Below are 55500 nucleotides of genomic sequence, written 5' to 3'. Positions count from 1 at the left end.
AATGCGGAGATGATGGTGACCATCGCCTGGGCCATCGCTCCCCCGACCTCGTTGGCCGGGTCGGTGGCGATGTCATCCCTCAGGGAAGCGACCCTAGCCCGCCACACAGCAGTCAGCGAAGAGGCATCTCTATTGTTGTCAGATATATACGTCGCCCGCGGGGAAACCCAATTGGCGATCGACATGCTCTCAGTTCCAGGCACAATCGCTTCCCCAGAGTGCCAGCCCGGAGGGCAAAGCTACTACTGAGCTCCGTACGCGAGGAAGAAGCAATTGCGACCCTAGCCCGCCACACAGCAGCTAGCGAAGAGGCATCTCTGTTGTTGTCAGATATATACGTCGCCCGCGGGGAAACTGACCTCACCCTAGGGATGCTTGCGGTCCCTGCCTAACGGCTCGAGCAGAGCGCTATCCGTCGTGCAGACATCCTGCGCGAGTTAACCATCTCCCCGAGGCTCTGAGATGTTTGGATTACTTTGTCGAACACAGGTTTTCGACCCAACTTAGTTGGTGCCATATCAAGCTTCAGCAAGGGTTCCGCCAAGAGGCTCTAGATAGAGTAAGGGTGCTCGCCAATAGTCATAGGTATCGCAGCATGTCACTTGCAGAAAGCCTTGGTGCCTTTATCTCAAGCGTCGCGCACTATTGACCGTGCGATTACTCCGGCCGTTCTTCTAGATGAAATATGGCCCTTTGGCCGAACACGGACCCACCTCTTGTCCGCGGTAGAGTACCGCCTCTGGCTCTGGGTTAGGCCCGAATCCTTGGATCGTACCCTCACGCCTATTGCCGTGGCTTCACTTCTGGAGATCATATGCGAGTGGAGCGTTGACCAGCGCCTTCAGGACCTCGTATTTGATCGGCTCTGTGACGAGACACAGGGTAGGGCTATCGCGTACGACAAACTTAAGACCCCTTCGCCTGCGTCAACCCACTTGAGCCGCCTATTCGAAAGCGTTCTCGAACCGCTTGACCGCTGATTGCAGTCCTCGGTAGATGGCAAAGACCTTATCAGTGACCCTTTTTGCATCGCTGTAGTCTTTTTGTCTCTTCAGCCGTTCAACCCACTTTTGCCAGGCCACAGCGTCTTACCCCACTCGAATACGTGACGTAGCGCTGTAGCATTGGCGGCGCCTGGATCCTGACGTACCGGTTCATCCACCGCACCCTGCCGGTCGAGCCGTCCTCCATCTGGCATGGTCTGAGCGGGTTGGGAAAAACAAGAAACCGTAACCGATGCCACCGAGACCCAGGGTCCTTTCCCATAGGTTGACGGAAGGGTGCTTATCGGCGTTTGAAGGGACGAGTAGAGGGAGAATCGGTAACCCGTCCCCCACTGTTTCGGGTGTTTCGCGGGTTAGTCCCGCTTAGTCGGTCAGCGACCAGCGCCAATGTCATGCACGGCGGTGCAGAACTGCCCAAGCCGCCAGGGAGCCCAGGTCCGGTCCCCGGGACATGGATCATCGGACGACGATCGAGTCTCGGTTAAGTTGCCCTGAAGAGTAGACTCACAGGGACTCACAAGACTCACAAGGACTCACAGGATCTGCGATGATGAACCCTTTCCGCCCCACAGCCGGCGCCACTCCCCCTGAACTCATTGGCCGCGAGGGAATGCTCGATGAATTTGAGTACGGCCTGCAGCTTGGTTCCGGGGCGCCCGGGTTGCTGACCATCATCACAGGCGCGCGCGGCATCGGCAAGACCGCGCTACTCAGCGCGGCCCAGGGCGCGGCCGCCCGGCAAGGGTGGGTTGTCGTTCCCGAGACGGCCACGCCGGGGTTCGTTGGACGGATTGGCGAGACCATGCGGCTGCACCTGGATGAACTTGGATCCGGCCCGACCGGTCGCAGGATTACAGCGTTGGGCGTGGCAGGGTTCACCGTGACCACCCAGCTGCCACCGGAGCGACAGGTCGATTGGAGGCGGCTGGGAAGCCAGCTGCTGAACGTTCTCGCGGAGAGAAAGACGGGGCTGCTTTTCACCGTTGACGAAATTCACTCGGCAGACCGTGCGGAACTGTCCCAGCTTGCCGCTGACGTCCAGCATTTCATTCGTGACGGGCTTCCGATAGGACTGATCTTTGCGGGGCTGCCGGCAGCGGTGTCGGATCTCCTCAACGAGGGCGTGGCAACGTTTCTGCGCCGGGCAGAGCGCATCGACCTGCACGCCGCGGCCATTGCGGAGGTCGAACGCTCCTACGCCAGCACTTTCCGCGATGCCGACATCAGCATCGATGATGACTTGGTCCGGTATGCCGCAAAGGCGACCGCAGGGTATCCGTTCCTGATCCAGCTCATCGGCTACCAGCTGTGGCGCCAAGCTGAAATCAATAACATGGCACTGGAAAAGGCGAACATCGATCAGGCCATCAATGCCGCGACCCGCCGCCACGAGGCGACAGTCATCGAAGCGGCGCTCTCCACCGCGTCAGACAAAGACAAAGACTTCCTCCGCGCCATGGCCGAAGACGACGGCCCTGTTGTTGCCGGCGATATCGGAAAACGGCTCAACGCCAAGAGCAATGTCGTTGCCAACTACCGGGCACGCCTCATAGCAGCAGGACTGATAGAAGCCCCCGCGTACGGCAAGGTCGACTTCGCCATCCCCGGCCTGCGCGAGTACCTTCGCAAAACAAGCGCCTAATACCCGCATCCCCTCGATGATTCCCCGACGAACACTGCGACGAAGACTCCCCTGGTACAGAACTTTGCGCAGCGGGCCGCTGCGCGAAGTCGGCGGAGCGCTTCCTGTAGCCGTTCGGATTCCTTGTTCATAGCCATGTCCACAAACACGTTGCGTGACTATTCGCAGCGCGGCGGGCAGGATTCAGGGCGGGCGGCCCTGAGTACTTTGCCCAGCGGAAGTCTCTGGGGTACGCCGATGATGTGCCGATGGAAGTGAGGCTGCCGGAGACCCTTAGCGGTTTAGCTTTCGCACTCGGTGCAGTAGGCGTGCCCGTTGCTTTCCCGGGCCAGCTGGGACCTGTGCCGGACCAGGAAGCAGGAGTAGCAGGTGAATTCGTCCGCGGCCTGAGGGATTACTTGGACGATGAGTTCTTCAGAGACGATCTCTCCGCCCGGGGTGAGGCCTTCGTCCAGGGCATCGGCCTCTTCGAGCTCGGTGACGACGCTGCGCGCGTTCGGAGCATTCTCTGATTTCAGGGCTTCCAGGGAGCGGTCCTGGGATTCCTTGACGTCGGAGCGGACTTCGTCGTAGTCGGTTGCCACGGGAGATTCTCATTTCTGACGTTCTGGTCTGTTGGTCGTCGCTGACGTCACTGCAACGCGCGGAACGATGCTCTTGTTCCTCGGAGCGGCATGTTTGTCACTTGGCGATCCCCGGAGGCCTCAAGCGTGCTGGGCGGCGCTCACGACGGATCCAGGAATTGGCGAAGCCCCGGTCAAATAGCGGTTGACCGAAGCTTTGATCGCATAATGCCCACCCAAAGCTTGAAGCCAGCTGGGAGAACACAAGGGAAGGGTACGATACCTTGGGTGCCGGCCACCGCACGGTGGCACGGCCGTAGACGAAGCCGGCGGCGACGAGTCTTCTGAGACCGAGACTCTCCCCTAACCTCCGCCTGCTTCAAGGCCAAGAATCCAAATGGCCATCACTGACATTTGCGTTTCGATTGTCCAGACAGTGTCTGGACGATTGCCTTCCGGTCGTGGTGTCCGTCAAATGTGCCACAGCTTGGGGCACTATTGGGTTTCTTCTATCACTTCCATCCTTCCGGTGTACTGACCGGACTCGAGCGCCCCGGCTCGTGTGCTCGGCTCCTTACGTTTCCATCCACCAGTCCGCCGTAGGGAACGTCCGCTTTGGGTCGGCGGCAAGGCCGGGTGACGGTTGGAGGCCTCGAACGTCGGGGAACCATCCTTCGGATGCTTTCTGGGGTTCGAGGTGTTCGGGATCGCGGGGCTTTTATATGTCCATGCTCCCCTTGGCCGTTTGCCAGGCCTGCCCGGGCAGGCCTAGAGGCGTGGGCCTCGGGGGCCTTGTTCCGGCCCGGAGCTCGGGCCTGGCTGGTCCCGGCGGCGACGTTCTTCGGCGGCTTTCGCTTCTGCTTGTTCCTGGCGGAGCTTTTCGACCGCGGAAGGGGTGCCGCTGGTCTGCGCTGCGCGGCGGGCGGCGAGCTTCTCGGCAAAGTCCGGGCTGGGCTTCTTGGCCTGTTCCTTCTCCTGGTCGCGGCGGGCTTTGAGCTGGTCCAGGGCTTCCTGGACTGCTTCCGGGTTTCGGGCTTCGGATTCGCCGCCGTGGCGTTCGGCACGGTTCTGGCGGACCTTGCGGGCGAGTTCGGCCAGTCGTTCGGTGCGTTCCTGTGCCGGGCTCAGCTGTGCTTCGGCCCCGCGTGCTTGCTGCAGGTGGTCCACGACTTCTTCTGCCGGTGTCGGGGTTTCCTTCACGACGGCCTCGACGTGGGCGGCTTCGGCCATGAGCGACGCATCTGATGCCGACAGGGGGTCCTTGGCAGTCTGGGCCGTGTACTTGTGCATCGCAGTGACCCGCGCAGACAGTTCCGACCCGAGACCCTTGTCCTGGTGGTCCGCGGGCACGGGTGCAGTTTCGCTGACCGGGATCCGGTACATGTCCCGGTAGGTGGAGATCTCCACGGCGAGCTGCCACCACTGGTCCTGTCGTGCAGGATCGGACGGAACCGGCCCAAGGGCAGCTGCCCAGACTGGAGGTTCAGCCGCGAGCTGGGCACCGAGCCGAGTGACTTCGGTGGCCATGATCTCCCGGCGCGCGGCAAGTTCCTTCCGCCACAGAGCCGGGGTGTCGTCATGGGTTGCGACGTCGGCAGGTGCCATCCATGCCGGCAACCGGTCAGCTGCTGGTTCCTTTCCGACGGGCGCGGGCAGTTGACGGCGCAGTTCGATTTCAGCGCGGATCCTGCGATGGACCTGGGCCGCTGCTTCAACCTTGGGCGCGGTCTCGTCCCGGCGGTAGTTGCTCACTGCGCCACGTTCGTAGGCTTCATCGGCCCGGGCCTCCGGGTGCATCAGTTCGCGGAGGGATTGTTCCTTGTGTAGGGACGATGCCAGCCATTGTGCTTTACGCGCGGCCGCGGGGTCGTTGATAGTCGTGTCAGTGCGTCCTTGCTGCTGCGCAGTGCGCAGGCGTGTGGCCAGGTCGTCGTCGCTGAGGTGCCCGTGCAGGCGCCGCTGCCAGGGCGTGTCTTTCCGTTCGGCCGCCCAGTTCCGGGCAAGGTCTTTCCGGTCCGGAGTCTCCACACCTGGGGTGCGGGCCGCTTCAGCCTTGGCGCTCATCAGCTGACCAACTGCGCGACGGTCGAGCCGTTCCAGCGCCTCGTCAGTGATTGATTCCAGCGGCCGGCGGCCGGGATCTGCCGCGCGTGAACGCCACCGGTCAAGGCGGTCCTGAACCCGCCATGCCAGAACCGCGGTGGGATCCTCGGCCGCGCCGAAGTCTTCCTCGTTCACGCTGTCTTTGAGCAAGGTGACCAGGTTGAAACCTTCGTTCTCGGCCGCGCGCAGGTGGGTGGAGACTGCTCCCCAGGCGGCGGACTTCGTGAACGTCCCTGCTACGCCTTCGCCGAGTTCGCGGCGGGCGATGTTCGCCATGCGCAGTTCGTTGGCTTGGAGGTCAATGTCCTTGTATTGCTCGGACATTTCCGGCAACGACCGGGCTTGGGCGCGGGCGGCGTCCATCTGTTCGTGCGCCGTGAGGTTTCCGTCATGGTTGGCGGCCACTGCGCTCAGAACGTCCTCCATGGTTTCTCCCTCGCCCACGATGCCGTAGAGCTTGTTGGAGTATCGGCCGCGGGAAGCAGCCACATAGGCCAGGGCGCGGGACAGTCCAGAGCTGATCAGGGCGTGCACGGTGTCGCACGTGAGGCCCTGGGTGCGGTGGATAGTTGCCGCGTATCCGAGCATCGTGTTCCCGCGCACGTAGTCTGCGGGGAGAGTGACGGTGCCTTGGTGGCTGTGGTGGAGGACGGTCAAGGAACCGTCCTCGTGGGCACCGGTAACGTTCCACACGTCGTTGTTTTTGACGAAGTCCTTGCCCCTGTTGGTGGACAAGAGCCGGTTGTTCTTACGGGTCACGATGATGTCCCCGGCGCGGGCAGTCAGCCCGTCGCGGAGCATGGCTGCCGGCGTTGTGGAGTCCAGTTCTCCGGTGGCGATCCGGTACGCCTGGGCGCGCGCGTTCAGTTCCGTGACGGTGGCATTGTCGAAGGCCATCATGATGGAGTGTTTGCCGGCGTTGGTGTCTTTCTGCCATGCCTCGAACACTTGGGACGTCATGGTCTCGGCGTCACCGCCGACGACACACCGGTTCTCCCGGTAGAAGGTCCATGGGTCATCGACCCGGTTCAGCGGAGGCTCGCGGAGGGCCAGGGTGGCTTCTGCTTCTGCCTCGTTCGGGGTGCCGTCGGCGTTCCGGAACCGGTGCAGGTCTTCCAGGTGTACGGCCCCGACGGTGTTCTTCAACAGCCGCAGCGCACCACCTGATCCCACCGCTGAAAGCTGCTGGTCATCACCGAGGGCGCGCACGACAGCGCCGTGCTGTTCTGCAATGGTCACCGCGGAGGCGAACAGCTCAGTACCGACCATCCCGGCCTCGTCGATGATGATGACGTCGCCGGGTCGGGGGGTGGTCTTCTCGTCATTGGCCCCTGTTTTGTGGGCGAGGACGAAGGAGTCGATGGTGGTCGCTGTGGCTCCCAGCTCGGTTCCCATCACGGCAGCGGCCACGGCTGTGGGGGCAAGACCGAACACCCGCCCGCCCGCTTCCCGGATGGTGTCAGCGGCAAGCTTGAGCGCTGTGGTTTTGCCGGCACCGGCCGGGCCAACACCGACCAGCAGCAACCGGTCGCTGCACGCAAACTCCTTGGCCATGCGCAGCTGCCCGGCGTCAAAGGCCTTCTCCTGCCGTGCCAACGCAGCGTCGAATGAATCGGCGGTCGCCGCAGGAATGACGGCGCTCTGCGCGGCTGTCAGCAACCGGTCTTCGCTGTGGAGGATCCCCGCCGAGGTGTACAGGGTGGAGTGTGGTTTGCCGTACTTGGACGCACCGTTGGAAAGACGCAGCGCGTCGATGTCAGGGGTAGGTGTCTCGGGTGTGATGCGCAGTGAGAACTGGTCAGTTGCGCGTGCCACGACCTGCTCCAGGAGCGTAGCGGGGATGGGCATTTCACCGAGCCGGGAACCCAATCGCCTGGTTGCTTCGGCCCTGATGTGGTGGTCCCCCCAGACGCCACGGCTGCGTTCCAGACGTTCAATGACGCCCCGTGCTTCGACGGCCGGATCCAGCTCGTCAGCGTGGGCAACCATCCACAAAGGCCGGTCCTTCTCGGCCTGTTCACGCGCGTCGTGCCGATGAGTCCGCGCCTGCTCAACAGCGGCCGGGCCGGTAACAACACCGGGCAAGGCATCTAGCTCGGTCGTCCATTCGTCCACCAGAACGGACAATTGCCGGGCTTCCTTCTTCGCCGGGCGGGTGTCCAAAGTAGCCTGTTGGGCCAGAGCGATCAGTTGCTTCTTGTTCGGTGCGTAGCCGTTTCTTTCGATGAACTCTTTCGTCAGTTCATCAATCACTGGCTTGATGCCTTCCCGTCGTGAGGAGGCCGCTTCGATGGCCGCGACATTGACGCCGGCGATCTCGATGACCGGTCGGTCGCCGTTGACTTTACGTTCGATCAGACCGACACCCAGGCGGGCGCAGATCTTCTCCATGACGACCCTGTTGTACATTTCCGAGGCGGCCACGTTGAACTGGTACAGGAGCCGTCCGTCGAGGCTGGACCATTTGCCGTCGGCACCAAGAACCTTGTTGGACACCACGATGTGATCGTGGAGCTGGGGATCCCCGGTGCGGGAGTCGTAGTGACGGAACTTGGTGTAGATCAGGCCGCCGTCCACGTCTTCCTGGCGGACGCCGTTGCGGCCTCGGCGGGTGAAGGTGGCTTCCTTTTCGAGGTAGCCCATGGTTTCATCGATGGCCTCATTGTGGGCCGCTTCGATCTGCTGACGGGCGTCGTCTCCGCCGATGGCCCACAGGACCGAAGCCGACTTCGCCGGGGCAAATACAAGGTCGTATCCGGCAACGGTTTGGGTCGCTGGCTTGGTTTGGGCTGTGATGAACCTGCCCAATTCTTCCTTGTCGGATGGGTTTCGGCCGTTGAGCTCGCGGAAGTATTTGGCCCCTTCCTTCGTGCGGATCAGGCGCCGGCTGTCCGCATCAGGATCATGGTGGTTCATCCGCTTGTAGTCACCGGTGGCGCGGTTGATCCGCGCCTGAAGCTCGTTGTCTTTCTGGTTGGCCTGACGGTATTTTTGGCCCAGGGAGACATCCGCTTTCGGGTCTTCCTTGAGCATTTCTGCGGCGTTAGGGTGCAATCCGTTTCCGAAGAGCGCCGCCATTTGAGCTTCGGTAACTTTCCCGGAAACACCCAAGTGGTGCATACCGGCGCCGCCCCATTGTCCCGGCGGGTTGCCGTCCACGGTGTAGTAATCACCCAGCTCGCGGCCCTTCGCACGCAGCTCATCACCACTGGCGACCTCACGTGTGTAGTACGTGTATCCGTCGCCGGCACTGAGCTTGTGCACGGTCATCACGAAACCCAGCATATCCACGAACCGACCCCATATATCAATGATGCATGAGGTGTGACAGATATTGCTCTTTTTTTGGTCTGTGGAATTGGCTAATGGGAGCTTGCGAGCGGGGCTCAATGGAACAGGACGAAAAAGGGTAAGATCGGGCCATCAAGGTTTTGATGCGGTTCTGCACATGAGAATGGGCGGTGGGTAACATGCTTTTCGTTATCCACGGTTCGTTTCGATTGTGTAGAACCGCTGCCCGGGTTATCCACAGGTGGGCAGCCCAGAGAGCGAGGTTTCTCTCGGAGCATCCACGTGTGGGAAAGCCGGGCACGGCCAGCCCGAGCGTAAGCGAGGACCGATGCGGCGCAAGCCGCACGCTTGACACCAGGCGCCGCGCTAGCCCGTTAGGTTTGGTACACGGACAGTCCAAAGGGGAGGGACCCACACCATGGCAACACCACGAAAGTCTGCACAGCAGCTGGCGGCCCGCGAGAAGGCGATGACCAAGGCCAGGGAGATGACCGAACGGCACGAGAAACTGATCGAACTGGCAGCGGAGTTCTTCCAGCAACAGGAGCAAGCCGACCTTGTCCGCGCCGAAGCGAAGAAGAAGGCTGACGCACTGTTGGCCAAAGCCGAAGCCGACGCCCGCAGCGCCGTCCGCGGTGCCGCGGTGACGGTTCGTGCCATGCTCGATTCCGGTGAGCCGAAGTCCGCCGTGGCTGCCCGGCTGGGACTGAGCGGAGCAGAACTGAAGCGCATGCTCGACCTCATCACTGACGAAAAGCCTGCTTCCCCTGCAAGCGATGAGTCGGAGGAACGCGATTCTTCCCACGCCGACGATCAGGACGTTGCTGCCTGATCACCGACAGCACGACACATGAAAGCCCCCGGCACTTCTGAACTGCTCCCCGGAAGTTGGACTGAGAAATTCAGTTCTGACTCCCGGGGAGCAGTTTTTTGCTTGCAAGTAGTTCGTTGTCCAAAGATCAGCGCGAGAGCGCTGTAGCGTGGTTTGAGAAAGGCCTTGGAGACACTGCGACTGCCAGGTTGCTGGGTGTGTCCCGCTGGCCGGTCAAGAATTTGTATCGGCGATGGAAAATCCATGGTCAAGGAGCGCTGGTGAGTAAGCCGACCAAGCAGTCGTACTCGTTCGACTTCAAGCTCGCGTTGGTAGAGCGGTTCCTTGCGGGTGAGACTGCGCAGGATCTGGCGGCCGAGGCGGGCTTGTCCTCGCCTGTGCTACTGAAAGCGTGGGCGTACCGGCGCGAGGGCGAGGACGCGTTGCACCCGAAGCCTAAAGGCAGGCCGCGGACGGCCGATAGCCCTCCACCGGCAGAGATCTCCGAGTTGGAGCGGTTGCGCCGGGAGAATGAGCGGTTGCGGGCAGAAGTGGCCTATCTGGGAAAATTGCGGGCCTTGAGGGCTCAAAAACAACGGTGAAGGTCCAAGCCCTCATCGCCCTCAAGGCCGACTTGCCGCTGCCGATTCTGCTGCAGATCGCAGGGGTGGCCCGATCGACATTCTTCTACCACCAGGCCCGCCTCCAAGCCCCTGACCCGCAGGAGGCACTCAAGGCCGCCATCACAGACATTTTCACGGCCAGCCACGCCCGGTACGGTCACCGCCGCGTCCACATCGAACTGCTCGACACCGGATGGACGATTGCGAAGAAGACCGTGCTCAAGCTCATGCGCTCACTGGGGCTTGCTTGCAAGGTCAGGCGGAAGAAGCGCTACAACTCCTACCAAGGCGAACAAGGCACCGCCGCGCCAAATCTGCTGAACCGCAAGTTCGATGCCACCGCACCGAACCAGAAATGGGTGACGGACGTGACGGAATTCAGCGTCGGTGACCGGAAACTCTACCTCTCACCGGTCATGGATCTCTTTGACCGGCAGATCATTTCCCACACCGTCGGTACCTCCCCGAACGTGGAATTGACCAACACGTCGCTTCGTGAGGCCCTGTCCACCCTGGAGCCTGGCCAGCAACCACTCGTACATTCGGACCAGGGATTCCAGTACAGACACGCTTCCTGGCGGACTCTCCTGCAGGAAGCCGGCGCGGTCCAATCCATGTCCCGCAAAGGCAACTGCTACGACAACGCAGTGATGGAGAACTTCTTCGGCCACCTCAAAGCAGAAATGTTCCACAACGTCCGCTACATCAATACCGACGCACTGACCGCCCAGCTGAACGAGTACATCAACTGGTACAACACCAAACGGATCTCAACAAAGCTCGAGGGCCTGAGCCCGGTTCAATACCGGACCCAGGCCCTCGCGGCTTAGGATCTTATTTGGCCAGTCCAACTATCGGGGACCAGTTCATTCTGCCGGGGGCTTTCGATATTTTAGAAGAGCGTTGGCGCATCCGGATCCGCTCCAGCGAGCAGCGCCCGGATACGCTCCTCCCGTTCCCACCCATGCGCGCGGACTTCGTCCCTCAGCGCCCTGGAACGTTCCGCGAACTGTCGACGTGCAAGTCCTCTCCACCGGAAACCCGTGCCGTTCGTGTCACGGCCTTTGGACTGACGGTCGAGCATGTTCGCTCTGGCATCCCCGACACTCAGGTGTGTGTCCGTTCCGGTTGTTGCCCGTACGCAGAGCGGTATGTCGCAATGGTGCATCAGCGGCCCGAAGCCGTCCAGATCGGCACCGTACGCCAGGTGAAAGGCAAAGCGGTGGGGACGGACCGCCTGAGTGCGTCCGTCGCTGTTGAGAGTGAACCTACCGTAGCCATCATCGGCAACCGCCCGGCCCCAGAGCCAGCAATCATTCTCCCGCGGCCCCTTACTGACCTTCGCCCAGAAGCGCTCAGCATCCTGTGACTGGTTCATGGCCGGGCTACCAACGCCGCCAACGGCGTTCCAGCCTGTTCGCGGCGAAGAAGAACGCGACCATGAACAGGGCCGGTGGCACTGCCTGGAGCAGGCTCTGACCGAGCCAGGCCACCACGGCAGTGATCAGGGCAATCACGCCCGCGGCCTTGCAGAGGAAGATCAGAATGCCTTGGCCGGCGGCTACCGGGTGGGTGAGTGCGTAGATGACCCAGCCGCCCAGGGCGACGGCGGCGAACGCTGCGAAGAAGATCAGAACGACGGCCACGGTGTTCCCCTAACGATTGGTTGATGGGTGGTCGGTGGTCTCAGCAGTTCCATATCCCCGCCTTGCTCTTTCTGGCTTGGTCGGCGGCCGCGGTGAAGTCCTCGCTGTAGGCGAAGGACTTGCCGTAGCCGGTTGCTTCGGCGTGACCTTGTTCAAGGATCGTGCGGTTGGTCAGGGTGCCGTCGGTGGTCCAGACGTAGGCAAGAAGACGGTCGTACTTGTCCCGGACCCCTTGGACGGGATCCGCGGAGAGAAAGACCTGTTGCCCGTCCAGGAGTGAGTGCAGGTAGGTGGACGCTTCCGGTCCGCCGCACTCCACCGGCGCGTCTTCCTTGACGCTTTCCGGGGCGTTGATGCCAACGAGTCTGACGCGGGTGCTGATGCCGTTGCAGCTGATCCGGATCGTGTCCCCATCGACAACCTTCTCCACGGCGTACGGGCCACTGGCCGCGGATTCAAGTGCCGGCGGCCGCGCCGCCGTGCCCGTCGCTTCACAGGGCACTTCATGCAGCGGCGCCGGACTGCCGGCGGGAACGATCTGCGGTCCGCCCTGGGACGTGCATCCGGTCAGGGCAAGAACGGCCACGACGCTGCCGAGTAGGAGCCGGCCCCTGTATTGGATGGCGTTCACGGGTGGTCCTCCTTCACTGCTGTTTCGGCGCGGGTCCGTCGCCCTGGGCGTAGCTCGCCGGCTTCAACTCCCGGCCATTTCCGGCCGTCGTTGTACTTGCGCTGCAGCCGCCGCAGTTCCCGGCGTGCAGCTGCTTCAACGAAGTCCGAGATGGACACATACCCCTCGAGCTTCCCGACGGCTTGGACCGCTGCGCGGATCTGATTGAGGTCCTCTTCAGTGAAGTAGGGCCCCTTCTTCTCAGTGGGCTTGGTCATCGTCACCAGGCCACGGGTACAGCGTTGTCGGTAGCCCGGAGAAACTGGGAGTGCCGTCCGCGCCCACGGTGATTCCGGGATGATCGTGGCTGCCGGTCGCGTGTGACACGGCCGCCAAAATAAGGTCAGTCCGGGCTCGATCCATTCCTGCCAGAACATGAGCGAGATTGATGTGGACTTCGCCGCCGATGGACGCGGCCAGCAGCAGGAAGCGTTCCTCTCCCCCGGAGAAAGCACCTCTTTGAGCGTGGTCAGCCAGCTTGGCGAAATCTATCCACGCGACATCTACCGTGCCCTTGCCTGTAGACCGGGCGTGGATCCAAGGACGGTTGGGCTCCGCGAAACGCCCGTTGAACGCCCGCAACAACAGCTCGGTGGCCGCTTCGGTTGTGTACGTACCTTTCGCCCAACGACGAAGGTCCTCTGCATGGGTCATGTTCAGGTCCTGTGCTTGATGGATCGATGGATACCGGGGCCGACGTAATGCCCGGCCCCGGCACCACGCGGGTTTAGAAAGGGGGTTCTGAGTCGGGACCGGTGCCCCAGGAACCGGCGTTGGTCTGTGCGTTCGGGGCCCATGGGTCGTCCTGCTGGGTAGCCTGTCCGCTGCTATCCTGGTTCCCGAAACCTCCGCCGTTTCCTGCGCCCTGGTTGTTGCGCTGGGTACGGTTCACTTTCGCGTTCGCGTAACGCAAGCTGGGCCCGATCTCGTCTACCTCAAGCTCTATGACGGTGCGCTTTTCGCCTTCCTTGGTTTCGTAGGACCGGGACTTCAACCGGCCGGAAACGATGACGCGCGTGCCCTTGGTCAGGGACTCGGCGACGTTCTCAGCTGCTTCCCGCCACACACTGGCGCGGAGGAAAAGAGTCTCCCCGTCCTTCCACTCGTTGGACTGACGGTCGAAGGTCCTGGGCGTTGAAGCGATCGTAAAATTCGCTACCGCCGAACCACTTGGAGTAAAACGCAGCTCTGGGTCTGATGTCAGGTTTCCAATGACAGTAATCGTGGTTTCGCCGGCCATGATGGTTCCTTTTCCTCGTGTGCTGGTGGTGTTCTCGGTGTGTGTGCTGGTTTCGTTCTGAGGTTCAGTCCCACCCGGTTGGTCGTGGGTGAGGTCGTTGGGTTGGTGCTGGTCTGCGGTGTGTTCGTCCCAGAGACCGCCGGCCCCGATGGGTGCCCTACTGATCGCTGCAAGGTAGCGGTCATCTTCGATGCTGCAGGGGTTGGTGTAGTAGCCGGCGTACGGGTCGTAGTCCTGGGTGTCGGGGTAGATCCTGCCGCTGGGGTTGGTTTCCCGGAACAGGTCTACCTCCAACGGGATCCGTGGGCTGATTTTGAACCCGTCCACAGGGTGCGGGGTGGTCACGGTCCTCACGCTGCCTTGTGGCTCATGGCCGCTTGGACGAGCTTGTCGCGGCGGAGGCCGGACCAGTGGTCCTGGTCATCGGAGATGTTCACGATGACCGGTGCCTGGGAGTAGCCGAGCTCTTGGGTGATGTACTCCAGCGCTGCGGGTACTTCGGTGATGTCCACGGGCGTGTAGGTGATGCCTTTGGAGTCGAAGTACTCCATGGTGCGGTCGCAGTTCGGGCAACCGGGCTTGGTGTAGACCGTGTATGCGGCGGTTGAAGCAGTCATTTTCAGTCCTCGGTTTCGTATCAGTTTTAGTTAGGTTCGTCTGTCTGGCTTGCTACTACTATTCTAGCGTTTATCCACTCGGATAAAAAGAGTTTTGCCGCGTATTCTAGGGTTTTTTGCGTCTGATTTGGTACCCGTTGCGGGGGCCGGGTTTGGTGTTGGGGGCAGTAGTCCGACGTGACTCCCCCGGCTTCTTTAGCAGCTGCCGTGGGCGGCTGGTTCTTATGCCTGCATCAGGTGATTTCGCGTGGCCCCCATGTGTCGTCTGGGAGTGTTGAACTGGCCGGTCGGCGACCGGCTGGCAGGCTGATGTTGTGACTTTGGTCGGGTGTGGCTCTTGTGTCGTATTGCCCTCTGCCTTGCGGAGGTGCGTTTGCCGGGATCTGCCCACTCGTTCAAAGTCCAGCATTGGTCCTGTCCGCTGCGATGGCTTGATTAGAAGCTTGCCCATCTCAATATTTGTGGCTCATCCCAGACCTGCCCCGCAGTGCACCTTGGTCCGATTACAAACACCACCGAAACAAGCTGCAGGAGGAATGCATGTCCGTCGTCGCGCAAACCTACGACTACGTAGTCGGCATCGATACGCACGCTAAGACTCATACGTTGGCAATTATTTCCACGCTCACCGGTGGAGAGATCGCTAACGAAACCTTCCCTTCGACTAGTGCCGGGATGGGTCGCGCCCTGACGTGGATATCGCGCCGGAGCGCCGCTGATCCAGAGAGAACGCTGATCTCCATGGAAGGGACAGGATCCTACGGCGCGAAATTGCGGCACGTGGCAGCAGAAGCCGGCTATCGAGTCGTCGAAGCTCCTTTCCCGCAGCGCCGGGTGGGGAGAAAGCTTGGGAAATCGGACAGCATTGATGCAGCTCAAGCTGCCCGGGCCGTACTTGGACTTGATACTTCCGATCTGCGGGAACCACGTTCCGGCCAAAATCACACAGCGCTACGGGTCCTCACCGTAGCAAGGTCCTCTATGGTCCGAGAACGAACTGCAGCTATTAATTCGCTGATTGCCCTGCTAAGAGTGGTGGACTTAGGAATCGATCTTCGTCAGTCATTGACCGGCAAAACCATTGAGACGATCGCGGCCTGGAGAAGCAGGGATGAAGGAGTCGGGACGCGGGTCAGTCGCTCGGAAGCTACAAGGTTGGCCAGGCAAGTCCTTGCCCTTGATCTTCAGCTCGAGCAAAACCAGGCCGATCTTAGAATGCTTGTTTCGCAGTTCCGCCCGGTGCTTCTTGGACTGACAGGTGTGGGGCCTATCAGCGCGGCCGTCATTCTCACTGCTTGGTCTCATCCTGGGCGTGTGCGCTCGGAATCGGCTCTAGCAGCCCTCGCGGGTACTTCCCCTATACCGGCCTCGTCAGGAGGCACCACTAGGTACAGGCTCAATCGAGGAGGAGACCGGCAACTCAATAAGGCCATTCACACCATCGCAATAGTCCGAATGCGTTGCGATCAGGACACCAAGGACTATGTTGCCAAGCGAATAAGCCAAGGCCGTACCAAGAAGGAGATAATTCGCTGCCTCAAACGCTACATCACCCGGCAAATCTACCGGGTCCTTAAGGAGGCAAGTCCTCATCCTGCATCCTGACCGACGCTGGTCTCCTAGCTTGTTCGGCCGGAATGAGTTCCTGAGTGTTAGGCTCAGCGCAGAATATCCGGGTTGTAAAACTAGGGGGAACATGGGAATTTTTCGTGCATTTGCACTGAAATCGGCGGCACTTGCCGCACTGGTACTTTGTTCGACGGCGGCCGGGGTAGCGCCAGGTACTACGATTCCCCATGTTGATTCGCCTCCGTGGGTACCTCCGATCTACGGATCCCCGCACGTTGGCTCAGAACTGACTCTTGGCAAGAAGTACAGGGGCCCCTGCAGCCCCACCCAGTCAGCCACGGGCCAGTTTTCGGTGGAGTGGCTTAGCAACGGTGTTCCTTTGCCAGCTGAACGGCAGGGAGAAGTCCTCAAACTCAAGCCCGAGGACCGGGGTAAGCGCATCTCCCTGAATGTTGACAGAGGATGTGATGAACCCAATCGCAGCGCCGAGACCCCTCCTATCGCTGCGTCCAACCGGGCTATGGGCTGGACCAACCGCGGGAATTTTGAGCTTCTCGGTCGTACCCAGGGCGGTGATCTGGTCCTCTATCCCAGGACCTATGAGACTGAATGGAGGTTCTGGGACCCCTCAACGGATGCCCTCTATTACAGCGGGTCCTGGGACGAGCCACGCGTAGTCGGCACGGGATGGAACATTTTCAACATTGTCTTCTCCCCGGGAGACTTCGACGGGGACGGCTACAACGACGTTCTGGGACGGGACAGCGCCGGCAGGCTCTTCCTCTACCCCGGCAACGGTGACGGTGGCTGGCTACCACCCAGGCAGGTAGGCGCCGGTTGGCAGATCTTCGATTCTGTTATTGGCGCTGGGGATTTCAATGGTGACGGTAACAACGATGTCCTGGGACGGGACAGCGCCGGCAGGCTCCTGCTCTACCCGGGTGATGGCCGCGGGGGTTGGCTCGCTCCCTCCCAAGTGGGTTCCGGATGGCAAATTTTCGACAAGATAATCGCTGGAGGTGACACCGGCGGCGACGGGGCCGTGGATATTTTCGCCAGGGACAGGGCTGGCGTACTGCACCAATACCCAGCCAATGGGCAGGGCGGTTGGAAGTCGCCTGCCGCGGTGGGCTACGGGTGGGAAGTCATGAACGAGATCCTTGGCCCCGGTATCTTCAGCGGCGGTGATGGTTACGACGTACGCAAACCTAGGGCCGATGTCGTTGCCGTGGACCAGGAAGGCGATTTGCACCTTTACGGAGGAGCTTCGACTACAGGGCTCTACACCGGAGACGTCATCGGCACAGGCTGGAATATCTTCAAAAACCTCATCTAACTCGCTGTCCAAAACATACGTGCAATCAAGACATCAGGGACCCTTCTGCCGCTAGAAGGGTCCCTGCCCTATCCCCTGCCAACGCCAAACGTGGCACGCCGATTCCATCCTTGACAGATATAGAAGCATCCCGGCTGAAAGAAACTTTCCTCAGCGCGTGGCCGGTCGGCGGCGGGTGTCCTGGCCCATGGGAGACGTTGCCGGTCGTTCTGCTCTGGTAGCTAACTGTTCCAGGGTGGCGCTGGCTGGGCGGCTAGTCGGGTTAAAGGGTGAAGGGCCGGCACTTAGAGTGCCGGCCCTTCAATTTTTCCCTCTGCAAAAGGAAATCTGTGGTTCAGTCTACAAGACTGAAGTCTTGCCCGTCAGCGCGTGGTTCGCGGGTGTGTTGCCCGGTAGCGGCGCAAGAGAAGGTAACTGCCCAGGGCGAGGGCGGCTCCGATCGCTGCGCCGATGATCAGCCCGGTAATGCTCCGCATGTTGTTCAGCAGGATCAGGGGCAGGGAGATGGCGGTGACGAAGCCGATGTGGAACGGCATGGTGTCGTTGTCGTCATCGAGGTCTTCCATTCTGGAGTGCGCGATCATCCACCCGATGCCCAGATAGATCGTGGCGACGGCCGCGAAGATCAACGCCCCCATCACCACCTGGTCAAGGATTGGGGACAGACCAGGGAAGATCTCGGCAAGAGTGACCCCTGGAGGTGTCTGCGTATTCATAGTGACTCCTGTCTGCGCTGCCATGGGATGAGCCTAACGGTGGCCTCCGACAGACTTCTCTGTGGTGACCCGATACGAGTAGCCAGGTGGCCGGAGAGGCGCGGCTTTCGGTTGCCGTGTGCCTGGTGGCGTTGAACGGCGGTCCGCCGCTGGTGATTGGCTGCTGTGGTTCGCCGTGGGCGGCGGACCGCCCGACGTTTGGAAGGTTCCCGGCCCTGCCGTGGTGAGTGGCCGGGGGCCTTGCCGGGCGGTGGGGTTCCGCCCGGCAAGGGGTCTAGGCGGCTTCGGGTTCGTCCACGCGTTCCGTGGTTTCCTCGATTTCTGTTTTGGGGTCGGTGAGGATGATCTTTTCGACGTCGCTGGCTTCGTATCCCCATGCCGTGAGCTGGGTGAGGTAGTAGCGGTTGTCGCTTCCTCGAGTCCGCCAGCTCGTGCGATCAATGTTCGCATCGTACGCGGTGATCATCATGGCGAGGGTGACCGTTTCGGGTTTGGTGGTCAGCTTGTCCACGTATGCCGTGAACTCGCCGTACCCGGTGCCGATGCCCAGCAGTTCCGCCGTCAGCTCGGTCTTGTTCAAGGCCTTGGTCAGGATGTAGCTGGAATGGGCAATCGTGTGGGCGATGAACTTCTGCGCGTTCTTTGGCAGGGCCTTGCGTGCCAGCAGGGTTTTGACGAACTCCCTGCGTACCACCTCGGCCGAGTCCATGGCTTTGTTGTTTTCGATGACCTCCCGGCGTGCGGCCTTTTCCTCGTCGGTCATCCCTCCTGCCGGGGCTTTGCCGTCCTTCCGCAGCCCACGGGCCTTCCAGTCAGCCACGGCGAACTGTGTCACCAACCCGCCGTATCCGATGCCGATGTAAACCGCGTCGGCATCCGTCGCGCTGAGGCGTTCGCCCTCGGGTGTGGTCAGTGCGGAGATCAGGGCGGCGGGTCCCTTGTAGTCGTAGTAGCCGGGGTCTTGTTCCAGCACGGTCAGACCTTTAGCGGCAGCCTCGGCGCAGGCTTCGGCCAGCAGGGCGTTGTTCTTGCGTTCGTCGCGGAGCCGCTGCGCCCGGTGGGCAAAGTTCCCGGGGTTCTCGGTGGCGAGGCGTTCGAGCGTGGCCACCGCGTCGGCGTCGTCTGCGAATTCCTCGATCACGGCGGACTGTTCCAGTGTCAGGCCTTGGTCCAGTGCCTGGGCTGCGGTGGCGTTCGCTTTGACCTTCAGCGCGGTTTCCACCACTGCTTTCTTCGCTCCCATTTTTCGGGCGATGACGTTGGCGCTCACTCCCAGCAGTGCCATTTGGTGGAAGGCTTCGGCGCGGTCGCCGTCGGTGAGTGCGCTGCGGTGATCGTTCTCCACTACCTGTGTGGCGAGTCGTTCCGCTTCCTCGGGGGTGGCACCGACGAGCACGGGAATGGTCGCCGCTCCTGCCTCAACGGCTCCAAGGGTGCGGCGCTGTCCCATCAGCACGTGCACGGTTCCGTCCTCGGTCCGGTGGGCGACGACGGGCACGAGCACGCCGTGTTCTTTGATGCTGGCTACGAACTCCTTGGTGAGTCCGGCTTCCTTGCGGACGTTGGTGTCCACGGTCAGGGTGGTGGGGTCAAGCATTTCGAGCGTGGGTGTTGCGTTCATGGTTTTGTGTCCTTTGCAGAGGAATGGTTGGTGAGGGAGCGGTGTGACCCGGCCAGCTACTTTCTTTCCTCCCCCGTTGTTTTTTGGCTGCTGGCGAAGCTTGCGGAGCTGTGGCCGACGGAGGCCTGTCTACCCTTGGGCAAGGTGTGGGAAATTCCCGGAGGAAATAAGCGACGCAGGAGCGCCGTAGGGACATTTCCTGCACCGCAGGCCCCGGAGCCTGCGGAGGGGCTAGACGGGGTGGAGCGGACACATAGAATCCGAAGGACAGCAGCCAAAAAACGTCGTAGACACAACAGGACCGGGCACGGCGGAGCTCTGCGACGTCGGGACCGGGCCCAACAGCCGGCCACGGAGCGAAGCGGAGTGGACGCCCAAAGGGGTGCGAGCCCCGCGAGCATGCCTCTCCCCTGGCCACCGGGGATCCGCCCAAGTCAATCCCGGCCCGGGCTTGCCGCACGCACCAGGTGAGTAGTGCCGGCCCTGGGCGGGAACGGCGGTCCGTCGCCGGCAACCACCCACAAGAGCCGGCCACCTGCGGCGGACCGCCCGCCCACGAAAGGCGAACGGCCCGCCCGGCTTACGTGGCGCTGTCGATCTTGGTGAGGATCGCGTTGGTGGCTTCCTCGGTCTGGCGCTGTAGATCCTTGATTTCCTCGTCGGCCGGGGCAGCTTCTATTCTCTTGAGCTGGACCTGCCACGTATCCAACGCCGTGAGCAGTTCGGGCGTGAAGGTTGCATCCGGTTTGCCCTGCAGCCCGAAGTAGTAGAAAGCATCCGCCATTCCCGGGTAGCCGATTCTTGCGGCCGTCTCGGCTGCTTGGTCGCGTTGGCCTGCCTCGTGGTGGGCTTCGTAGTCGAAATCGCCGTCTTCATCCCAGAAGTTCGTCATGGTTCTGTTTCCTCAAAACTTGGGAGGGTGGCCGGGAGCTGGTCCCGGCCACCCTATTGGTTTAGGCCGCTGGCTGGGTCAGCCGGGTGTCGAAGAGTGCTTCGGCACGGCGGATCAAGTACTCCGGAACGTCGACGTCATGACTGAGACCTTCCCGGCCCAGGAACACGGCGTTCCCGGTGACGGGCAGATCAAGCCCGGTTTCGTGGAGCAGCTGCGCGGCGCGGACGTTCGATGGTCCGGTCGTTTGCGTTTCGGCGTTCAGGTAGACCTGCCAGTCGGCTCTGGCGATGCACTCCAGGCCACCGCCGACGATGATTTGAAGGCTGCTGTGCCGGGCATCGAGGCTGGCGACTGTGACGTTCTCGCTGAGTCGCGACGGGATGTAAAGGGCTATGCGGTGGGTAAGCATGGCGTCTCCTTGCCCTTCTAGAGAGGTCCGTCAGTGAGCGGATCATGCCCGCCGTTGGCGAGGCGGCGATCCTCGGCGTTGTCCAGGTCCAAGGCATAGAACCAATCCGCGTCCGTCTTGTGCTGAAACGCCGGTTCCTGGGGTTCTGTGGTGTTCATTGTTTTGTGTCCTTTGCAGAGGATTGGTGAGGGAGCGGTGTGACCCGGCCAGCTACTTTCTTTCCCTCCCCCGTTGTTTTTTGGTTGCTGGCAAGCTTGCTTGCTTGGCGGCCAGCGGAGCCCTGTCTACCCGCAGGGCAAGGTGCTGGAAATCTTCGAAAGGAAATAAGCGAAGCGCCGTCGAAGAATTCCAGTGCCCGCTGGCTCCGACTGCTTTTGGAGGGGCTAGACGGGGGTGGAGTGGACGCCTACAATCCGGAGGACAGCAACCAGAAAACGTCGTAGACACAACAGGACCGGGCACGGCGGAGCTCTGCGACGTCGGGACCGGGCCCAACAGCCGGCCACGGAGCGAAGCGGAGTGGACGCCCAAAGGGGTGCGAGCCCCGCGAGCATGCTCCCCTGGTCCCCGCGGGATCCGCCCAGGTCAATCCCGGCCCGGGCTTGCCGCATGCACCAGGTGAGGTAGTGCCGGCCCTGCTGCGGGAACGGCGGTCCGTCGCCGGCAACCACCCGCCCAGGCCTGCCACTTGCGGCGGACCGCCCGCCCACACGAAGGCGAACGGCCCACCCTGCTTACGTGGCGCTGTCGGTCGGGCGGGTGTTGAATCGGCGGAAGTTCACGGCGATTTCGTGAGCGATATCAGCTATCGGTGTTCCCGGCGTAACGGTTTTCTCTTCATCGGCGGAGAACTCCACCGGTTCGTCGTCGTAGTGGTCCGGGCCGTAGTAGAGCTCAGCGGTGGTGAACCGAGATTCCAGGGGGTTCTTCCAGCTGAATGATCCGGGGCCAACCGTGAAGGTGTGGCTGCCTTCGCTCTGAAGGAAAAAGGTGGCGGTGCCTCCGCCGGTTTGTTCGACGTGAAGTTCCAGGCCTTCGGCTTTCATCGCGTCCACCAGGTCACGCGCGGGAAACCATTCGATCTCTTCGGCGGCCTGTCGGGTTTCGGGGCTTTCAGTCATGATTCTGTCTCCTTTACGAATGGGGTGGTGGCCGGGACGGGCGTCCCGGCCACCAGTGGGTCCTAGCTGGCGAGTAGTTCGGCCAGTTCTGCGGCGTCGGAAACCAGGGCCGCCGTGCCTTCTTTCAGGAGCCTGTGGCAGCCTGCCGAGTTCGCGCTGTGCACGCTTCCGGGTACTGCCGCAACGTGCCGGGCAATGGTTTCGGCGTGGTGCGCGGCGTTCAGCGCGCCGGAACGCCACCGGGCTTCGACAACACAGGTAACCCCGGCGAGGGCGGCAATGATGCGGTTCCGCTGCAAAAAGCGGTAACGCGTAGGCGCGTTTCCCGGGGGCTGCTCGGAGACGACCAAACCGTTGGCCCTGATCGCGGCCGCGAGGTCTGCGTTGCCGGACGGGTAAACCCGGTCAAGGCCTCCGGCTGCAACCGCGATCGTCGCCGGTCCGGTGCCGGTGAAGCCAGCAAGCGCGCCACGGTGGGCGTGCGCGTCGATGCCGTAGGCCAGGCCGGAGACAATGCAGATTCCACGCTGGGCCAGTCCATGGGCCATCTCACCGGTGACAGCTGCGCCGTAACTGGTGGAATCGCGGGAACCGGTCAACGCTGCCGCGCGCTGTACCGCGGGGATCCCCTGGGTGATGTTCCCGACGTACCAAAGCCCATACGGGGCATCAGGCAGATCATCGAGGCCGATGGGCCAGTGTTCGTCACCGGGGATAAGGAAACCTCCGCCCAGTCGTTCGATGGTGGCAAGATCCCTTTCTGCGTCCACGTCAGGGATCCGCTGCGCCCAGCGGCGCAGCCCTTCGTTCAACTCCGCTTCCGTGATGTGGCGGAAGGTGTGGGGCGATTGCGCCCCGGTTGCTACCCTCAGGGCCGCGTAGGCGCCCAAGGCGTGGACAAGCGCCCGGCCAGTGGAGTCCTGGGAATCGAAAAGACGAGTCAGGGCGGCGCGTGCAATGCGGTCGTTCATGGTTTTGTGTCCTTTGCAGAGGAATGGTTGGTGAGGGAGCGGTGTGACCCGGCCAGCTACTTTCTTTCCTCCCCCGTTGTTTTTTGGCTGCTGGCGAAGCTTGCGGAGCTGTGGCCGACGGAGGCCTGTCTACCCTTGGGCAAGGTGTGGGAAATTCCCGGAGGAAATAAGCGACGCAGGAGCGCCGTAGGGACATTTCCTGCACCGCAGGCCCCGGAGCCTGCGGAGGGGCTAGACGGGGTGGAGCGGACACATAGAATCCGAAGGACAGCAGCCAAAAAACGTCGTAGACACAACAGGACCGGGCACGGCGGAGCTCTGCGACGTCGGGACCGGGCCCAACAGCCGGCCACGGAGCGAAGCGGAGTGGACGCCCAAAGGGGTGCGAGCCCCGCGAGCATGCCTCTCCCCTGGCCATCTGGGTTCAGGCTCATTTGGGCTTGGATGGCGAAAGAGCCGGCACGTGGGTGCCGGCTCTTTCTGTTTTCTCTGCAAAAGAAATTTGTGGGGGCAGCTCGGTTGCTGCCGTGTTTTACAGCTCGTCTAGGCGGTGGTCTTCCAGGGGCCGGTCAACTGGTCCGGTGACGGGCCCGGCTGTGAGTAGGCGCAGTTCCAGGACGTCTTCGGCTGGGCTTGCGTCGGGGGCAATGGTGTCTGCCTCGGTCATACGGAATTCGGCCACGGAGGGGTTCCTGCCTTCGGGTGTTGGACTGCTTTGTCCTTTCACCGTATCGGCTGTTCCTGCGGTTTCACTGGAAAGTCGCTACGCCCGCGGCAGCGTCATCGCGGCCGGCGGAGCGCAGCGGGGGAGGCCGCGCGCACCTGGGCGAGATCCCGATGGGTAAGGCCGGACCCTTGGTGTGGGGTCCGGCCTCATCCGGTTAGCGGCCTATCTTGCGGGCATAGGCCTTTTTCGGATCACGCACGCAGTCAGCCATCAAGCCGCGGCCGACCAGCTCGGTCATGAGTTCAGCGAACCGGTAACCCTCGACGTCCTCCAATGCGAGCTTGAAGTACCGGGCTGCGAAGCTGGACTTTCCTTTCAGCCATTCCGTCCAGCCGATCACGCTCAGCATCGGGGCGCGTTGTCCTTCGGGGGTGACTTTCATCAGCTCGAAGACAAGTTCCTGGGCCGTGTCCACACGGTTCCAGTCGGGACGGGCAACGAACACACCCAGCATCACGGAGGTGAACTGATCCGGGGCGTTGGTGATGATGTCCGCCATCAGGTAATCCCGGGTGATGGGGTGCTGCAACGCTCCTGCCAGTTCCAGCGCGGCCTCGTGGGTAAGCCCTTGGGGGTTTTCAAGGAGTTCAGCCCATTGGGCGCGGCGTGCTTCGGTGTCCTCGGGCCATCCGTCGGGCTTGTGCGCGGCGATCGTCTCGCGTGCTGCATCCTCGCCGGTGAACGGCTCAGGGGCGGTGAAACCGGTGACGTTGCTTCCCCGGTAGATGAAGGCGGCGTTGCCGGTGCTGTTGGTGATCTCGTCCAGTGAGCGCTCGGTGCAGCAAGCGCTGTCGGTGCACAGGTAGTTGGTCCACATCTCTGAGGTCACTATCCAGGCATCTTGCAGGGGCATCCGTGCTGTCTTCAGCTCGGTACGCAACGCCTGAACGTGCTCGGCGAACGGGCGGGGTTCGGCCGTGGTGTCTTCGTCGGTGTAAATGACCAAAAGGGTCCCTGTCGCGGCTTCGTCGGCTGTCGCGTAGCTGACGACGGTTTGGGCGAACGACTTGGGTTCGAAGCAGAGCGGGGCATCAATGCGCAGCGTGGCGCCGAGTGCGTTGCCCTGCATCGTGATCAGGACGAAGGATTCCTTGGGGGTCTCGCCCAGCATGTGGGGCACGTAGGCCAGGATGTCGGCGGGGGTGCTGATGTTGATGGGGTCGTTCATGGTTTTGTGTCCTTTGCAGAGGAATGGTTGGTGAGGGAGCGGTGTGACCCGGCCAGCTACTTTCTTTCCTCCCCCGTTGTTTTTTGGCTGCTGGCGAAGCTTGCGGAGCTGTGGCCGACGGAGCCCTGTCTACCCGCAGGGCAAGGTGCTGGAAATCTTCGAAAGGAAATAAGCGAAGCGCCGTCGAAGAATTCCAGTGCCGCAGGCCCCGACTGCTTTTGGAGGGGCTAGACGGGGTGGAGCGGACACATAGAATCCGGAGGACAGCAGCCAAAAAACGTCGTAGACAAAGAGGGGATGACGGGCAGGAGCTCTGCGACGGACCGGCAGCACCCAACAGCCGGCCACGGAGCTTGCGGAGCGGACGCCCAAAGGGGTGCGAGCCCTGCGAGCATGCTTTCCCTGGTCACCGCCGAACCGCCCCAGGCATGAACGGGCCCGGGTTTGCCGCACGCACCAGGTGAGTAGTGCGGCCCTGGGCGGGAACGGCGGTCCGTCGCCGGCAACCACCCACCCAAGCGAACCACCTGCGGCGGACCGCCCGCGGTGACCGGCCCCGAAAGACCGGCCACCCACGGGTCTACTCGCGGCGGTCGTGGAGCGGGATGGCTCCGTACTGCCCGGCTGCACGTCGGAATCGTGAGTCGCTGCTGAAGATGAACGTGCCGCCGAACATGTACCACGGGGCGGGTTCGTCCTCCGGGGCGACTGGCTCGGCGTGGGTCACGCTTTCGCGGTCGAAGCTCTCGTTTTTGACGAGCCGGACGGCGGGCCGTTCCTCGGTGGCTTCGAAAACGGGGTCGATGCCCTCGCCGATGACGGTTACCTCCATGACGCGGGCGGAAATGCCCTGATTGGAGAAGTCCGTGCCCAGGGCGTCGCGGTAGATCAGGGCGGTGATGCCTTTGGGGGCTGTGGTGGCGTTGCTCATGTGCTGGCTCCTTTGAAGTGGCGGGGGCTGTACTGCCCGGCTCTGGCCGGGCAGTACAGCGGTTCTCAGTTCCTGCTAGTGGAAGGTTGGGCGGTGTTCTGCGGCGAACAGGACGGCTATGGCTTCGGTGTGCCAGTCCAGTGCCGCGTATTGCCGGGTGGTGTCCAGTACGGCTGGGTTCACGTGTGCCTCGGCGTTGACGGCTTCCGCCATGCCCCGGATGTGTGCGGCGAGTTCTTCGGCTGCGCTGGCGCTGTAGGCCACGGGGGACTTCTCCACGATTGCGGCGAGGGTTTCGAGGAAGACCACGGCTTGGGCCGGGCTGTTGGCGATGCTGCGGTTTTCGGTCATTGTCATTGGTCCTTTGCTGGTTTGGTGCCTTGCCGGGCGGCGGGGGTCCGCCCGGCAAGGAGTCGAGGGTTGTTAGGCGGCGGCTGCTGGTTGGAACGTGGGCGGGATGCGGTAGCGGCTGGGAAGCTCCGCAGCGGCTTCGGGCAGGTCTGCCGGGCCTTGGGCTTGCCCGTTCTTCCAGTGGGAAAATGCCTCTTCGGTGATCGCGTCCCAGAATCGGGCCTTCGTCCGGTAGAACGTCGTTTTCACGTCGCCTTCGCAGTAGGTGGCCATGCCGAACAGGTTTCCGATCGCGTCGGCGGTGCGGGTTCCAGCAACCATGACGTAGGGCCACTGGCCGAGGTCCCAGCCGTCAGATCCCCAGCTGGGGATCACGACCCAGCCGTGTTCTGAGATGACGTCCATCCAGTCGTAGCCGTCGTTCATGTGGTAATCCACGAGTACGGGCACGTCGTGGATGGTTTCTCCGGTGTCCTCGGTGGTGATCGTCTCGACGCTGATTGCGTTCATGGTTTTGTGTCCTTTGCAGAGGATTGGTGAGGGAGCGGTGTGACCCGGCCAGCTACTTTCTTTCCTCCCCCGTTGTTTTTTGGCTGCTGGCGAAGCTTGCGGAGCTGTGGCCGACGGAGGCCTGTCTACCCTTGGGCAAGGTGTGGGAAATTCCCGGAGGAAATAAGCGACGCAGGAGCGCCGTAGGGACATTTCCTGCACCGCAGGCCCCGGAGCCTGCGGAGGGGCTAGACGGGGTGGAGCGGACACATAGAATCCGAAGGACAGCAGCCAAAAAACGTCGTAGACACAACAGGACCGGGCACGGCGGAGCTCTGCGACGTCGGGACCGGGCCCAACAGCCGGCCACGGAGCGAAGCGGAGTGGACGCCCAAAAGGAGTGCGAGCCCCGCGAGCATGCTCTCCCTCCGACTTGTCAGGCTGGTTGGTACGGTGAAGATGTCCCGCCTGGTTTCCCCCAATCCCAGGCGGGACACTTGTATTAGAGGGAGGGGTGGCAAGTGAGACTGCGAAACATTCTGAGCAGGCGTCGCAGAGCAGCGGAGTCTTCCGCGGCGGTGCCTGAGCTCAAAGAGCGGAAGTCGTTGACGGCCGAGGACTCGGCCGACTTGGAAGCGGCATGGGTGGAGCTGCGGCAGACGGTCGATGAGTCCAAGGTGACGTCGTTCCGTGCCTGCAGCCGCAACGAAGGCTCATGGGCCGAAGACCCGGAGGCCGTGCGGGCGATCGCTGCCACGATCGGGCGCATTATGAATGACACGACCGAAGGTCCCAGGGACAGCCCGGCCCGGTAGAGCGGACCGCCGTGTGGCGGCCCGCCCCGGATCCGGTCTAGATTCCGTCTTCCTTGGGGACTTGGGAATTGGCGCGGTACGCCATGATCGAAGCTCCCAGTGCTGTGAGCGAGAGAACGAAGTTCACGATGGTCAGTGGATCCATGAGGGTTTCCTTATCGTTGAGTTGGCCATATCCTGAGAAAGGAGCCCGGTGGCCGCAACCTCGCGGTCACGACCACCGGATTGTGTGACTACTACCTCCTCGCTTTACGCTTCCGCTTCCGAGTTCCAGCTCGGGAGCGTTTGCTCTTTAAGCGCGCGTTCCGCATGGAGAGTAGAGCGATGACAGCTGTTATCAAGCTCACGACCGAAGTCGCGAGCTTGATTGCTTCGTCGATGCTCATGTAGCCACCTCCTTTCTGCCCCGCCGTGCGAGGCCCCCACTGACGCAGCCGGTCGAGGGTGGGCCGTCAACCCCGAAGAGTGACCAGGGAATTCCGCGAAATAAGGGAGCGCAGCGACCGCGTGGGATTGCCTGGTTGCGTGGGTTGACGGGTCGGGCCCCCGGACGGCTACGATCAGTGGCCTTGTACGGAGAACAACCCAGCCACATGTAAGGCAAAAGTGCTTTTACAGTCGGACGCGGAGCGGACGCCCGTTCTGGTCTTGGTCCTCTAGGCTGGGGCCATGGACAAGAAGAAAGCAGCGCTGGTCTGGGCGCTTTTGGGGACTGGCTTCCTTGTATACGGCCTCTACTGCGCCCTGACCACCGGCGGCACGTGGTATCTCGTCGCCTCCGCCGTAATCCTGATCGCTTCCGGCGCGGTCTGCCTCGGGAGCACAGTTCAGATCATGCGACGGCCGGTCCAGCAGGGCTACTAGACGCAGCAACACTCAAAGGAGCAACATGCTTGGTTTCAAAGTGAACGTCCAGAAAGACGACAAGACGGCCGAGTTGGAGATCCAGGGCTTCACGGATCAGGAGACGGCCGAGGGCTTCGCGAACGAAGTTCAAGAGACCCTGCTGGTCTGCAAGGACGAGAACGAAGAGATCACCGGGTTCGAAGTTGGCCGCCCCGGTCCCATGGAACCCCGCGAGGGTGCTCCCGAAGCGGATATCGAAGACTTCATCGATCAGATCACCATGTCCGTCATGAGCCCTGAACCAGCGAACCTGGTCAAAGGCGAGTCCCCAGTGCGTTTCTCTGTTGAGCAACCGGTGACGTGGTAACTCTGCGCCACTCCTAAGAGTTGGCCGCACAGGTGGCCGGCATGAACAGAGTGAGATTCCATGAGCGAGTCCATCCCGAGGGCCCTGCAACCACCGGTTGCTGTTGCCCTGGCGAAACTCGTCAAGGCCCTCCCTGGTTCTAACGCTCTCCCGGGCGCTTCCTACTACGAGCCCAAGTGGGACGGTTATCTTCACTGGACTTCGTCAAGTCATTCCGGGCTGTGACGCCATGAGTGATCCTGTCCCTGGGGCATGCCATCGAAGGCCGTGAAGGGCATCCTTGCGACGTCTGCCTCGCCCGGTGTGACGCTTTTTGAGCCGAAGTTGGCTGGGTACCGGATCAAGATCTCCGAGCAGAAGGACGGTGGAGCCTATGGTCACGCCAGGGCAAGGCGCTGACGAGATATTCTGTTCGGCTTCAGCACGACCCGGGGTGACTTTTCCCATGTCAAATGGCAGTTAATTGTGCGCGACAGGTGTCGTCACTTATTGCCCAGCTAGTCCGTTAGTGAGGGCACTACTCGGCCGTCATCCAACCTCGAAGTCCTGTATTGCCAGGATGATCTCGGATCCCGAGTGTTTTGAGACGAAAAGGTTTCGAGACATTGAGCTGAAAGTTTCCTCCAGGCCTGGAATAGGATTTCAGGTGCCTGGCTTGGAGTCATGTCCGGGGCGCAGGGCGATCCACAGCGCGCATCGCCGGCAAATATAGGCGGGTTCATGGCCGAGCGCGTGAAGTTTGTGGCGCTTCATTTGCCGTCCGCAACAGGAGCACCGGTTCGGGCTGTCAGAGTCCACGGTTTCTCAGCGCTTCCAGTACCCGATCGACGGTCGGAACGCCGGCCATGCCGCTTGGCACGGGGTAGATCCGGCATGCGAGTTCAGTCTCTGGGGCAGTCATCGAATGCAGCAGTTCGATTTTCATAGCGCCTCACGTCATGTAACAGGAGATCCGGGTGGCTTGTCAGAGTCCGGCTTCTGATGGCTTATCTGGGGAGGCTGGCTTGGGGACAGTTGCCGGGCGTGGAAGTCGAAGTGGAGCGTCGGGTACGCGTAGACGTCGGTGAGTGTCATTGTCGGCATGAAGAAAGGATCCCACCGATCCGGGAATGGCATCGTTCTTGCCAGGGACTTGAAACTCTCGCGTTCGAGTCTGCGGGAAATTGCGCTTATGGTCTTGTCTAGTTTGCGGCGCATTCGCTGTTTGTTGTAGACGAGGGCAGCAGCGCGGGAGCCCCAGTAGTTCACGACATCGAAGGGCTGTGTCCCGGCATTCAGGACCGCTGCAAAGGCTTTGCCGGCTGGTTCGGGGAGCCTGCTGATGACATGGACCAGCGGAAGCAGGGCGCGGACGACCATGTAGCCGAAAACCATGTGGAAGAGCAGTTCCTCGTTGGTCCACCGGGTTCCGTTGCTGCGTCTCCGAAGATCCGCGTCCCCGGCGTTCTTCAGCCAGGCATCGAGGTCGTGGCTGGCACGTCTGTAGCCGGCCAGGATTTCCGTCTTTGTTCGTTCCATGCCGTGCTGCCTTTCGCTCCTGACGCTTGGATTTTGCTGATCTTAGATGTAGCGGCAGACCTCGTCAGCGGAGCACGTGTCCGGTTCCGGCTCAGCGGCCTGGGCGTGCAGTTGGGAGATGGTTTCCCTGAGGGCAAGGAGCTCGGCGATCTGGGCATCGAGTTCCCGCAGACGCTCGCCTAGCAGGTCCCGGACGTGCGAGCACGGCGGCTGGCCGTGCTCGCGGATCCTCAGGATCTGCCCGATCTGGGCGAGGGTGAGCCCGGCGGCCTGGCCGCGGTGGATGAACCCGACCCGTCCCACAGCATCGTCCGTGTAGTCCCGGTACCCGGAGGCCATTCGCTCCGCGGGCGGGAGCAGACCCGTTTCCTCGTAGAACCGCAGGGTCTTGGTCGTGGTCCCGGTTGCTTCCGCAAGCTGTCCGATTCTCATGTGCGCTGATTCTTTCAGTGGCCGCCCGACTTGACCTTCCACTGTACTGGAAGGTTCATGATGGGTGCCATAGGAACTTTCAAATCACGGGGAAGGACGACGGGATGGGCAACGAGGGGTTCGATCTTGCGATCATTGGGTCCGGTGGAGCGGCGTTTGCGGCCGCGATCCGTGCCAGGGGGCTGGGCAAGCGGGTAGTGATGGTGGAGCGCGGGACCGTGGGCGGGACGTGCGTGAACACCGGGTGTGTGCCGTCGAAGGCGCTTCTGGCTGCCGCGGATGCCCGTCACGTGGCGTTGGACTCGGCCCGTTTCCCCAGCATCGTGGCCTCGGCGGGCCCCGTGGACATGCCGGCCCTCACCGGGGGCAAGGCCGCGCTTGTTGAAAGCATGCGGACGGAGAAGTACATCGATCTGGCCGTGGACTATGGCTGGGCCATGGTCGAAGGGGACGCCGCGTTCACTGGAAGCCAGGAAGCTCCGCTGCTCCAGGTCACCTTACCGAGCGGTGCCGTGACAACGATCGAGGCCGGACACTACCTCGTGGCCACCGGCTCCGCACCATGGGCACCGCCCGTTCCGGGACTGGCCGAGACCGGCTACCTGACCTCGACGACGGCGATGGAACTGGACCAGGTCCCGGAATCAATGCTCATCCTGGGCGGGGGCTATGTTGCCTTGGAGCAGGCGCAGCTCTTCTCCCGGCTCGGCACCCGGGTCACCATGCTGGTCCGCTCCCGGTTGACCTCGCAGGAGGAACCGGAAGTATCCAAGGCGTTGGCCGGAGTCTTCGCGGACGAGGGGATCCGGGTAGTCCGGCGGGCCATTGTGGATTCCGTGACCATGGACGAGTCAACGGGCGAGGTCGTCGCCACCGCGTCCGTGGCCGGAGGCCACGAAGTCTTCCGGGCCGCCCGGCTGCTCTTGGCCATGGGCCGCCGGCCCGACACCGACGGCCTGAACCTTGGGTCCGTCGGTGTAAAGACCGGCACGTCCGGCGAGATTGTGGTCGATGCGCGTTTGGCCAGTTCCAACCCGCGGGTCTGGGCCGCCGGGGACGTGACAGGACATAGGGAGTTCGTGTACGTCGCCGCGGCTCACGGCACATTGGCCGTGGAGAACGCCTTCACCGACGCCGTGGCCGAGGTCGACTACCGGCACCTGCCCCGGGTGACGTTCACCAGCCCGGCTGTGGGCGCCGTCGGAATGACTGAGAAGGACGCGGTCGATGCCGGGATCCGCTGTGACTGCAGGATCCTGCCCCTGCAAAATGTCCCGAGGGCGCTGGTCAACCGCGACACCCGCGGCTTCATCAAGGTCGTCACCAACCGTGATACCGGCAGGATCCTGGGCCTCACCGCCGTGGCCAAGGACGCCGGGGAACTCGCTGCCGCCGGCGTCTACATCCTCGAGGCGGGCATGACCACCGCCCAGGTCGCCGCCATGTGGAGCCCGTACCTGACCATGGCCGAGGGCATCAAGCTCGCCTGCAAAGCCTTCACCGCCGACGTCTCCAAGCTCTCCTGCTGCGCCTGAAAGAGCGGCCTCGAACATCAACAAAGCCAACCCCATGACAACCACCGACCACCCGGCCCTCATCTACCTGCTGTCCCCTTCACGGTCCGGGATCGACCTGAATTCTTCATGCCGTTGCTGCGGCTCCTCGCCGAAGGCGAGCCGTCACGACCTCTTGCAAACTATACCCCCCGGGGGTATATTGTGAGTGTTGTCAGTGAGAGGCATGTCGCGGAGGGCCCAGGGCTCCTCTTTACAGCCGTTCAACCACAGCACCCATCGCATCTTCTGCAATGAATGGAACTGACATGCAAACACCATCACGCACCGAACTGCCCTTGACCTCTTCCTCGTCGGGCTGCGGTTGCTGCTCCGCTGAAACCCTCACTGCTCCTGCCGCCGAAACGGGCGTTGAATACAGCGTTGAAGGACTGACCTGCGGAGGCTGCGTGGCCAGCGTTCAGCGTTCGGTCTCCGCCGTGGACGGCGTAGAGTCCGCCACCGTTGACCTTGTTCCGGGCGGAGTTTCCCGCCTCACCATTACCGGATCCGCCGAACCGTCCGCGGTCAAGGATGCCGTTACCGCGGCTGGCTACAGCCTGACCAACAGCTAGTCCCAAAACCACGGCCCTGCGCGCCCCTATCATGGCTGCGCGGCCGTCACTGGAGGAGCACACCATGACAGAGCACTCCCATCACCCCGCCGGGCACCATGCCCCTGTCGGCGAAGCCGAACCGGACTTCACCGAACGCCACGCCACCAGCGCGGCACAACATCAACACCACGGCCATCAGGGACACGACGGGGCCGACGATCATGCGGTGCACAGCCACGGACAGCATGCCGGGCACAGCACGGCAATGTTCAAGGACAGGTTCTGGCTGACGCTGGCACTCTCGGTCCCGGTTGTGTATTTCAGCCCGATGTTCGGGCATCTGCTGGGGTACATGCCCCCGGAGTTCCCGGGCTCGGCCTGGATTCCTCCGGTCCTGGGTACGGTGATCTTCCTCTACGGAGGACAACCGTTCCTTAAGGGCGGGATCTATGAGCTGAAGAACCGGCAGCCGGGAATGATGCTGCTGATTTCCATGGCCATCACTGTCGCGTTCGTTGCGTCCTGGGCCACCACCCTACGGATCGGGAACTTTGATCTGGACTTTTGGTGGGAACTGTCACTGCTGGTGGCCATTATGCTGCTCGGCCACTGGATCGAAATGAGAGCCCTCGGCTCCGCGCAAGGCGCCTTGGATGCCCTCGCGGCCCTCCTTCCGGACGAAGCAGAACGGGTCACCGATGCCGGCGTGGAAACCGTCCCGGTGTCCGAACTGAGGGAAGGGGACGTCGTCCTGGTCCGGTCCGGGGCCCGGATGCCCGCCGACGGCACCATTGTTGACGGACGCGCCGAGTTCGATGAATCCATGATCACCGGTGAATCCAAGACAGTGCTGCGCGCTACGGGTGATCCGGTCGTGGCCGGGACCGTTGCCACCGACAACACAGTCCGGGTCACCGTGACAGCTGTCGGTGATGACACGGCGCTGGCCGGCATCCAACGGCTCGTAGCCGAAGCCCAGGCTTCCTCGTCCAAAGCCCAGGCCCTCGCGGACAGGGCAGCAGCGTTCCTGTTCTACTTCGCAACCATAGCCGGGGTGATCACGTTCATCGCGTGGATCATGCTGGGAAGCCTGCCCGAAGCGGTGACACGGACCGTGACTGTACTGGTGATCGCCTGCCCGCACGCGCTCGGCCTGGCCATTCCACTGGTGATAGCTATTTCCACTGAACAGGCCGCCAAGGCCGGGGTGCTGATCAAGAACCGGATCGCACTGGAGCGGATGCGCACCATCGACGTCGTCCTGTTCGACAAAACCGGCACCCTGACCAAGGGAGAACCCGAGGTAAGGGACGTGGCAACCATCGACGGCGGTGCCGCCGACGAACTCTTGGCCCTGGCAGCGGTAGTGGAGTCCGACAGCGAACACCCCGTGGCGCGGGCCATCGTCCGGGCTGCCCAGAACAAAAACCTGGACCTCCCGCCCGCTGCAGGCTTCTCTTCCATGACCGGCCGGGGTGCACGGGCCACGGTCAACGGTCGCACCGTCCAGGTCGGTGGCCCGGCGCTCTTGCGCGAACTGGGGCTGAGCGAGCCGGAATCCCTGGCCGCTTCGACCCGTGAGTGGATGGGCCGGGGAGCTGCCGTGCTGCACGTCATCGACGGGGACCGCATAGTGGGTGCGGTCAGTCTTGAGGACGCGATCCGTCCCGAGTCCCGGCAGGCCGTGGCAGCGCTGCAAAGCAGGGGCATCAAGGTAGCGATGATCACCGGCGACGCGCAGCAGGTCGCGACGGCAGTGGGCGCGGAACTGAACATTGATGAGGTTTTCGCTGAGGTGCTTCCGGCCGACAAGGACAAGAAGGTAGCCCAGCTGCAGGCCCGGGGCTTGAAGGTGGCCATGGTGGGGGACGGAGTCAACGACTCCCCGGCACTTGCCCGGGCCGAGGTGGGCATCGCGATTGGCGCCGGCACGGACGTTGCCATGGAGTCGGCCGGGGTCATCCTGGCCGGCAACGACCCCCGGGCAGTGCTGTCCATGGTGGATCTGTCCAGGGCGAGCTACACCAAAATGTGGCAGAACCTTGTCTGGGCCACCGGGTACAACGTGATCGCCGTCCCGCTGGCCGCTGGCGTCCTAGCTTTCGCGGGGATCGTGTTGTCCCCCGCGGCCGGGGCGGTGCTGATGTCCGTTTCCACGATTGTGGTCGCCCTCAACGCCCAACTACTCCGCCGGGTGAAACTGAACCCCTCGCAGGTTCGTTGACCACTTAGTGCCACCGGCACCAACGCACCCGTCCCGCCAGGACCATGCGTTGGTGCCGGTAGCCTTAAAGGAACCAGTACGCAGGGAGGGAGGCCAGCATGGCCGCACAACGCACATTCGCCGGATCCGCCCTCCTCACGGCGACACTGCTGGCCGCGGTCCTGGCCATCATCACCGGAATCCTGGGCATGCACGTCATGACCGGGACTCACTCAGCGCACTCGAGCGCCACGATTCCCGGAGACCTGCCGGCCCTGGCCGCGCCGGCTCCTGTCACTTCCACGCACGCCGGACACCAGCCCACATCATCCGGGTCCGGTTCCCTACAGGAGTTACCTGCCACCAACGGCCCAGCCTCCCCGGCTCAATGCTCATGCTCAGGGAACTGCTCCAGCGAGCATTCCATGAGCGCGGCCTGTACCCCCTCCACGGCAGCCAGTGTCCTTGCTGCGCCGGTGCCCGCCGAGACGCCCTCGTTGGCGGCCCAGTCGCAGGCCTCCACCACACGGGTCTGGAACCAGTGGCCCTACCGTCCCGGCAGTCCTTCACCGGGTGAGCTTTCCATCAGCAGAACATAGACGCGCGGAGTCGCCCGGCCTGAAACCGGGGGCATTCCTTGCGACTCGGAAGTGAACCTGCCCTTCCGGCGCATCTTTGATGGCTCCCCCTTTTTATGGACGCCTTTGCGTCCCCGAAAAAAACTTTGAAGGACCTGAAAGTGATGAACACAAAGAAGTTTTTACCTCTCGCAGCTACTGCCGTCGCCGCGGTGATCACCCTCGCGGGCTGCGGTTCCTCCGGCAGTTCCGGCTCCTCAGCGACCTCCATGCCTGGTATGGACCACGGCAGCAGCTCGTCCAGCCCGTCAACCCCGGCCTCGGCCGGGACTCATAACTCCGCTGACGTGATGTTTGCCCAGATGATGATTCCGCACCACGCCCAAGCTGTGCAGATGAGCGACATGATCCTTAAGAAGCAGGACATCCCCGCCGAGGTCACCGCCCTGGCTACCCGCATCAAGGACGCGCAGGGACCGGAGATCGAGAAGATGACCGGCTGGTTGCAGAGCTGGGGTGAATCGACCCAGATGCCCACCGGGCACAGCATGGACGGAATGATGGGCGCCGAGGACATGACCAAGCTGGAAGCTGCCCAAGGTGTGGAAGCTGCGAAACTGTTCCTGAGCCAGATGATCGCTCACCACGAGGGCGCCGTGACCATGGCCAGGACCGAGACCACGGACGGCAAAGACCCCGCAGCTCTCCAGCTGAGCAAGGACATCGTCAGCGCCCAGGAAACCGAAATCAAGGAAATGCAGACACTGCTGGCCAGCCTCTAGCCACTCCCTTACGGGACAGGCCCCGCACCAATCACGCGGGGCCTGCCCTCCCTTCCGCATTCCCTTTTCACCCCTTGGAGCTCTCTCATGCATACCTTCACTCCCGCGGCGCGACGCCGCGTCCTTCTGTCCGGCGCAGCGCTGATCCTTGCCCTGACAGCCTGCACCCCGACCAGCCCACCCACAACCACGGGGCCACAGAGCGAACCAAGCGACAAGGCCCTGCCCAGCAGCCACGTCCACGGCTTGACCGTGAACCCCGACACCAGCCAGGTACTCCTGGCCACCCACGACGGGCTCTTCGACGTCACCAAAGAACCCGCCACCAAAATCGGTGGCACGAACGACCTGATGGGCTTCACTGCCGGGAAGGACGGCGTCTTCTACGCCTCCGGGCACCCCGGCCCAGGTTCGGATCTGCCCAACCCACTCGGGCTCCTCAAGTCCTCCGACGGAGGACAGAGCTGGGAGAAAGTCTCACGGCAAGGCCAGTCCGACTTCCACGCCATGACCGCCACCAAAACCGGGATCGTCGCGTACGACGGTGAACTACGACAAAGCGCAGACGGTCAAACCTGGAACACCGCGGCCGCCGGGTTCGCACCGGCAGTCCTGGCCGGCCACCCGGACAGCGACACAGTACTGGGCACCACCACTGAAGGGATTCAGCGCTCCACCGACGGCGGAGCCACCTGGTCGCTCGACAAGTCCGGGCCGGTGATCCAATACGCCGCCTTCGCCAACCCCGACGAAGCAGCCGGGGTCGCCCCTGACGGGACCACCTACTATTCGGCAGACGGCGGGGCGAGCTGGACAAAGCAGGGCCGGATCGATGGTGAGGTGATGGCCATAGCAGCACTCAAGGGCGCAGATGGGAAACCCTGGATCTGGGCCGCCACTCCCGACGGGATCGTTGTGTCCACGGACGGCGGCACAAATTTCCGCCCCATGGACGCAGTCTGAACCGATGACCACCTGCAACCAAGCCGAGGAATGGCATCTGGCGGGCTGCATGGACCAGGTCTAGGGTGGGCGTGATGGCCGGGTCCACCGGCCTTCACGCCCATCCCGGACAGGAGCTGGCAATGACCCACCACATCAGCGCGATGATCAATTCCCACCCAGGAGCCGCGGGCGGCATGGACAAGGAGAAACTGGCCGAATGTATCGCGGCCTGCTTTGAATGCGCCCAAGTGTGCAGTTCCTGCGCCGACGCCTGTCTTGGTGAAGACATGGTCGCCGAACTGACCACCTGTATCCGCACCGACCTGGACTGTACCGATATCTGTGGGGCCACAGGCACTATCCTCAGCCGCCAAACCGGCACCAACACAGACATTGTCCGGGCGATGCTCGAAGCCTGCCGGACCGCCTGCGCTGTTTGCGCCGAAGAATGCGAGCAGCACGCCGACATGCACGAACACTGCAAAATCTGTGCGGAGGCCTGCCGGCGCTGCGAGACCGGCTGCGCGAACCTGCTTTCCACCCTCGCCTGAATCACATGGCGGGCTGCTGAACCTCCGGCCGTAGTCCGGTCATGGTGATCCCGACGAGCCGCTGCACGGCAGCAGGGGCCATCCCCGCTGCCGCCCCCAAAGTGTGCAGGCAGTAAACCGCCAACGCCTCAGGGGCAATATCAGTCCGGACCGAGCGACAGGTGATGAGTCGCAGCCGTGGTTATTTGGCGGTGTCCTCGAGGAGCTGGCGGAATTGTTCCTCGGTGTTCAGGGTCAGTTTTTCGCCGTTGAGGAAGAAAGTCGGTGTTCCGGTGACACCGAGTGCGGTGCCGTCGGTGGCGTCCTTGCGGATCCGTTCGCGTGTTGCTTCGTCGGCGACAGCGGCGTCGTATCTGGCCATGTCGAGGCCCACTTCCTCGGCGTAGCTGCGGAACACCGTGGCTTGGGAATCTGTCTTTTCGCCCCACTGCGGCTGGGTTTCGAACATTTTGGCAGCCATTTGCTCGTATTTGCCCTGCTGGGCTGCCGCTTCAACGGCGAGGGCGGACGTGCCGGAGTTCCGGTGTCCCGGCAACGGGAAGTAGCGTTGAACGAAGGTGATCCTGTCGCCGTATTCCTTTTTCAGGTCCTCCACTAGCGGGTAGGCGGCGCGACAGGCTTCGCATTCGAAGTCCAGGAACTCCACCAGCTGGGCCTTCTCGGCTGCCGGTGTGGTGATGCGGTGGCTGTCCTCCCGGACCAGTTGCGGCCCACCTTCGGGCGAGACGGTGCTGGGTGCCGGTTTGGTGGCGGTGAGCACGGCGAACCAGATCGCTCCGGCGGCAACCACGGCCCCTACCAGAATCCAGATAACCAAGCGGACTTTCTTGGCGGTGTCGACGGCGGGCGGTTGGGGTTTCGGTGGTGCCTGTGTCATCAGTGGTGGATGCTTTCCTGGTCGCGGTGGGCGGCGGGTCCTATCTGGAAGGTGGAGTGTTCGATGTGGCGTCGCCGTGTTCGGCTGGCCTAGTCAGATCCAGAGGTTTATCAGTCGTTGCAGGGATCCTGATCCGAGGAGGATGGTCAGACCGAGCCCGATGAAGACTGTGGGGACGAGCCAGTGCTCGACTTTTTCCAGGGTTTCGACGACTTTGTGGTGGGTGCCGATGATTTTGCCCAGGGCGCACCAGAGCGCGACCAAGGCCAGGAAGACGATGACGGTGATGGCGGTGTCGGACGGGGCCATGGTTCGGAACACTGGCGTGTAGATGGCGATGTTGTCCGCGCCGTTGGCGATGGTGATGCCGGCGATTCCGACCAGGCCAAGCCCTTCGGTGAGCCTGTTCTCATCATCATCGCCGTCTTTTTTCAGGCCCCTGATGAGGCCCACGATGCCCAAGGCCAGGGGGAGGATGCCCAGGAGCCCGACCCATTCGTCGGGGACTATGGTCAAACCCAGGGCGGCCAGAAGGCTCAGCCCTACGAGGGTGATGAATCCTGTGTACTGCCCGCCGATGATGTGCCAAGGGCGGGGCGTGCCTTTGCTGGAGGCCAGGAAAAGCGCTGTCAGTACCACGATGTCATCTATGTTCGTGGCGGCGAACATGCCAGCCGCTGCCAGGATCGTCGCGAACATGGGGAGTCCCTTCCGGGTATTAGGAGAGCGTTGGAAGTGTTCGTGTGCCGCTTACGCCTTTTGCTGTTTTTTGGATCCGAGCAAGGTGCCCAGAACGTACAGGACCACGCCGACGGTGACGAACACGTCGGCGAGGTTGAAGGTGGGGAACCAGCCGCTGTGCAGGTAGTCCACGACGCCGCGCCCATCGAGTCGGTCCACGAGGTTCCCGGCCCCGCCGCCCACCACCATGGCAGCACCAGCCCGCGAAAGGGCTGACATACTGGGGGCTGTGGAGACCGCGTACCAAGTCATGGCCAGGATGATCGCCGCGGTCGCGGCGATCACCAGCCATGGGGCAAGGTCGGCGCCGAGGCTGAATGCGACCCCGGTGTTGTAGAGCAGCTTCAGGTTCACCAGACCCAGATCTATCGTGGCGCCGTTGGAAAGCGTGGCTTCGGCCAGGGCCTTGATGACCAGGTCAGCTACGGCGAGCACGGCTGCCGTGATGAGCAGCGTGATCTTGATCCGCCGCGCTTTCCCGATCACCGATGTCGTTCCGGCGGGATGGGCCGGGGACGGGACGCTCACGCTGCCGGTTCCAAAGCCGGCGTGGTTTTGGCCGCCGCGAGGGTGCTTTTGCGGCTGATCCGGCCGGCGCGGACGCCGTTGCCGATCACGACGATTTCGGCGAGTTCGTGGATCAGGACAACCGCTGCCAGTCCCAGCAGCCCGAACAGGGCCAGCGGGATCAGGATGGCGATCAGCAGCAGGGACAGGCCGACGTTCTGGAGCATGATGGACCGGGTCCTGCGGGCGTGGTCCAGGACCTGGGGCAGGTGGTTCAGGTCCTCGCCCATCAGGGCGATGTCAGCGGTTTCAATCGCGACGTCGGTGCCCATCGCTCCCATCGCGATTCCGGTGTCAGCGGTGGCAAGGGCAGGGGCGTCGTTGACGCCGTCGCCGACCATGGCGGTGGGCTGGCGGGACTTCAGGGCCCGGATGATCTCGGCCTTGTCTTCGGGGCGGAGGTCGGCGTGGACTTCGGTGATGCCGGCGTCCTTGCCCAACGCGTTGGCGGTGATGGTGTTATCCCCGGTGAGCATGGCCGTGGTGTACCCGGAGGCGCTGAGGCGGGCAATGACGTCCCGGGCTTCGGGACGAAGCTCGTCGCGCACTGCGACGGCACCGATGACCTCGCCGGCGGACTCGATCAGGACAGCGGTGGCACCTGCCATTTGCATCCGCTCGACTTCCCCGGCAAGGGAACCGGGGTTGATCCAGCCCGGGCGGCCCAGACGGACGGTTTTACCCTCGAAAAGGCCTTCCAGGCCGGCGCCGGGGACGGTGTCCACGTCGGTGATCTCGGCCCGGGCAGGGGATGCGGCAAGGATGGCGCGGGCGAGGGGGTGTTCGCTGCGGGCTTCCAGTCCGGCTGCGAGGGCGAGGACTTCTTCGCGGGTAGCGGTCCCGGTTGCGGCGACGTCGATGACTTCGGGCTTGTTCCGGGTCAGGGTGCCGGTCTTGTCCAGGGCGATGGTGCGGATTTTGCCGAGGGTTTCCAGTGCTCCCCCACCCTTGATGAGCACGCCGATGCGGCTTGCCGCACCGACGGAGGCCACAACGGTGACCGGGACGGAGATCGCCAAGGCACACGGTGATGCGGCGACCAGGACGACCAGGGCGCGTTCGAACCACAGCAGCGGTTCTCCGACGATGAAGCCGAAGACGATGATCAGGGCCGCGGCGATGAGGATTCCGGGGACGAGCTTTTTGGCGATGTTGTCCGCCAGCCGCTGGCCGGGTCCCTTGCGGGACTGTTCGGCTTCGACGATGTGCACGATGCGGGCCAGGGAGTTGTTCTCGGCGGTGCTGGTGACTTCGACTTCCAGTGGCCCGGTTCCGTTGATGGACCCGGCATAGACATCGCTGCCGGGACCGGCCTCCACGGGGACGGATTCACCGGTAAGGGCTGAGGTGTCCAGGGAGGTGCGGCCGGTGATGATTCGGCCGTCGGTGGCCAGCCGTTCGCCCGGGCGGACAATCATCCGGTCCCCGGGGACGAGTTCGGCTGGGTCCACGGTGACCTCGGTCCCGCCGCGCAGGACCCGCGCTTCGGCGGGGACAAGATCCAGCAGGGCGCGGAGACCGCGGCGGGTTTTGGCCAGAGAGTATTCCTCAAGACCCTCGGAAATGGAGTAGAGGAACGCGAGCATGGCCGCTTCCTCGTACTCGCCCAACGCGACAGCGCCGGCGGCGGCGATCGTCATCAGGGTGCCGACGCCGATCTTTCCTTTGACCAGGCGCCGGAGGGTGGAGGGAACAAAGGTCCAGCCAGCGACCAGCAGGGCACCGATCTCCAGGACCAGGCGCAGCCACTCCGGGCCCCCGGTCAGGGACAGGATCCAGCCGGTCAGGAGCAGTACACCAGCGACCGCGGCGGCCCGGATCTCGTTGATTTGCCATAACCCGACCGCTTCCTCGGCCTCTTCGGCCGCGGTTTCGGGCTTGTCGTCGCTGCAGCCGCAGGCGTCGCTCATCGGGTGTTCTCCTTCGTCAGTTCAACGTTTGTCAGTTCCGAACCGGTGCTTCCGGTGCCGTAGTTCGGGCACAAGCTGACCGCGTTGCCCGTCGCGGCAAGCAGGACCTCGGCCTGGGCAAGCATGTCCATCAACTCCGGACGGGACAGCGAGTAATAGACGCTGCGGCCCTGGGCGCGGCCCTCAACCAGGCCGCAATCCCGCAGGCAAGCAACATGGGCGGACACCGTGGACTGAGCTAAACCCAGCTCAGCAGCAAGCTCCCCCACTCTCACTTCTCCCTGGGCCATGCGCTTCACCAGGCCCAGGCGGGTGGGATCGCTGAGGGAATGAAACAAAGCGGCCGCGGGATCCAAGGGAGCGCAAGCGTCGTCGGAACCACCCAATTCAATCGTCATATGACGATGATAGCGCAATATTTGGATGTTATCGGCAAGTTCCCGTACGGTTTCGAGTGGCACGCAGGACCCTGAGTCCGGCCTTCTCTCTCTAGGGCGCGGGGAATTGTCGTTCTGACGAGGCCGCAATTTTTTTGGCAGGAATCGAGGAAACAGCGTTGAGCATTGGCGGGTATTTCGCCGAGATGGTGCAGTCCGGGGCGTTGCTGGTTGCCATGCCGCTGGCCATGATTGCCGGGACTGTCTCGTTCATTTCACCGTGCATTCTGCCTTTGGTGCCCGGATACTTGGGCTATGTCTCGGGCCTGACGGACCCGACCAGGCCGGATAACCGGCGGCGGGTCCTCACCGGCGTAGGTCTGTTCATCCTCGGCTTCGCCGCTGTCTTTACTCTGTACGGGGCCGCGTTCGGGGTGATGGGAGGGTGGCTGCTGCAATGGCAAGACATCCTGATCCGGGTCCTGGGGGTCTTCGTGGTGTTCATGGGCTTGGTCTTGGTCGGCGGCTTCTCCTTCCTGCAAACCACCCGGAAGCTTTCCTTCACCCCCAGAACCGGTGCCGCCGGCGCCCCGGTCCTGGGGATCGTGTTCGGACTGGGGTGGACGCCCTGCATGGGCCCCACGCTCAGCGCCGTCCTGGCACTGAGCACCACCACCGGAGATCCCTGGCGCGGGGCCTTGCTGGGATTCTTGTACTGCATGGGGCTTGGGATCCCCTTCGTGCTGGTCGCCGTGGGCCTGAACTGGGTAACGAAAACCCTCGGGTTCATCCGCCGGCACATCCGCGCCTTCAACATCATCGGCGGTTCTCTCTTGATCCTCGTCGGAATCCTGATGGTCTCCGGGATCTGGATGCTCTGGATCTACCAGATACAGAACCTCGCCGCCACGATCACCACCCCCGTCTGACGGAAGAAGCCAAACATGAACAACCACCAGAACGCACCCGTACCTCCCCTGCCGGGACGGCGGAACCTCCTGCTGGGTGCAGCGTCCGCGGCCCTGCTGCTGACCGGGTGCGCCGCCCCCGATACCCTTGCCGCCCAAGCCAAAGCCGGGGACAACAAAAACTATATCGCCGGGGACGGATCCGTCTCCGAATACGCCCCCGGTTCCCGCGCTGCTGCGCTGACGATGACCGGCAAGCTTTACGACGGCACAACAGTCGACTCCGCCCAGTGGCAAGGCAACGTCACCGTCCTGAACGTTTGGTACGCCGCCTGCGCACCCTGCCGCACAGAGGCCCCGGATCTGGAAGCCCTACACCAGGAATTCAAGAGCGACGGCGTCCAGTTCTACGGCATCAACGTCCGTGACACCGCAGCGACCGCCGCAGCGTTCGAACGGACCTTCGGCACCACCTACCCCAGCTTCCACGACTCAGACGGCGGGATCCTGCTGGCCCTCGCCGACCACGTGCCCCCACGGGCCGTACCAACAACCCTTGTCGTAGACAAAGACGGCAAAGTCGCCGCCCGCGTCCTGGGCCTGGCCGAGAAAGGCACCCTCAAAGCCCTGATCAGCACCGCGCTCGGCGAGCCCTAAAGAAGACACACCGAACGCCAGTAGCCCTCGCCTCATGACGCTCTTCTAGCTGCTAATTCTTCCCGGCTGCCTAGCCACCGGCGGAAAGCCCAGACGATCGAATTCCGCTTGTGAGACTGGCGCCCCCGAGACACCGTCCTCCAGCGTCAGTGAAAGGATTGACGTCAAAACGCGGCAAAGCCGGAGCAACGGATCCGCAATGAGTTCCAGCTACAGATTGGTTTGCTTCAAACTTTCCCGGCAAACCTCTTCAGCTCCGCCATGACGTCCTGGTAGAAGCTGTTAAATGCACCCACCAGGGCACTCAGGGGAACGGCGTAGTCTGTCACACCGTTGGAGAGCTTGTTTTCCTTGAGTCCGCGCGCAAATGCATAAGGTTCCGTTGCTCCCACTCCTTGGGCCCCGGAATTAAGGAACGAATGCTTCTGTGCGTTCGACATGTCATTAAGGGTTCGCAGCAGCCAATCGTGCGGTTCGAGCATGGGAAGGAACCACTTGCCGTTACGATGCTGTGCCCTGCCAATGGAGTCACGACGGATCTGTTGCGGCCATTCGCCACAACTGGAGCGCATGCGCAGCAACCATAGAAGGCCGATGAGCTCATCCGCCACGCGCCGGAGATGAACCACCACCTCATCTGCGCCCAAATGATGCTGCGTATACCAATCGTCCATATCAGGGGCGGTTTGGGTGAGGACTTTAGCCCACGCCTTCTCGGTCTCCTCAAGCCGTCGGTTTGCGTGAATGAGCCGGCTGACCAGATGAAAAGTCTTCGCAGTGAGATTCCCGAAAGGCGTAACTGTTGGCAGCTGAACCCACTCATGCACGTGGTTGTATCGCAGGGGCTCCCCGCGGAGTCCGACAATTCGGTTCATCCCAACAGCATGGCCGAAGGCATCTCGCCTTAGAAGAGCGTTGGTGCGTCGGGATCGAGGCCGGCAAGAAGGGCGGCTACGCGCTGGGGGTCTTGTCCAGCCGTGGGCGCGGACTTCGTCTCTCAGGGCAACAGAACGTGCTGCGAACTGCGCCCTAGCCAGTCCTCGCCAGCGGAAAGAACTTCCGTTCGCGTCCCTGCCCTTCGCTAACCTGTCGAGCATGTTACTGCGGTTGGTTCCTTCCACCAGGTGCGTGAAGGCATCAGCGGTTGCGCGGACACAAATCGGAACGTCGCAGGTGTGCATGAGGGGGCCAAACGCGTCCATCTTGGTGCCGTGCAGCAGGTGGAAAGCAAAGCGGTGGGGCCGCACGGCTACCGTTCGGCCCTCGGCATTGAGTGTGAACCTGCCGTACCCGTCATCTGAGACGGCCGCGCTCCACAGCCAGCAGTCTTCGGGAGATGGCCCTTTGACGACTTTGGACCAAAACCGTTCTGCCGTGTCCATGGTCAGTTAGTCCAGTCGCTTCTGAAACGAGACCATGACCAGGGCGGAAGCGATGTAGTGCGTGACTTGGACGTTTTCATGGCCAATAATCCCCACCGGGCGACGTTCCACAGCGGGGACCGGCGTAACGGTGTGTGAGGCCGGTTCGGCGCTCCACAATTGGTCTCCCGCCTCTTGGAACACTGTCACAAGGTCTTGGAGGTTCTTGTCGAGGCGTTGGGCCAGCTGCTTTACGGATTCCTCAACAGTCGGCTGTGGCTCACTCACCACGTATACGGTTTCGATACGGCTCATCGGTTCTTCTTTCTCATAAGTCTGGGGAGCCGGATCCCGAACAGGCTCCCCAGGAAGAGCAGCACTGCCCAGCTCACGACGCCAAGTCCAAGCAAGTAGGCTCCTTCGCCCAGGAATGCTGCGTTTCCTTGGGCTGCCGCCTTCCCGAAGGCTTGAGCGGCGAGGATCAGGTAGATCCCGGCGCAGACCCACGCGGAGATTGCCAGAGTGATCCCAACGACGAATCTTTTCATGAGGACCCGCCCTCGAACTTGGCCAGGGCACGGGATACGGACATTCGGCCTACGCCGAGAGCCTTAGCTATTTGCTGGATGTTTTTGTTTTCTTCCCGCAGCAGCAATGCCGCCTCAACTCGTTCCGGCGTCATGACCGTGGGGCGGCCGCCAACGCGGCCTTGGGATCGGGCGTGGGCCAGACCTGCCATGGTGTTTTCACGGATGGTATCGATGCGCAGCTGAGCGAAGACGGCGACGATGCCGTAGAACGCCCTGCCCATGGGAGTGGTCGTGTCGATGGCCGGCTCTGTCAATGAACGGATGTTGATGTCCCGCTCACCAAGATCCGAGATGATCTGGAATAGGTGCCACTCCCCCGATACCCGGTCAAGCCTGTGGACCAGGAGCGTGTCACCGGCACGCATGTAGTCCAGACAAGCAAGCCACTGAGGCCTGTCTCTGACACGGCTGGAGTCACCGTGATCGACAAACACCCGCTCCGCGCCAGCTTGCAGCAGCTCGTGTTTCTGGTAGTCCGGGTTCTGGTCACGGGTCGAAACCCTGGCATAGCCGATAGTGCTCATTGTTAGCTCCTCTCGGCTCATAAACCTACCTGCCCGGTTCCGATCAATTCTGGTTTCGTGCAACGGTTTTGAGCACGCGCGTTACGGCGTGTCGCGGCGTAACGTGTTTTGCCCGGAAACCGCCGTTTTCGCGCAGGAGTGAATGAACGGCATGCTGTTTCCTGCGATCTTCCTCGTGTGTGACGACTATGCATGTTAGATATTCGCGCGGATCCACGAGAGATGCTTAGTGCTAGGACTGCAATCCACGCCTTGCTGCCAGGACCTCGCCTAGCGCAGTCAAACTATTCACTTCGGGTCTGGCAGTCCGCGATGTTCAGCTGCCAAAGCGCGCTGACGATCCAAAGACGGGCATTCTTCATCGTCCGAAGGAACAATCGCTGAGACTTCACGTTTCAGATTGGCAAAGGCTTGCGCGGACAATCCCCCGCAGGAGCGTTGTCGTCCTTTTTCTGCCTACGGCGCAGAAGGACTCCGCAGAATCAGGAAAACCGTAGAATGATTGGCACTATGGATGACCCTCCTTCACATATGCCCTGGCCCCTCGACCTTCTGACCGGCACGCCGGCCATCACGGGAGAGGGGCGCCCGAATGAATGAATGGATCATGCTCGGCATCGGCCTCATCCTGACGGTCGGTACAGGTTTCTTTGTTGCCTCGGAGTTCGCGCTGGTCAATCTGGACCGCAATGACCTTGAGGCGCGCCAAGCCCGCGGTGAAAAGCGGCTAGCACCCACCATCAAGGCCCTGAAGATCACCTCGACGCATCTGTCCGGCGCGCAGCTGGGCATCACCCTAACCACTCTGCTGACCGGTTACACGTTCGAGCCGGCCATCAGCAAGATGCTCAGCGGGCCCCTGCTGGCTGTGGGCCTTCCCGCGCCCGTGGTTCCAGGAATCGGCGCAGTCGCCGGCATCTTCCTGGCCACCATCTTCTCCATGGTGATCGGCGAGCTCGTTCCCAAAAACTTCGCCCTTGCCCTGCCACTGGCCACAGCCAAGATCGTTGTGCCCTTCCAAGCACTGTTCACTGCCGTGTTCAAACCTGTGATCCTGCTGTTCAACAACACCGCGAACAGCATCATCCGTTCGTTCGGAATCGAACCGAAGGAAGAACTTTCCGGCGCCCGTAGCGCCGAAGAGCTCAGTTCCTTGGTGCGCCGGTCCGCGCTCGAAGGCTCCCTGGATCAGGACCACGCCGTCTTACTGCACCGGACTCTGCGGTTCTCCGAACACTCCGCCGCGGATGTCATGACACCCCGTGTGCGGATGACCGCAGTGAGCACCACCGACACCGCCGAGAGCATTGTTACCCTCGCCACGTCGACCGGCTACTCACGCTTCCCGGTCATCGGCCGGGACCGTGACGAGGTCCTCGGCGTCCTACACGTAAAGCAGGCCTTCGCCGTCGCCCTGGATCAACGCGACCAGGTCACAGCCGCGGAGCTGATGATCGCGCCCTTGCGGGTACCGGAATCCATGGGTGTCGATTCGCTGCTGGGCCTGCTCCGCAAACAAGGCCTGCAGGTAGCGATTGTCTCCGACGAGCATGGCGGTACCGCCGGCATCGTCACCCTCGAGGATCTCGTTGAGGAAATCGTTGGTGAACTGGAAGACGAGCACGACCGCGCCCGCGTGGGAGTGGTGAGGACCGGCCGAGCAATCACCTTCGATGCCTCCCTGCGGCCTGATGAGCTTTTGGACAGGACAGGGATTGCCGTTCCTGACGGGGAGGAGTACGACACGGTGGCCGGATTCGTCACGGACGAGTTGGACCGCATCCCCGAACTCGGGGATGAAGTGGCAGTCACGGGTGGAACGTTGCGGGTAGAACGCGTGGTCGGAACCCACGTGGAACGGATCCGCTTTACCCCGGATGAGTCACAGGAACCGCCCAAGAGTCCTCACGACCGCATCGTCGATAACCTCACCCAGGAGCTGAACCATGAGTGAATACCTTCCCGGCATCATTTGGCTGGCGGTGCTCCTTGTAGTGAACGCCTTCTTCGTTGGCGCCGAATTCGCCGTCATCTCGGCCCGCCGATCCCAGATCGAACCGAAGGCGGAGTCCGGCAGTAAGGCGGCTAAAACCACGCTGTGGGCCATGGAGCATGCAACGCTGATGCTGGCGACCAGTCAGCTGGGTATCACAGTCAGTTCGCTGGTGATCCTGAATGTATCCGAGCCTGCCATCCACCACCTGTTGGAAATTCCGCTCGGACTCACGTCCCTGTCAGGTGAAGCCATCGGCGTCATTGCCTTCATAGCAGCGCTGCTGCTGGTGACCTTCCTTCACGTGGTCATCGGTGAGATGGTTCCGAAGAACATCTCCTTTTCCGTGCCGACCCGGGCAGCGTTGATTCTGGCACCGCCCCTGGTGATGGTCGCCCGGATTTTCAAGCCGGTGATCTGGACCCTGAACGGGATCGCGAACTCCATCCTGCGCCTGTTCAGAGTGGAACCGAAGGACGAAGCCACCAGCGCCTACACTCTCGACGAAGTGGCGAACATCGTGGAACAGTCCACCCGTGACGGCATGCTCAGTGACACAAGCGGCACCCTGACCGCGGCCTTCCAGTTCACGGCCAAAACGGTCGCGGACGTTGAAGTGCCCATTAGTGAGATGGTTCTGCTGCCTGCCACTTCGACGCCGGCAGACATCCAGCGCGCGGTCGCCGAGCACGGCTACTCCCGCTACATCCTCACCGACGACCACGGCTTACCCACCGGGTATCTGCACCTCAAAGACGTCATGGACCTCACAACACAGGAAAAGTTCACCCAACCGGTGCCGGCCAAAAGGATCCGCAAACTCGCCTCAGCCTACAGCGGCAGCGAACTCGAGGACGCTTTGGCCACCATGCGCCGCAGCGGCGCCCACGTGGCCCGGGTCTTCGACACCGCCGGAGACACCACCGGGGTGCTGTTCCTGGAGGACATCATCGAAGAACTCGTCGGCGAAGTACAGGACGCCACCAGCACCTAGGAACCCTCACCACCCCAACCAGACTCCCCCGGCAACCTCCACACCTGAAGTGTGAAGCCTCCTGGCGGACCTCCCCGTCGCTCTCCACCGAATAGCTCCGGTCGCTTCTTGGCGTCGGACCGTCGCGCTTAGCATTGCAAGAGTGAAGATCAGAAACCTCGTCGCGCGGATGGACGAACATCAGATTGGCCTCTACCTGGTGGCAATCGTCATCGGCGGCGGCGTCGGTTTCCTGGCACCGGATCTCTCCCCCGGGTTGGAGCATTCCATCAACCCCGTGCTCGGGCTGTTGCTATTTGCGACATTCTTGGGGATCCCTTTCGCCTCTATCAGCAAGGCCGCCAAGGACTTCCGCTTCCTGGCCACCGTGCTGGTGTTGAACTTCGTCATCGTTCCTCTGGTGGTGTTTGCCCTGACCCGGTTCATCGCCGGGGACCAAGCCTTGCTCGTCGGGGTCCTTCTGGTGCTCCTCACGCCCTGCATCGACTACGTCATCGTCTTCAGCGGACTCGCTGGCGGAGCCAGTGACCGGGTTCTCGCGGCCGCACCGGTACTGATGCTGGCCCAGATGCTCCTACTCCCGATTTACCTGCTGCTCTTTGGCGGCCCCGACTTGGTATCGTCCATCGACCCCGCACCGTTTGTTGAAGCCCTCATCGTGCTGATCATCATTCCGCTGGCCGCTGCGGCGGTGACACAGGCCCTGGCCCGGAAAGCAGCAGTGGGCAGGGCCGTGATGACAGTCATGCAAGCGTTGATGGTGCCGCTCATGATGGCGACCCTGGCTGTTGTTGTCGGTTCCCAGATCGTAGGCGTCGGCCAGGAACTCGGCTCCCTGCTCTCCGTCGTGCCAATCTATGCAGCATTCCTGCTGATCATGGTGCCGCTGGGCATGCTCGCGGCCAAGCCCGCCGACCTTGACGTGGCCGCCACCCGCGCCGTCGTCTTCAGCGGCGCGACCCGCAACTCCCTCGTTGTCCTTCCCCTGGCACTGGCCCTGCCCGGCCATTTGGCCCTGGCCGCGCTCGTTGTAGTGACACAAACCCTGGTGGAACTGATCGGCATGGTGCTCTACGTCCGGTTCCTGCCAACGATCGTAAACAGGGAACGACGCCCGCAGCCCGCCTAATAAGAGGGCCGACCCAAGGTTTACCGTGGGCAGGATGGAGACGTTGCGGATGTCCGACGTCGCCGACCGCACCGGAGTGCCGGCGACGTCCGCAACAGGATCTCGCGGCACTGGCCTTGAGACTGGACGCCACCCGTTACCGTCAAGCATTCCCTGGCGGCACAGCTTAAGCGCACCGCAGACCACTACCGTCGGGCTGACCTGCCCGGAACCGATCGCGCCGCTAAACCTCTACGCCGTCCATTGCCGACGCCGTGGGCTGCTGGTCTCAGCCGGGGCCGCTGTGGGCAGCGTTCAGCGGCACAACCCAGATGGCAGCCGATGCTGAGGCGCCCAAGTCGATGGTCTGGTCGTGGCCGTGAAGGCGGATGGTGGTCAGATCGGCGTAGTGTCGGTGCTCCTGAACGGACAGTTCCGTGTCCGGTGAGAGGCCGAGTTCGGTGAAGTAGCGCAGCATGTCGGGGTCGGCGTCGGAAATGCGCGCGACGGCCACGGTGCTGCCTGCTGGTGCGGCTGAGAGCTGGGTTGCGGCCGGCTGGTGCTGCTGCCCGGCGGGAGACGGTATCGGGTCACCGTGCGGGTCACGGGTGGGATGGCCCAAGTGCTGGTCGATGCGTTCAATGAGTTTGTCCGAGACAGCGTGCTCAAGGATTTCGGCCTCGTCGTGGACCTCGTCCCAGCCGTAGCCGAGAACCTGTACGAGGAATGTCTCCAGCAGCCGGTGCCTGCGGACCATGGCGACAGCGTGTTTCCGGCCCTCATCCGTGAGCTCGATGCTGCCGTACGGAGCGTGCGTCACCAGTTTCTGCGCCGCCAGTTTTTTGATTCCGTCCGACACCGTGGGCGGCCTGACCCCAAGGCGCTCAGCCATTCCGCTAACGGTAATCGGGTCTGCGGACCATTCCGTGGCGGACCAGATCAGCTTCAAGTAATCCTGGGCCGAGGTGGACAAGTCAGTTACGAGCATTGCTTCATACTACTTTGCCCACCCACAAAATGTTAGGCTTAACGAACATTATTGTTTTCAACGTTGAAACCTAGGAGCCGGTGTGCCGAAATTCAGCCTGGAGAAACTGCTCAGCAGGCGGTCTATGCTCTCCGGCGCCGCAGCCCTCGCCGCTGTGCCGGCGTTCTCGGCACTGACTCCCGTGCCCGCCCAGGCCAATGACCCTGGACAACATGCCGGCCACGGCGCACCCGGCCAGGACGCGACCCCCGGACCCTCCAGCGGCGGCCAGAGCAAAGCCAAGGCCCCCACGGCCGCAGCAGCATCGATGAACCACGCCGGCCATACCGGCTTCGCGGGCGGTTCCGTCCCGCCGGACCGCGCCGGCATCGACCCCACCGCCATCCTCCACGACTTCGACCGCGGAAAAACCAGCACCCTCCCGGACGGTCGGACACTGCGCGAGTGGGACATCGTGGCCGTGGACAAGGACTTCGAAATCGCTCCCGGCGTGACCTTCCCGGGGTGGAGCTACAACGGCAGGATCCCCGGCCCTACGCTCTGGGCACGGGAAGGCGACGTGCTGAAGATCCATTTCACCAACGCCGGCGCACACCCGCACACCATGCATTTCCATGGAGTCCACCGGGCCGAAATGGACGGCACCCCGGGTATCGGCGCCGGTTCGATCGCGCCCGGTCAAAGTTTCACGTACGAGTTCGACGCCACCCCGTTCGGGACCCACCTCTACCACTGCCACCAGTCCCCGCTGGCTCCGCACATCGCCAAAGGCCTCTACGGCGGGTTCATCATCGAACCCAAGGAGGGTCGCCCTCCCGCGGATGACGAGATGGTCATGGTGATGAACGGCTACAACACCGACGGCGGGGACGACAACGAGTTCTACTCCGTCAACGGCCTGCCCTTCCACTTCATGGACTACCCCGTGCAGGTCAAGCAGAACGCCCTGGTACGCATCCACCTGATCAACGTGCTCGAGTACGACCCCATCAATTCCTTCCACGTGCACGGAAACTTCTTCCACTACTACCCCACCGGAACCATGCTCACGCCGAGCGAATTCACGGACACCATCTCCCAGGTCCAAGGCCAGCGCGGCATCGTGGAAATCCGGTTCCCCTACCCCGGCAAGTTCATGTTCCACGCCCATAAAACCGAGTTCGCCGAACTCGGATGGATGGGCTTCTTCGAGGTGAGGGCATGATGAGTACCGAAGAAAAAACCACGACCCCAACACCCGCGTCACCTGAAACTCGCCGCCCCTCGACGCCCGCTTGGCTGCTCGGCCTCGGACCCCTGATCCTCATCGCCGTACTGATGGCAGTGTTCGCGTTGCTGAACGGACCAGGGCTGGCGAAGTTATCCGAAGGCATCCCGCCCAAGGAAGAAGTCGCCGTCGAAGACGTCCGCTTCCTGCCCGGCCAGATCCAGATCACCGCCCGCAACGAGGGCCCCGACCCTGTCGCCATCGCCCAGGTCAACGTCTCGGACTACTACGCCGCTTTCACCCAAACCCGTGAAACCATGGCACCCCTGGAAGCCACCACGCTGACGATCAGCTACCACTGGGTGGAAGGGGACCCGTACGAGATCGCCCTCGTGACCTCCATCGGCGGCAAAATCCCAGCCGCCATCGACGCCGCGGCGCCCAGCCCCGAGCGCGGCACCCCGTTCTTCGGGCTGATGACGCTGCTCGGCATTTATGTCGGGGTAATCCCCGTGGCCCTGGGCATGCTGTGGATGCCGTTCATCCGCCGCTCCTCGACCGCCTGGATCAGGCTCCTGCTCGGTGTCACCGTCGGGCTCCTGGCCTTCCTGGCCATCGATGCCACCCTTGAAGGCATGGAACTCGTGGCCGGAAGCGGCGCTTTCGGTGGACCCATGGTGGTGTTCCTTGGAGCCCTCACCGCATACCTTGTCCTCGAAGGCACCGATGCCTGGATGCGCCGCCACCAGGACCTCAGCAGCACCGGAAAACCTGCCGCCCTGCCTCCCCGGCGGTTGGCCTTGCTCATCGCGATCGGCATCGGCCTGCACAACCTCGGCGAAGGGCTGGCCATCGGCTCGGCCTACGCCGTCGGCTCCCTGGCGCTCGGCGCCACCCTGATCGTGGGTTTCGCGATCCACAACACCACCGAAGGCCTGGCCATCGTCACACCGCTGGCCAAGGAACCGCCGCGACTGGGATGGCTCGCTGTCCTCGGCCTGATCGCAGGCGCCCCAGCCATCGCCGGCGCCCTCATCGGCGCCACTGTCAACCAGCCCGCGCTCTCGGCCTTCCTCCTGGGGCTCGGGGCCGGCGCTGTCGGCCAGGTCGCCATCAAGATCCTGCCCCTAATGAAGGACCGGGCCGGGAAGATACTCACCCCACTGGCCAGCGCCGGCATCATCCTCGGCCTGGGCATCATGTTCGCCACCGGATTGCTCGTCCAAGCCTGACCCCCGGACGCCCGAACCGAAGTACACAATTGCGTGAATACACGCATGAATGTAATTTTGAGGGATGGAAACCCTCACGCACGCCCCGGTGCTCGCCCGGTTCGGCTACGCGGTCTCGGATCCGACCAGGGCCCGGATCCTGCTGGCACTGTCCCAGGAGCCTGCGTACCCTTCCGGGCTTGCCGACGCCCTGGGCGTGTCGAGGCAGAGCATGTCCAACCACCTGACCTGCCTTCGGGGCTGCGGGCTGGTGGTGGCCGTCCCGGATGGACGCCGGACCCGCTATGAGCTTGCCGACCCGAGACTGGGCCACGCCATCACTGACCTGATCGGCGTGGTCCTGGCCGTGGACCCGGCCTGCTGCGCCCCTGATGGTGAATGCCTCGCATGAGAGGCATCCCCGTTGCTGCCAGGGGATCCCGACAGCCGGGACCCACGGATCCCCGGGATGCTGCGGATCCGCGCCCGGTTCGCAAACACCGGCCCTGACGCTGCGGCGCAGGAACGACTACGCCTGCCATTGCTTCGATTGCCCCACGACATGACGGAGACACCACGATGAGTGACGCCTGCTGCGGCCACGATGGCCCCGAACCCGGCGGCAAAGCCCCGGACAGCGACGAAGAAAAGCCCGGGTTCTGGCAGAGCAGTGAGATCCGCGCGGCCCTGATCGCCGGTGTGCTGCTGCTGGCTGCCTGGATCGCGTCGATGTACGACGCCGAGGAATGGGTGACACTTCCCCTGGAGGCGGCGGCGCTCTTGGTCGCCGGCTGGACCTTCGTCCCGTCCACGCTCCGCCGGCTGGCCAAGGGAAAGATCGGCGTCGGAACCCTGATGACCATCGCCGCCCTCGGAGCGGTCGCCCTCGGCCAGGTCATGGAGGCGGCGACGCTGGCGTTCCTGTACGCCATCTCCGAGGGGTTGGAGGAGCATTCGATGGCCCGGACCCGGCACGGGCTGCGGGCCCTGCTGGACCTCGTGCCGAAGGAAGCCACTGTCCTCCGCTTCGGCCGGGAAAGCACCGTGGACCCCAAGTCCCTGGTCATCGGCGACCGGCTCATCCTGCGTCCGGGCGAACGCCTGGCCACTGACGGAACCGTCCTGACCGGCCGGACCGCGCTGGACACCTCGGCCCTGACCGGGGAATCGGTCCCCGTCGAAGCGGGTCCGGGCACGGCGGTTTTCGCCGGATCGATCAACGGCACCGGACCTTTGGAAATCGACGTCACGAGCACCGCGGAGAACAACTCGCTGGCAAGAATCGTGCACATCGTCGAAGCCGAACAGTCACGCAAGGGCACCAGCCAGCGCCTGGCCGACAGCATCGCCCGCTGGCTGGTGCCCGGCATCCTGATCGTGTCCGCACTGATCGCCGGCTATGGCCTGATCGTCGGCGACCCGGCACTGTGGGTCGAGCGGGCCCTGGTGGTCCTCGTGGCCGCGTCCCCGTGCGCCCTGGCCATCTCCGTCCCAGTGACCGTGGTCGCCTCCGTCGGCGCCGCCAGCCGCATCGGTGTCCTGATCAAAGGCGGTGCCGCACTGGAGGCCCTGGGCCGGATTCGCACCATTGCCCTGGATAAGACCGGGACCCTGACCAGGAACGAGCCGGCTGTGGTCGAGGTCGTGGCCGTCGGTGGCTCCACAAAAGAACATGTCCTGACCGTGGCCGCCGCTTTGGAAGCACGCTCCGAACACCCCTTGGCCAAAGCCATCCTCGCCTCCACCACCACACCGCCTTCGGCCCGGGACGTAAAGACGGTCCCCGGCGCCGGCATCGAGGGTCTTGTGGACGCACTGCCGGCCAG

General features: G+C 62.8%; 59 protein-coding genes (2 of these 59 running past the window's edge). 25 read left to right on the top strand and 34 right to left on the bottom strand.

The genetic code is table 11. The features are described from left to right. Nucleotides 1-185, bottom strand: partial view of a recombinase family protein gene (locus ARUE_RS22280; protein WP_286140409.1) — the 5' portion only. It extends 133 nt beyond the left edge of the window; 185 of the gene's 318 nt are visible here — the first part of the coding sequence; the start codon lies at nt 183-185; the stop codon falls past the left edge of the window. Nucleotides 186-1551: 1366 nt separating this feature from the next. On the opposite strand from ARUE_RS22280, the gene ARUE_RS22270 reads away from it, so the two are divergent. Beyond that, the gene (locus ARUE_RS22270) at nt 1552-2646 is read left to right on the top strand and encodes an ATP-binding protein (protein ID WP_014923461.1); all 1095 of its coding nucleotides are present in this window, start codon (nt 1552-1554) and stop codon (nt 2644-2646) included. Nucleotides 2647-2927: 281 nt separating this feature from the next. Here the strand turns inward: ARUE_RS22270 and ARUE_RS22265 are convergent, their stop codons facing one another. Continuing rightward, nucleotides 2928-3230, bottom strand: a complete 303-nt coding sequence (locus ARUE_RS22265) for a DUF4193 domain-containing protein (protein WP_014923460.1) — start codon at nt 3228-3230, stop codon at nt 2928-2930. Nucleotides 3231-3977: 747 nt separating this feature from the next. Next, on the bottom strand, nt 3978-8582 hold the full coding sequence (gene mobF, locus ARUE_RS22260; protein ID WP_286140411.1) for a MobF family relaxase: 4605 nt from the start codon (nt 8580-8582) through the stop codon (nt 3978-3980). Between the two features lie 439 nt (nt 8583-9021). Here mobF and ARUE_RS22255 point away from each other — a divergent pair, with 439 nt between their 5' ends. From ARUE_RS22255 to ARUE_RS24295, 3 genes are all read left to right on the top strand, one after another. Beyond that, on the top strand, nt 9022-9435 hold the full coding sequence (locus tag ARUE_RS22255; RefSeq protein WP_014923458.1) for a hypothetical protein: 414 nt from the start codon (nt 9022-9024) through the stop codon (nt 9433-9435). 260 nt (nt 9436-9695) lie between these two features. Continuing rightward, nucleotides 9696-10016 carry a helix-turn-helix domain-containing protein gene (locus ARUE_RS24865; RefSeq protein WP_286140408.1) on the top strand — a complete coding sequence of 107 codons (321 nt, stop codon included), beginning with the start codon at nt 9696-9698 and terminating at the stop codon, nt 10014-10016. After that, entirely contained in the window at nt 10013-10867 is an 855-nt protein-coding gene (locus tag ARUE_RS24295; RefSeq protein WP_014923456.1) for an IS3 family transposase, read from the top strand. Before ARUE_RS24865 ends, ARUE_RS24295 begins: the two co-directional genes overlap by 4 nt. 62 nt (nt 10868-10929) lie before the next feature. Here ARUE_RS24295 and ARUE_RS22240 read toward each other — a convergent pair whose 3' ends face one another. The 7 genes from ARUE_RS22240 to ARUE_RS22210 all read right to left on the bottom strand — a co-directional run bounded on the left by ARUE_RS22240 (nt 10930) and on the right by ARUE_RS22210 (nt 14210). Continuing rightward, nucleotides 10930-11415, bottom strand: a complete 486-nt coding sequence (locus ARUE_RS22240; protein ID WP_043471873.1) for a hypothetical protein — start codon at nt 11413-11415, stop codon at nt 10930-10932. 7 nt (nt 11416-11422) lie between these two features. After that, a complete protein-coding gene (locus tag ARUE_RS22235) occupies nt 11423-11683 on the bottom strand; it encodes a hypothetical protein (RefSeq protein WP_014923455.1) in 261 nt (86 codons plus the stop codon). 40 nt (nt 11684-11723) lie between these two features. Continuing rightward, nucleotides 11724-12314: a thermonuclease family protein gene (locus tag ARUE_RS22230; protein ID WP_014923454.1), complete on the bottom strand. Its 591-nt coding sequence runs from the start codon at nt 12312-12314 to the stop codon at nt 11724-11726. After that, entirely contained in the window at nt 12311-12571 is a 261-nt protein-coding gene (locus ARUE_RS22225) for a ParB family protein (protein WP_014923453.1), read from the bottom strand. The genes ARUE_RS22230 and ARUE_RS22225 overlap by 4 nt, the downstream gene beginning before the upstream one ends. Continuing rightward, the gene (locus ARUE_RS22220; protein ID WP_014923452.1) at nt 12555-13007 is read right to left on the bottom strand and encodes a hypothetical protein; all 453 of its coding nucleotides are present in this window, start codon (nt 13005-13007) and stop codon (nt 12555-12557) included. Before ARUE_RS22220 ends, ARUE_RS22225 begins: the two co-directional genes overlap by 17 nt. A gap of 73 nt (nt 13008-13080) precedes the next feature. Further along, nucleotides 13081-13938: a single-stranded DNA-binding protein gene (locus ARUE_RS24860; RefSeq protein ID WP_014923451.1), complete on the bottom strand. Its 858-nt coding sequence runs from the start codon at nt 13936-13938 to the stop codon at nt 13081-13083. Nucleotides 13939-13943: 5 nt separating this feature from the next. After that, nucleotides 13944-14210, bottom strand: coding sequence for a glutaredoxin family protein (locus tag ARUE_RS22210; protein ID WP_014923450.1), 267 nt, complete (start codon nt 14208-14210; stop codon nt 13944-13946). Between the two features lie 540 nt (nt 14211-14750). Between ARUE_RS22210 and ARUE_RS22205 the strand changes: the two genes are divergently transcribed. Together ARUE_RS22205 and ARUE_RS22200 are read left to right on the top strand one after the other, a co-directional pair. After that, the gene (locus ARUE_RS22205; RefSeq protein WP_043471870.1) at nt 14751-15815 is read left to right on the top strand and encodes an IS110 family RNA-guided transposase; all 1065 of its coding nucleotides are present in this window, start codon (nt 14751-14753) and stop codon (nt 15813-15815) included. Between the two features lie 343 nt (nt 15816-16158). Continuing rightward, a complete protein-coding gene (locus ARUE_RS22200; RefSeq protein ID WP_353580117.1) occupies nt 16159-17115 on the top strand; it encodes an FG-GAP repeat domain-containing protein in 957 nt (318 codons plus the stop codon). Between the two features lie 362 nt (nt 17116-17477). On the opposite strand, the gene ARUE_RS22195 is transcribed toward ARUE_RS22200, so the two are convergent. From ARUE_RS22195 to ARUE_RS22150, 12 genes are all read right to left on the bottom strand, one after another. Then, nucleotides 17478-17855: a hypothetical protein gene (locus tag ARUE_RS22195; RefSeq protein WP_071162417.1), complete on the bottom strand. Its 378-nt coding sequence runs from the start codon at nt 17853-17855 to the stop codon at nt 17478-17480. 250 nt (nt 17856-18105) lie between these two features. Then, nucleotides 18106-19452 (bottom strand): ParB/RepB/Spo0J family partition protein, encoded by a 1347-nt coding sequence (locus ARUE_RS22190; protein WP_014923446.1) that lies wholly within the window; start codon nt 19450-19452, stop codon nt 18106-18108. Between the two features lie 580 nt (nt 19453-20032). Continuing rightward, the gene (locus ARUE_RS22185) at nt 20033-20344 is read right to left on the bottom strand and encodes a hypothetical protein (RefSeq protein ID WP_014923444.1); all 312 of its coding nucleotides are present in this window, start codon (nt 20342-20344) and stop codon (nt 20033-20035) included. 61 nt (nt 20345-20405) lie between these two features. Beyond that, complete coding sequence (locus ARUE_RS22180) at nt 20406-20756, bottom strand: hypothetical protein (protein ID WP_014923443.1); 351 nt, start codon at nt 20754-20756, stop codon at nt 20406-20408. A gap of 17 nt (nt 20757-20773) precedes the next feature. Continuing rightward, nucleotides 20774-20914, bottom strand: a complete 141-nt coding sequence (locus ARUE_RS24540) for a hypothetical protein (RefSeq protein ID WP_014923442.1) — start codon at nt 20912-20914, stop codon at nt 20774-20776. 576 nt (nt 20915-21490) lie between these two features. Next, nucleotides 21491-21877 (bottom strand): hypothetical protein, encoded by a 387-nt coding sequence (locus ARUE_RS22175; RefSeq protein ID WP_014923441.1) that lies wholly within the window; start codon nt 21875-21877, stop codon nt 21491-21493. 62 nt (nt 21878-21939) lie between these two features. After that, the gene (gene dprA / locus ARUE_RS22170) at nt 21940-22848 is read right to left on the bottom strand and encodes a DNA-processing protein DprA (protein WP_014923440.1); all 909 of its coding nucleotides are present in this window, start codon (nt 22846-22848) and stop codon (nt 21940-21942) included. A gap of 532 nt (nt 22849-23380) precedes the next feature. Beyond that, nucleotides 23381-23530, bottom strand: coding sequence for a hypothetical protein (locus ARUE_RS24290; protein ID WP_162486259.1), 150 nt, complete (start codon nt 23528-23530; stop codon nt 23381-23383). A gap of 199 nt (nt 23531-23729) precedes the next feature. Further along, nucleotides 23730-24743, bottom strand: coding sequence for a DUF4192 domain-containing protein (locus tag ARUE_RS22165; RefSeq protein WP_014923438.1), 1014 nt, complete (start codon nt 24741-24743; stop codon nt 23730-23732). Between the two features lie 580 nt (nt 24744-25323). Next, the gene (locus tag ARUE_RS22160) at nt 25324-25674 is read right to left on the bottom strand and encodes a DUF8317 domain-containing protein (protein WP_014923436.1); all 351 of its coding nucleotides are present in this window, start codon (nt 25672-25674) and stop codon (nt 25324-25326) included. Between the two features lie 75 nt (nt 25675-25749). Further along, nucleotides 25750-26031, bottom strand: a complete 282-nt coding sequence (locus tag ARUE_RS22155; RefSeq protein ID WP_286140407.1) for a hypothetical protein — start codon at nt 26029-26031, stop codon at nt 25750-25752. A 66-nt stretch (nt 26032-26097) separates the two neighbouring features. Next, a complete protein-coding gene (locus ARUE_RS22150) occupies nt 26098-26535 on the bottom strand; it encodes a hypothetical protein (RefSeq protein WP_014923434.1) in 438 nt (145 codons plus the stop codon). Nucleotides 26536-27035: 500 nt separating this feature from the next. Here ARUE_RS22150 and ARUE_RS22145 point away from each other — a divergent pair, with 500 nt between their 5' ends. The 3 genes from ARUE_RS22145 to ARUE_RS22135 all read left to right on the top strand — a co-directional run bounded on the left by ARUE_RS22145 (nt 27036) and on the right by ARUE_RS22135 (nt 28542). After that, on the top strand, nt 27036-27329 hold the full coding sequence (locus tag ARUE_RS22145) for a hypothetical protein (RefSeq protein WP_286140406.1): 294 nt from the start codon (nt 27036-27038) through the stop codon (nt 27327-27329). Nucleotides 27330-27998: 669 nt separating this feature from the next. Beyond that, on the top strand, nt 27999-28193 hold the full coding sequence (locus ARUE_RS22140; protein ID WP_014923432.1) for a hypothetical protein: 195 nt from the start codon (nt 27999-28001) through the stop codon (nt 28191-28193). A 25-nt stretch (nt 28194-28218) separates the two neighbouring features. Further along, nucleotides 28219-28542: a hypothetical protein gene (locus tag ARUE_RS22135; RefSeq protein WP_014923431.1), complete on the top strand. Its 324-nt coding sequence runs from the start codon at nt 28219-28221 to the stop codon at nt 28540-28542. A gap of 936 nt (nt 28543-29478) precedes the next feature. On the opposite strand, the gene ARUE_RS22130 is transcribed toward ARUE_RS22135, so the two are convergent. Both ARUE_RS22130 and ARUE_RS22125 read right to left on the bottom strand, forming a co-directional pair. Then, entirely contained in the window at nt 29479-30060 is a 582-nt protein-coding gene (locus tag ARUE_RS22130; RefSeq protein WP_014923428.1) for a DinB family protein, read from the bottom strand. 42 nt (nt 30061-30102) lie between these two features. Continuing rightward, a complete protein-coding gene (locus ARUE_RS22125) occupies nt 30103-30492 on the bottom strand; it encodes a heavy metal-responsive transcriptional regulator (RefSeq protein WP_014923427.1) in 390 nt (129 codons plus the stop codon). 104 nt (nt 30493-30596) lie between these two features. On the opposite strand from ARUE_RS22125, the gene merA reads away from it, so the two are divergent. From merA to ARUE_RS22090, 7 genes are all read left to right on the top strand, one after another. Next, nucleotides 30597-32027, top strand: a complete 1431-nt coding sequence (gene merA / locus ARUE_RS22120) for a mercury(II) reductase (RefSeq protein ID WP_014923426.1) — start codon at nt 30597-30599, stop codon at nt 32025-32027. Between the two features lie 287 nt (nt 32028-32314). Further along, the gene (locus ARUE_RS22115; RefSeq protein WP_043471866.1) at nt 32315-32620 is read left to right on the top strand and encodes a heavy-metal-associated domain-containing protein; all 306 of its coding nucleotides are present in this window, start codon (nt 32315-32317) and stop codon (nt 32618-32620) included. Between the two features lie 64 nt (nt 32621-32684). Continuing rightward, complete coding sequence (locus ARUE_RS22110) at nt 32685-34826, top strand: copper-translocating P-type ATPase (protein ID WP_043471863.1); 2142 nt, start codon at nt 32685-32687, stop codon at nt 34824-34826. Between the two features lie 98 nt (nt 34827-34924). Next, a complete protein-coding gene (locus tag ARUE_RS22105; RefSeq protein WP_043471860.1) occupies nt 34925-35404 on the top strand; it encodes a hypothetical protein in 480 nt (159 codons plus the stop codon). A 143-nt stretch (nt 35405-35547) separates the two neighbouring features. After that, nucleotides 35548-36165: a DUF305 domain-containing protein gene (locus tag ARUE_RS22100; RefSeq protein WP_162486275.1), complete on the top strand. Its 618-nt coding sequence runs from the start codon at nt 35548-35550 to the stop codon at nt 36163-36165. 87 nt (nt 36166-36252) lie between these two features. Further along, entirely contained in the window at nt 36253-37128 is an 876-nt protein-coding gene (locus ARUE_RS22095; RefSeq protein ID WP_014923422.1) for a F510_1955 family glycosylhydrolase, read from the top strand. A 122-nt stretch (nt 37129-37250) separates the two neighbouring features. Next, nucleotides 37251-37661, top strand: a complete 411-nt coding sequence (locus ARUE_RS22090) for a four-helix bundle copper-binding protein (protein WP_043471969.1) — start codon at nt 37251-37253, stop codon at nt 37659-37661. Nucleotides 37662-37842: 181 nt separating this feature from the next. On the opposite strand, the gene ARUE_RS22085 is transcribed toward ARUE_RS22090, so the two are convergent. From ARUE_RS22085 to ARUE_RS22065, 5 genes are all read right to left on the bottom strand, one after another. Then, nucleotides 37843-38538, bottom strand: a complete 696-nt coding sequence (locus ARUE_RS22085; RefSeq protein WP_014923420.1) for a DsbA family protein — start codon at nt 38536-38538, stop codon at nt 37843-37845. A 93-nt stretch (nt 38539-38631) separates the two neighbouring features. Then, complete coding sequence (locus ARUE_RS22080; RefSeq protein WP_014923419.1) at nt 38632-39237, bottom strand: cadmium resistance transporter; 606 nt, start codon at nt 39235-39237, stop codon at nt 38632-38634. 51 nt (nt 39238-39288) lie between these two features. Then, complete coding sequence (lspA, locus tag ARUE_RS22075; RefSeq protein WP_286140403.1) at nt 39289-39807, bottom strand: signal peptidase II; 519 nt, start codon at nt 39805-39807, stop codon at nt 39289-39291. After that, on the bottom strand, nt 39804-41756 hold the full coding sequence (locus ARUE_RS22070; protein WP_014923417.1) for a heavy metal translocating P-type ATPase: 1953 nt from the start codon (nt 41754-41756) through the stop codon (nt 39804-39806). The genes lspA and ARUE_RS22070 overlap by 4 nt, the downstream gene beginning before the upstream one ends. Further along, nucleotides 41753-42154, bottom strand: coding sequence for an ArsR/SmtB family transcription factor (locus ARUE_RS22065; protein ID WP_014923416.1), 402 nt, complete (start codon nt 42152-42154; stop codon nt 41753-41755). The genes ARUE_RS22070 and ARUE_RS22065 overlap by 4 nt, the downstream gene beginning before the upstream one ends. Before the next feature lie 158 nt (nt 42155-42312). Here ARUE_RS22065 and ARUE_RS22060 point away from each other — a divergent pair, with 158 nt between their 5' ends. Further along, on the top strand, nt 42313-43062 hold the full coding sequence (locus ARUE_RS22060) for a cytochrome c biogenesis CcdA family protein (RefSeq protein ID WP_043471857.1): 750 nt from the start codon (nt 42313-42315) through the stop codon (nt 43060-43062). Nucleotides 43063-43077: 15 nt separating this feature from the next. Beyond that, nucleotides 43078-43698, top strand: a complete 621-nt coding sequence (locus tag ARUE_RS22055) for a TlpA family protein disulfide reductase (protein ID WP_014923414.1) — start codon at nt 43078-43080, stop codon at nt 43696-43698. A gap of 227 nt (nt 43699-43925) precedes the next feature. Here the strand turns inward: ARUE_RS22055 and ARUE_RS24285 are convergent, their stop codons facing one another. From ARUE_RS24285 to ARUE_RS22030, 4 genes are all read right to left on the bottom strand, one after another. Next, nucleotides 43926-44573: a hypothetical protein gene (locus tag ARUE_RS24285; RefSeq protein ID WP_043471854.1), complete on the bottom strand. Its 648-nt coding sequence runs from the start codon at nt 44571-44573 to the stop codon at nt 43926-43928. 513 nt (nt 44574-45086) lie between these two features. Further along, nucleotides 45087-45374 (bottom strand): hypothetical protein, encoded by a 288-nt coding sequence (locus ARUE_RS22040; protein WP_014923412.1) that lies wholly within the window; start codon nt 45372-45374, stop codon nt 45087-45089. Further along, nucleotides 45371-45607: a hypothetical protein gene (locus tag ARUE_RS22035; protein ID WP_014923411.1), complete on the bottom strand. Its 237-nt coding sequence runs from the start codon at nt 45605-45607 to the stop codon at nt 45371-45373. Before ARUE_RS22035 ends, ARUE_RS22040 begins: the two co-directional genes overlap by 4 nt. Further along, complete coding sequence (locus tag ARUE_RS22030; protein WP_014923410.1) at nt 45604-46173, bottom strand: recombinase family protein; 570 nt, start codon at nt 46171-46173, stop codon at nt 45604-45606. Before ARUE_RS22030 ends, ARUE_RS22035 begins: the two co-directional genes overlap by 4 nt. Before the next feature lie 592 nt (nt 46174-46765). Here ARUE_RS22030 and ARUE_RS22025 point away from each other — a divergent pair. The 3 genes from ARUE_RS22025 (at nt 46766) to ARUE_RS22015 (ending at nt 50289) form a co-directional block, all read left to right on the top strand. Next, on the top strand, nt 46766-48127 hold the full coding sequence (locus ARUE_RS22025) for a hemolysin family protein (protein WP_014923409.1): 1362 nt from the start codon (nt 46766-46768) through the stop codon (nt 48125-48127). Beyond that, the gene (locus ARUE_RS22020) at nt 48120-49160 is read left to right on the top strand and encodes a hemolysin family protein (RefSeq protein WP_014923408.1); all 1041 of its coding nucleotides are present in this window, start codon (nt 48120-48122) and stop codon (nt 49158-49160) included. The genes ARUE_RS22025 and ARUE_RS22020 overlap by 8 nt, the downstream gene beginning before the upstream one ends. Nucleotides 49161-49329: 169 nt before the next feature. Then, entirely contained in the window at nt 49330-50289 is a 960-nt protein-coding gene (locus tag ARUE_RS22015; RefSeq protein ID WP_014923407.1) for an arsenic resistance protein, read from the top strand. Nucleotides 50290-50557: 268 nt separating this feature from the next. Here ARUE_RS22015 and ARUE_RS22010 read toward each other — a convergent pair whose 3' ends face one another. Beyond that, a complete protein-coding gene (locus ARUE_RS22010) occupies nt 50558-51256 on the bottom strand; it encodes a metal-dependent transcriptional regulator (RefSeq protein WP_014923406.1) in 699 nt (232 codons plus the stop codon). Between the two features lie 124 nt (nt 51257-51380). On the opposite strand from ARUE_RS22010, the gene ARUE_RS22005 reads away from it, so the two are divergent. The 4 genes from ARUE_RS22005 to ARUE_RS21990 form a co-directional block, all read left to right on the top strand. Further along, nucleotides 51381-52460: a multicopper oxidase domain-containing protein gene (locus ARUE_RS22005; protein WP_014923405.1), complete on the top strand. Its 1080-nt coding sequence runs from the start codon at nt 51381-51383 to the stop codon at nt 52458-52460. After that, nucleotides 52457-53695, top strand: a complete 1239-nt coding sequence (locus ARUE_RS22000; protein WP_014923404.1) for a ZIP family metal transporter — start codon at nt 52457-52459, stop codon at nt 53693-53695. Before ARUE_RS22005 ends, ARUE_RS22000 begins: the two co-directional genes overlap by 4 nt. Nucleotides 53696-53759: 64 nt before the next feature. Beyond that, nucleotides 53760-54086 (top strand): ArsR/SmtB family transcription factor, encoded by a 327-nt coding sequence (locus tag ARUE_RS21995; RefSeq protein ID WP_014923403.1) that lies wholly within the window; start codon nt 53760-53762, stop codon nt 54084-54086. 167 nt (nt 54087-54253) lie between these two features. Further along, on the top strand, nt 54254-55500 hold the 5' portion of the coding sequence (locus ARUE_RS21990) for a heavy metal translocating P-type ATPase (protein ID WP_014923402.1). The gene runs 712 nt beyond the window's last position; 1247 of the gene's 1959 nt are visible here — the first part of the coding sequence; it begins with the start codon at nt 54254-54256; the stop codon falls past the right edge of the window.

The sequence above is a fragment of the Arthrobacter sp. Rue61a genome, assembly GCF_000294695.2.
GTDB lineage: Bacteria > Actinomycetota > Actinomycetes > Actinomycetales > Micrococcaceae > Arthrobacter > Arthrobacter aurescens_A.
Note: the sequence above shows the minus strand (reverse complement) of the source record. Positions and strands in the feature narration are given on the sequence as shown.

Coding starts and splice junctions, on each gene's coding strand:
- ARUE_RS22000 (WP_014923404.1), top strand. CDS start 52,457: ATGATGAGTACCGAAGAAAAAACCACGACCCCAACACCCGCGTCACCT.
- ARUE_RS22180 (WP_014923443.1), bottom strand. CDS start 20,756: ATGCTTACCCACCGCATAGCCCTTTACATCCCGTCGCGACTCAGCGAG.
- ARUE_RS22155 (WP_286140407.1), bottom strand. CDS start 26,031: ATGACAATGACCGAAAACCGCAGCATCGCCAACAGCCCGGCCCAAGCC.
- ARUE_RS22220 (WP_014923452.1), bottom strand. CDS start 13,007: ATGACCCATGCAGAGGACCTTCGTCGTTGGGCGAAAGGTACGTACACA.
- ARUE_RS22100 (WP_162486275.1), top strand. CDS start 35,548: ATGAACACAAAGAAGTTTTTACCTCTCGCAGCTACTGCCGTCGCCGCG.
- ARUE_RS22150 (WP_014923434.1), bottom strand. CDS start 26,535: ATGAACGCAATCAGCGTCGAGACGATCACCACCGAGGACACCGGAGAA.
- ARUE_RS22185 (WP_014923444.1), bottom strand. CDS start 20,344: ATGACGAACTTCTGGGATGAAGACGGCGATTTCGACTACGAAGCCCAC.
- ARUE_RS24540 (WP_014923442.1), bottom strand. CDS start 20,914: ATGAACACCACAGAACCCCAGGAACCGGCGTTTCAGCACAAGACGGAC.
- ARUE_RS22025 (WP_014923409.1), top strand. CDS start 46,766: ATGAATGAATGGATCATGCTCGGCATCGGCCTCATCCTGACGGTCGGT.
- ARUE_RS24285 (WP_043471854.1), bottom strand. CDS start 44,573: ATGAACCGAATTGTCGGACTCCGCGGGGAGCCCCTGCGATACAACCAC.
- ARUE_RS22135 (WP_014923431.1), top strand. CDS start 28,219: ATGCTTGGTTTCAAAGTGAACGTCCAGAAAGACGACAAGACGGCCGAG.
- mobF (WP_286140411.1), bottom strand. CDS start 8,582: ATGACCGTGCACAAGCTCAGTGCCGGCGACGGATACACGTACTACACA.
- ARUE_RS22105 (WP_043471860.1), top strand. CDS start 34,925: ATGGCCGCACAACGCACATTCGCCGGATCCGCCCTCCTCACGGCGACA.
- ARUE_RS22130 (WP_014923428.1), bottom strand. CDS start 30,060: ATGGAACGAACAAAGACGGAAATCCTGGCCGGCTACAGACGTGCCAGC.
- ARUE_RS21995 (WP_014923403.1), top strand. CDS start 53,760: ATGGAAACCCTCACGCACGCCCCGGTGCTCGCCCGGTTCGGCTACGCG.
- ARUE_RS22030 (WP_014923410.1), bottom strand. CDS start 46,173: ATGAGCACTATCGGCTATGCCAGGGTTTCGACCCGTGACCAGAACCCG.
- ARUE_RS22095 (WP_014923422.1), top strand. CDS start 36,253: ATGCATACCTTCACTCCCGCGGCGCGACGCCGCGTCCTTCTGTCCGGC.
- ARUE_RS22205 (WP_043471870.1), top strand. CDS start 14,751: ATGTCCGTCGTCGCGCAAACCTACGACTACGTAGTCGGCATCGATACG.
- ARUE_RS22240 (WP_043471873.1), bottom strand. CDS start 11,415: ATGAACCAGTCACAGGATGCTGAGCGCTTCTGGGCGAAGGTCAGTAAG.
- ARUE_RS22160 (WP_014923436.1), bottom strand. CDS start 25,674: ATGAGCAACGCCACCACAGCCCCCAAAGGCATCACCGCCCTGATCTAC.
- ARUE_RS22140 (WP_014923432.1), top strand. CDS start 27,999: ATGGACAAGAAGAAAGCAGCGCTGGTCTGGGCGCTTTTGGGGACTGGC.
- ARUE_RS22225 (WP_014923453.1), bottom strand. CDS start 12,571: ATGACCAAGCCCACTGAGAAGAAGGGGCCCTACTTCACTGAAGAGGAC.
- merA (WP_014923426.1), top strand. CDS start 30,597: ATGGGCAACGAGGGGTTCGATCTTGCGATCATTGGGTCCGGTGGAGCG.
- ARUE_RS22255 (WP_014923458.1), top strand. CDS start 9,022: ATGGCAACACCACGAAAGTCTGCACAGCAGCTGGCGGCCCGCGAGAAG.
- ARUE_RS22015 (WP_014923407.1), top strand. CDS start 49,330: ATGGACGAACATCAGATTGGCCTCTACCTGGTGGCAATCGTCATCGGC.
- ARUE_RS22175 (WP_014923441.1), bottom strand. CDS start 21,877: ATGACTGAAAGCCCCGAAACCCGACAGGCCGCCGAAGAGATCGAATGG.
- ARUE_RS22005 (WP_014923405.1), top strand. CDS start 51,381: ATGCTCTCCGGCGCCGCAGCCCTCGCCGCTGTGCCGGCGTTCTCGGCA.
- ARUE_RS22010 (WP_014923406.1), bottom strand. CDS start 51,256: ATGCTCGTAACTGACTTGTCCACCTCGGCCCAGGATTACTTGAAGCTG.
- ARUE_RS22270 (WP_014923461.1), top strand. CDS start 1,552: ATGATGAACCCTTTCCGCCCCACAGCCGGCGCCACTCCCCCTGAACTC.
- dprA (WP_014923440.1), bottom strand. CDS start 22,848: ATGAACGACCGCATTGCACGCGCCGCCCTGACTCGTCTTTTCGATTCC.
- ARUE_RS22070 (WP_014923417.1), bottom strand. CDS start 41,756: ATGAGCGACGCCTGCGGCTGCAGCGACGACAAGCCCGAAACCGCGGCC.
- ARUE_RS22055 (WP_014923414.1), top strand. CDS start 43,078: ATGAACAACCACCAGAACGCACCCGTACCTCCCCTGCCGGGACGGCGG.
- ARUE_RS22040 (WP_014923412.1), bottom strand. CDS start 45,374: ATGAGCCGTATCGAAACCGTATACGTGGTGAGTGAGCCACAGCCGACT.
- ARUE_RS22210 (WP_014923450.1), bottom strand. CDS start 14,210: ATGACTGCTTCAACCGCCGCATACACGGTCTACACCAAGCCCGGTTGC.
- ARUE_RS22035 (WP_014923411.1), bottom strand. CDS start 45,607: ATGAAAAGATTCGTCGTTGGGATCACTCTGGCAATCTCCGCGTGGGTC.
- ARUE_RS22190 (WP_014923446.1), bottom strand. CDS start 19,452: ATGAACGCAACACCCACGCTCGAAATGCTTGACCCCACCACCCTGACC.
- ARUE_RS22165 (WP_014923438.1), bottom strand. CDS start 24,743: ATGAACGACCCCATCAACATCAGCACCCCCGCCGACATCCTGGCCTAC.
- ARUE_RS22090 (WP_043471969.1), top strand. CDS start 37,251: ATGACCCACCACATCAGCGCGATGATCAATTCCCACCCAGGAGCCGCG.
- ARUE_RS22195 (WP_071162417.1), bottom strand. CDS start 17,855: ATGGCAGCGCAGACAGGAGTCACTATGAATACGCAGACACCTCCAGGG.
- ARUE_RS22065 (WP_014923416.1), bottom strand. CDS start 42,154: ATGACGATTGAATTGGGTGGTTCCGACGACGCTTGCGCTCCCTTGGAT.
- ARUE_RS22115 (WP_043471866.1), top strand. CDS start 32,315: ATGCAAACACCATCACGCACCGAACTGCCCTTGACCTCTTCCTCGTCG.
- ARUE_RS22085 (WP_014923420.1), bottom strand. CDS start 38,538: ATGACACAGGCACCACCGAAACCCCAACCGCCCGCCGTCGACACCGCC.
- ARUE_RS22110 (WP_043471863.1), top strand. CDS start 32,685: ATGACAGAGCACTCCCATCACCCCGCCGGGCACCATGCCCCTGTCGGC.
- ARUE_RS22080 (WP_014923419.1), bottom strand. CDS start 39,237: ATGTTCGCGACGATCCTGGCAGCGGCTGGCATGTTCGCCGCCACGAAC.
- ARUE_RS22020 (WP_014923408.1), top strand. CDS start 48,120: ATGAGTGAATACCTTCCCGGCATCATTTGGCTGGCGGTGCTCCTTGTA.
- ARUE_RS22125 (WP_014923427.1), bottom strand. CDS start 30,492: ATGAGAATCGGACAGCTTGCGGAAGCAACCGGGACCACGACCAAGACC.